Here is a 55,933-nt window from a genome sequence, read left to right as displayed (position 1 = left end):
GCTGGCCGACACGCGGCGGCTGGCGGACGCCTTCCCGGCGCTGGACTACTTCGAGACCAGCGGGCTGCCGTACGCGGTGGCGGTGAACCAGTTCGAGGGCACCACCGCGTACGACGAGATCGACGTCCGTGAGGCGCTGGCCGTACCGGACGAGGTCCCCGTGCTGATCTGCGACGCGCGCGACCGCGCGTCGGTGATCCAGGTGCTGCTGGCCCTGGTCAAGCAGGCCCTGGTCGCCCACCCGGAGTAGCAGCCCCGCGGCGGTTGCTCCCGCGGGCGGGCGCCGCCGCAATCCCGACCCACCTCACCCCATTCAGCAGCACCGTACGAGAGAGCGTGCCGTCTTGCGCAGAATACTGATCGTGGGGGCCGGGCAGTCCGGCCTCCAACTGGCCCTGGGGCTGCAGGCCCAGGGCTACGAGGTCACCGTCATGTCCAACCGCACGGCGGACGAGATACGCGAGGGGCGTGTCATGTCCACCCAGTGCATGTTCGACAGCGCTCTCGGTCACGAGCGCGACCTCGGCGTCAACTTCTGGGAGGACCGGGCCCCGCGGATCGAGGGCCTGGGCGTCTCGGTCGCCGCCCCCGACGGATCCCGTCCGATCGACTGGGTCGGCCGGCTCGACGGGTACGCCCAGTCCGTCGACCAGCGCGTGAAGATGGCCGGCTGGCTGGAGACCTTCGGCCGGCGCGGCGGAAAGCTGGTCGTCCACGGCGTCACCGTCGGCGACCTGGACTACTTCTCCCGCGCCTACGACCTGGTGCTGGTCGCGGCCGGCAAGGGCGAACTCGTCTCGCTGTTCGGCCGGGACGCCGCCCGCTCCCCGTACGACAGCCCCCAGCGCGCGCTGGCCGTCGCCTATGTGCACGGCCTCGGCCCGCGGCCGGAGCACCCGGACTTCCACGCGGTGCGGCTCAACATGGTCCCGGGAGCCGGTGAGCTGATCGTCATCCCGGCGCTCACCACCTCGGGCCCCTGCGACATCCTGTTCTGGGAGGGGCTGCCCGGCGGCCCGCTCGACGTCTTCGCCGACGTGAAGGACCCCGCGGAGCACCTGCGCATCACGCTGGACCTGATGAAACGTCACCTCCCGTGGGAGTACGACCGGGCCCGCGACGTCGAACTGACCGACGCCGGCGGCACCCTGGCCGGCCGCTTCGCCCCGATCGTCCGCCACCCGGTCGCCGAGCTGCCCTCGGGCGGCCTCGTCCTCGGCGTCGCGGACGTCGTGGTCGCCAACGACCCCATCACGGGCCAGGGGTCCAACAGCGCGTCCAAGTGCGCCGCCGCCTACCTCGCGGCGATCGTCGAGCACGGCGACGAGCCCTTCGACCGCGCGTGGATGGAGTCCGCCTTCGCCCGCTTCTGGTCCACCGCGGAGCCGGTCACCAAGTGGACCAACGCCCTCCTCGGCCCCCCGCCGGAGCACATCCTCGGCCTGATCGGCGCGGCCGGCCAGTTCCCGGCGGTCGCCGACCGCTTCGCGAACGGCTTCGACGACCCGTCCGACTACGAGTCGTACTTCTACGACCCCGAGAAGACCGCCGCCTACCTGGCCTCGGTCGCCGGCGCGTGAGCATCCCCGGCCGCTGAGACCCACGGGCCGCCGGCGCGGGCGAACACGCCGGCGGCCCTGACCGGAACGAGGCCCTGTGCAGGCCCGCCCGTGGTGGACGGTGCCGGCCGACTCCCTCCACGATCCGAGCACAGCACCCGTCCCGCCCCGATGAGCTGCCATGATCTGCCGAGGCGGCGCAGCGGAACGCGGTGTGCCGGGAGGACAGAAGGTGCGGTGGACGGACGCCGGCGAGATACCCCTGGTGCTCGTGCCCGGTCTCATGGCGGCGGGGGCACTCATCGGTGCGGGCTTCACCGTGCGCTCGTGGCACCGCACTCGAGCCGTGCTGCGTGACGGGCAGCGCGTGCCCGCCCGCTGCGTCCGGATCCACACGCGGGTGAGCGGCGACGGGGAGAACGGCACGTCCTCACGCCAGCGTTACGTCCTGGAGTACGCGGTCCCCGCGGGCGCCACGCACCGGATCGACGAGGGGACGCTGCCGTCCACGACGTGCGAAGGCGACATGGTCACCGTGGCCTACGACACCCGACGACCCGGCCAGGGCGTGGTCGTGCCGCCGGACGGCGGAACGGGAGGCGTGGGCGCGGCTGTTCTCGTCGCGTTCCTGCTCGTCTTCACCGTCGGAGCGCTGGCTTTCGCCCACAGCGCGGCCGGCAGCTTCGACGACGGCGACATGAACGCCCCGTTCGGCGACAGCGGGATCTCCGTGCTCGCACCGGGAACCGCGTGAGTCCGAGCGTTCGGGCCGCCGCGGCGCACCGGCCGCGGGCGTCGGTCAGCGGGCGAGGAACGGGACGAGTGCCGCCAGGAGTTCGGTGGGCGCGTCCAGCGGGATGAGGTGGGCCGCCGCGGGGAATTCGACCAGGGCGGCGCCGGGGATCTCGGCGGCGTAGCGGCGGGCGATGTCCTGGAAGTCGGCGACGTCGAGGCGCCCGAAGCCGACGAGCGTGGGAACGGTGATCGTGGCGACGTCGCGGTCCGTACCGCCCTCGGAGTGCTGCCCGACGGTCTCCTGATGGGTCAGTGCGATCCGCATCGGGTCGCGCAGTCGGTCGGCGAGTCCCGGGGCGACGTCCTCCCAGCCGCGGCTGGGACCGCGCAGCCACATGTCCATGTTGACCGCGACTGCGGCGTCCAGGTCTCCTGCGGCGAGAGCCGCCGTCTCGGCCTCGTCGTACGCGACCATCTCCGCCGACCAGTCGTATCCGCGCCACGGCGGGGCGAGCATGGTCAGCGAGTGGACGCGGTCGGGGTGGGTGAGGGTGAAGTCCGCGGCCACGCGGCCGCCCCAGGAGGCGCCGACGATCCGGACCCGGTCGTGACCGAGGTGGTCCAGGAGGCGGAGCAGGTCGTCGGTCTCGCTGAACGGGCCGGTCGGCGGCGGGGACTGGCCGAAGCCGCGCAGGTCGTACCGGACGACGGTGTGCCGCTCCGCGAGGGCGGGCGCCACCGCGTCCCACATGCGGTGGTCGGCGACGCCGGCGTGCACGAGGACGACGGGTGGGCCTTCGCCGGTGACGGTGCAGAAGAGATGGCCGAGATGATCACTGAGTAGGGGCATCCGTGGATACTCGCAGGTCGGCGCCGCACGGGCCACCGAATTGCCGTCGGGCCCCGGGCCGTTCCCGTGCAGCGGCCCCGGACCCGATCCGGACCCGGGCGGTCAGCCGGTGACGTCGACCACGATCTTGCCCGCCGTGGCGCCGTGTTCGACGGCGGCGTGCGCCTCGGCGGCCGTGGCGAGGGTGAACCGCCGGGGGTCGACCCGCGGCCGCAGGGCTCCGGCCGCGACCAGGGCGGCCGCCTCGCGGAGGATCTCGCCGTGGTGCTCGCGCCCCCGGCCGGTGAGCAGGGGCAGCAGCGTGAAGACCCCTGAGTAGCTCGCGCCGCGGAAGGACAGCGGCGCGAGGCTGTGGGTGCCCCAGCCCAGCGCGGTCACCACGTGGCCCGTGTAGGTGCGTACGGCGGTGAACGACGCGTCGAGCGTCTCGCCGCCCACCGTGTCGTACACGATGTCGAAGCCCTCGCCGCCGGTGTGCTCGGCGACGTAGTCCTCGACCGGGGTCGCCGTGCGGTCGATCGGGGTGGCGCCGAGTTCCGCGATCGTCCGCAGGCTGTGCGGCGCCCCGGTGGCGAAGACCCGCGCGCCGCGGGCGTGCGCGAGCTGCACGGCGACATGCCCGATGCCGCCGGCGCCGCCGTGCACCAGCACCGTGTGGCCCTCGCGCACGCCCGCCCGGTCCACCAGGCCCTCCCAGGCGGTGACGAAGACCAGCGGCAGGGCGGCGGCCTCGCGCATGCTCAGGGCGGCGGGCTTGCGGGCCAGCAGCCGGGCGTCGACGGCCGCGTACTCTGCGAGGGATCCCTGCACGTCCCCGACGCCGCCGGTGAGCCCGTAGACCTCGTCGCCCGGGGCGAAGCCGGTGACGTCCGGGCCGACCGCCTCGACCACGCCGGCCAGGTCCAGGCCCAGCACGGCGGGCAGCCGGCTGCGGGCGTGGGCGGCCTTCCCGGCCCGGATCTTGGTGTCCAGCGGGTTCACCCCACTGGCCTCGACCCGGACCAGCACCTGGCCGGGGCCGGCCACCGGAACCGGGAGCTCGCCCAGGGCCAGGGGGCCGCCGAACCGTTCCAGCACCACCGCGCGCATGGCGGACATGATTTCTCCAATCGAACAGACAGGTCTGTTTCATTATGTCGGAAGGACGCCCTCGTCCACGGTGTGGAGGAGGGCGGAAGGGGTCAGACGGCCGGCGGGCAGGCCCGCTCGACGACGGCGCGTGCCGCGGCCTTGGCGGCGGTCGGCATGGCGGGGTCCTGCTCCAGCTTGCCCGCCGCGAGTGTGCCGTCGATCAGCAGCGTGAGCTGCAGGGCGAGCCCGTCGGGGTCGACGGCCCCGGCGGCTTCGGCGAGGCCGCGCACCCACGCGCGGACGGTCCGCTTGTGCTCGGCGGTCACCTCGTGCGGCAGGCTGCCCGGCTCGCTCTCGGCGGCGGCGTTGATGAACGGGCAGCCGTGGAAACCGTGCCGCCGGTACGCCGCGTCGACCGCGTCGAACAGGCCCACCAGTTGCTCGCGGGCGTCGTCGCCGGCCGCCAGCGCGGCGGCGCGCAGCTTGCCCCGCCAGGAGTCGTCGACTCGGCGCAGATAGGCGGCGGCCAGCTCGTCCTTGGAGGGGAAGTGCACGTACAGCGTCGACTTGGCCACGCCCGACTCCGCGATGATGCGGTCGACGCCCACGCCGCGCAGCCCGTGCGCCGAGAACAGCTCCTCGGCCGTCGTCAGGATGCGCTCGCGCGCCGGGAGGCGTTTGACCGTGGCGGGCATGCCGATCACCTGGTTCTGCCGGGGGCCCGGCGGGCCCGTCGCGGCAAAACTAACAGACAGGTCCGTCCGATGCGCGGTGACGCCGGTCACGCGGCAGGCGGTGAGCGGCGAGCCGCGGGCGGTCGTGCGGACGCGGGCCCGTCAGGAGCCCGTGCTGCCGCCCTGGGAGGCCCGGTCCTTCGCCGTGTCGGGAGCGGTCGGCGAGACGTAGTGCTTCATCGACGGCTCGTCGGAGTCGGGGCGGACGGCCCCGAGGATCGGGTTGGCGGCGATGGGGGAGATCTTGACGACGCTCCCGGGGCGGGGCGCCTGGATGACCAGGCCGTTGCCGATGTAGATCGCCACGTGCGTGGCGCCGGGGAAGTAGATCACGAGGTCGCCGGGGCGCAGCAGGTTGAGCGGGATGTGCGGCAGTTGCTTCCACTGCTCCTGGCTGGTGCGCGGGATGGGGGTTCCCGCGTGCAGCCAGGCCTGCGAGGTCAGCCCCGAGCAGTCGTACGCCTTCGGGCCCTCGGCGCCCCAGATGTAGGGCTTGCCGATCTGCGCGTAGGCGAAGCTCAGCGCGCTGTTGCCGACCTTGGACGGTGCGAGCGAGAGGCTGCCGAGCTGCCCCGATCTCAAGAACGCCTCCTGGGCCCGGTCGATGCCCTGTTCCTCGAGGCGCTGCAGATCGGCGAGCTGGGTGCCGGTGAGGCCGGCGAGGATCTGCTCGACGGTCGCGAGCTGCTTCTCGATCTCCTCCTTGGCGTCGCGCTGCCGGTCCGCGAGTTGCAGCGAGCCGTCCAGCGCGTGCTGCTGGGCGCGGCTGAGCGCGGCGATCCGCTTCTCGCCGTTCTCCAGCTGCGCGACCAGTTCGGCCTGGCTGCCGGCCGCGCGGTCGAGCATGTGGCTCTGGGTGAAGGCGTCCTGCGGGTCGCCGCTCAGCAACAGGCTGAGGTACGGGGAGACCCCGCCCTCCTTGTACTGCTCGCGGGCGAGTTGCCCTGCCAGGGCGCGGGCGTCGGCCAGCGCGGTGCGCTCCTCGGCGAGCTGGCGGTCCAGGCGGTCGGCCTTGCCGCGGTTCTCGCTGAGTTCTGACTCCGCCTGGTCGTAGGTCTCGGTGGCCTCCTCGGCCCTGAGGTAGAGGTCCTGCAGCCGTTCCAGCAGGACGACCAGGGTCGGGCCGCTGGGATACGGGTCCGCGGGCATCGCGCGCGCGTTCTGCGCGGGCAGTCCGAGGGCCGCGGCGGCCAGCAGCGTCCCGCAGACGAGTGCCCTGCGCACCCACTCCTTGGGCCTGCTTGCTGCTGACATCCCTTCACCTCCGACTGTATTACCGGATGCTTGCCGGTAGATCCTTACATGATCGGGTCGGCTGCGACAGGGTGACCGGGCCGGAATGGGTGGCTCCGTGCGAAGGGGAGCCACCCGTTTCCTCGGTGTCAGCCGAAGTAGGAATCGAAGTTCTTCTGGAATTCCCAGTTGCCGAACTTGTCCCAGTTGATCGACCACGTCATCAGACCGCGCAGATCCGGCCATGTTCCGTGCGGGGTGTACGCGCCGCAGTTGGTCCGCTTGGTGAGGCAGTCGAGCGCTTTGTCGACATCTGCCGGAGTTGTCCATCCGTTGCCCGCGTTGGAGGTCGCGGGCAGTCCGACGGCCACCTGGGAAGGCGCGAGCGCGGGGAAGACGTTGGCCGTGTTGCCCGCCACCGGGAAGCCGGTGAGCAGCATGTCGGTCATCGCGACGTGGAAGTCGGCCCCGCCCATCTGGTGGTACTGGTTGTCCAGGCCCATGATCGGCCCCGAGTTGTAGTCCTGGACGTGGAGCAGGGTCAGGTCGTTGCGCAGCGCGTGGATGACGGGAAGGTAGGCGCCCGCCCTCGGGTCCTGCGCCCCGTTGGGGCCCGGGCCGTAGAACTGGTAGCCGAGCTGCACGAAGAAGGTCTCGGGCGCCATCGTCAGCACGAATCCGCTGCCGTACCTGGCCTTGAGGGTCTTCAGGGCGGAGATCAGGTTGACCACGACCGGTGTGGTCGGGCTCTTGAAGTTGGTGTCACCGGCGTTGAGGGAGAGCGAGTGGCCCTCGAAGTCGATGTCGAGGCCGTCCAGTCCCCAGGTGTCGATGATCCTGGCGACGGAGGAGACGAAGGCGTCGCGGGCGGCGGTCGTGGTCAGCTGCACCTGGCCGTTCTGTCCGCCGATGGAGATCAGCACCTTCTTGCCCTGCGCCTGCTTGGCCTTGATCGCGGCCTTGAAGTCCGCGTCGGACTCCACGTTCGGGCACTCGGACGCGGGGCAGCGGGTGAAGCGGATGTCGCCCGAGGTGGTCGTGGTCGGCTCGCCGAAGGCGAGGTCGATGTAGTCCCAGCTCGCGGGGACGTCGGCCATGCGCAGGTACCCGGAGCCGTTGGCGAAGCTGGAGTGCAGGTAGCCGACCAGCGCATGGGAGGAAGGGCCCGTCGGAGTGTCGGTCGGCGTCGGAGTGGGCGTCGGGGTGTCGGTCGGCGTCGGCGTCGGCGTGGGAGTCGTCGGGCCGCCCGGGCCGGAGAGCGAGACGTCGTCGGCCCAGAACGTGGGCTGGGCGTACCAGCCGTGGACGTAGACGGTCGCGCTGGTCTGGCTCGCCCCGGTCGTGAAGCTGACGCTGAGCTGCTGGTACGCCCCTCCGGTGCCCGGCGTCCAGGTGCTGGTCCCGCCGTCCACGCCGATGTAGACGTAACTGCCCTTCACCTGCGCGGAGTAGGTGTAGGTGGTGCCGGGCGCCACGCCGACCGTCTGCTTGCACTGCGCCGTCCCGGACGGGCCCGGGCTGCCGGCCAGGGCCCAACTGCCGCTCTTCGCCTGGCCGGTGATCGCCTGGGTGGTGCCCGCGTCGCAACTCCAGCCGGTCAGATTGCCGTTCTCGAAACCGCCGTTGACCAGGAACTCACCCGCGTGCGCGGAGGGCGCGAGGGCGACCAGCCCGCCGATGGCGGCGGTGAGGGCGAGGGTCGCCGTCGCGGCGACGAGGGATCTCATGGGGACCGCTCCTTCGGGGGCGAGGAGATGTGCGCATGACAACCCGCAGCAAACAGGTCTGGACCAATCCTGTCAATGGTCCGGACCGGAAGCGGTGCCCGTGTCCCCCGGGAGGGGCCGGGCCGCGACGCCGCTCAGGCGCCCGGCTTCGACCAGGGCCAGCGCGGCTTCTCCGGCCGGTTGCCCTCGGGGTCGTAGACGAAGACCCACCGGGTGCGGCGCTGCTCGCGCGTCCCCGGGCTGGGCTCGCGGTGGTAGACGTGCACGACCGGGGCCGCGCCGTCCGGTTGCGGCACCGGCACCTCGTACACCTTCGGGGGCTGTCCGGTGATGCCGGTCAGCACCCCCAGCACGCGGCCGTCCAGCGGCCCCCCGACGAATTCCGTGTCCTCATGCCTCACGGGGTCAGAGTAGGCCCTCGGACGGGGCCCGTGTTCAGGGAATGGCAGGTGGGAGCAGATGTGCGACGGCCTGTGCGAGCGGCGCGACCCTGCGGGCGAGATCGCCGGCGGGGCTGCCCGGGTTCTCCCTGCCCAGCGCGGCCAGCGCGACCTCGGCGGTCTCCTGGTCGGTGGTGGAGCTGACCAGCAGCAGTGCCGTGAAGTGGTCGACCAGCCACCGCCGCAGCTCGTGGGCCGGCGGCTGCTTGCCCTCGTCGAGCCAGGTCAGCGACACCGCCTCCACGCTCGCGATCCACGAACGCACCATCATCGCCAGCCGCGGACCCGGTGCCGGTGCGCCCAGGTGCATGAGGATCTGCTCGGCGGCGCTGCGCCGCACCTCGTCCACGATGGCGCCGGTGCGGCTGGTCTCGGCGACGCTGCCGCCGCGCAGCAGGGCGGAGTACGCGGCGTCGTGCTCGTCCACGTACGACAGGTAGCGGTCCAGCGCGTTCGACAGGCGCTGGGTCATCTCGCCCGCGGCGGGTTCCACGAAGCAGTCCCGCAGCTCGTCGGCGGCATTGCGCATGGCGGCCTCGTACAGCTGCTGCTTCCCGCCGGGGAAGTAGCGGTAGACCAGGGGGCGGGAGACGCCGGCGGCGGCGGCCACGTCGTCGACCGAGACGTCCTCCGGGCGGTGGTGCCCGAAGAGGTCCACGGCGGCGGCGAGCAGCTGGGTACGGCGCTGCTCGACGCTCAGCCGGCGGTAGGCGGGGGCGGCGGGCGCCGGCGTCGAACTGCCGTTCATGACGGCCAGCGTATCCGGCCCGCCCGCCGTCCTACCCGAGAAGACCCGAGCTGCGCCACATCCGGCGTACCCCGGGGCCCTCGAACATGCCGACGTCCTCCAGGAAGTCCATCAGCTTCCTCGCCGCCTGCCGCATCACGTCGCGGCGGTGCGGGCTGGTGCGGGCCAGTCCGGCGGCGTACCGCGGGTCCAGCCCCACCGACGCGTACACCTGCGGGCTGATCAGCGACCGGGCGATGACCCGGGCGGCCTCGGCGGAGGCGATCCGGGTGAGGGCCAGCTCCCAGCGCGGCGCCGTGGCCATCTGCCGGCGCAGTTCCTCGCGGGCGTAGCGGATGTGCCGGGCCTCCTCGACCACGTGGATGCGGGTCACGCCGCGGGTCAGCGGCTGCACGCGCTCGTCCGGGAAGGTCAGGCGCTGCATCCAGTCGAGGATCTCCTCGGCCAGCAGGGTGCCGGTGAAGGCGCCGGGCGTGGTGGAGACGGTCTTCAGCACCCGGCCGAGGTTGTGGTCCAGCCTCGTCGGCCGGTAGACGGGCGTGCCGAGCCGGGTCACCAGCCGGGCGAACATCTTCGAGTGGCGGCACTCGTCCGCGATCTCGGTCAGCGCGTAGCGCACGTGCTTGCTGGTGGGGTCCAGGTCGTAGGAGTGCCGCAGCAGCAACTGCATGAGGATGATCTCGAACCAGATGCCGATCGAGGCCAGCGAGGCCGCTTCGTGCCTGCTCAGCTCGATCCGCTGCTCCTGCGGCATGTGCTTCCACAGCGGGGTGTCGTACAGCGAGCACAGCTCGGGCGGCCAGAACCACCCGCCCTCCTCGAAGGGGGCGTCCCAGTCGAGCTCGGTGTCCGGATCGAAGGAGTGCTTCGCGGAGGCGTCGAGCAGCCGCTCCGCCACTTTTTCTCGCGTTGCAAGAGGGGTGCCAGCGGTCATGCTCTTATGAGACTGTGTGTCAGCAAGCTCGTCAAGAGTCGAGGAGGCGCCAATGACGTCGCAGGACCACCTGTGGGAGATCCCGGCCTCCGGAGCCGCCCGCTTCTCCTGGGAGTACGACGACGGGCGCGACCGGCTGCTCGCTCTCTACCAGAAGGGCAAGGACAAGCAGTGGGACGCGGTGACCCGCATCGACTGGGAGATCGAGGTCGACCCGTACGACCCGCTCGGCGTCCCGGACCAGAACCTGACCGTCTACGGCACGTCCCACTGGGACAAGATGTCCGAGCAGAACAAGCGCGACCTGCGCCGCGCCTACGCCTCCTGGCAGTTCAGCCAGTTCCTGCACGGCGAGCAGGGCGCGATGGTGTGCGCCGCCCGCATCGTGGAGTCCGTCCCCGACCTCGACGCGAAGTTCTACTCCGCGACCCAGACCATGGACGAGGCCCGGCACGCCGAGATCTACTCGCGCTTCCTGCGCGAGAAGGTCGGCATGGTCTACCCGATCAACGACTCGCTCCAGGCGCTGCTCGGCGACACCCTGCGCGACTCCCGCTGGGACATGCCCTACCTCGGCATGCAGGTGCTCATCGAGGGCCTGGCCCTGGCCGCGTTCGGCATGCTCCGCGACACCACCGACAAGCCGCTGCCCCAGCAGATCCTCGCCTACGTCATGCAGGACGAGGCCCGCCACGTGGCCTTCGGGCGGATGGCGCTGCGCGACCACTACCGGCAGCTGTCCGATGCCGAACTGCGCGAGCGCGAGGAGTTCGTCATCGAGGGCTGCTACCTCATGCGCGACCGGCTGCGCGGCGCCGAGGTGCTGGAGGACTTCGGCATCCCGCGCCAGGAGGCCGAGGAGCTGAGCGAGCGGTCGGAGTACCTCCAGCTCTTCCGGAGACTGCTGTTCAGCCGCATCGTGCCGTGCGTGAAGGACATCGGCCTGTGGGGCGAGCGGCTGCAGCGCGCCTACGTCGACATGGGCGTCTTCGAGATGGGCGACTCCAATCTCGACCTGCTCATGGCCCAGGACGAGGAGATCGCCGAGAAGCTCGACGCCGAGCGCTTCGCCAGGGAGGAGGACGCGCGGGTCGCCGAGGTCGCCGACACCATCGCGCTGGGCCGGGAGTGAGCCGGGAGCCAGCCGGGGGTGAGCCGGGCGGCAGGTGCCGCGGCCGGTCCGTACGGTGCGACCTGACCGTCAGCCGCGGCCCAGCACCGCCTCCATCACCGCGCGGGCGACCGGCGCCGCGTTGCCGCCGCCGCTGATGTCCGCGCGGTCGGCCGCGGCGTCCTCCACGACGACCGCGACGGCGACCCGCGCGGGGCCGCCGGCGGAGTCCTTGGCCCAGGCGATGAACCAGGCGAAGGGAGTGCCGCGGTTGTTCTCGCCGTTCTGCGCGGTGCCGGTCTTGCCGCCGACCACGGCGTCCGGGATGGCGGCGTTGCCGCCCGTGCCGGACCGGACCACCTCGGTCATCATGGTCTGCATGTCCCGGGCCACCACCGCGTCCATCACCTGCCCGTAGGCCCGGTCGCCGGTGAGCGCGACCGGCAGGCCGGAGCTGTCGGTGGTGCGCTCCACCAGGTGCGGGTACATCAGCGTGCCGTCGTTGGCGACGGCCGCGGCGACCATCGCCATCTGCAGGGGGGTGGCGCGGGTGTCGTACTGACCGACGGAGGACAGCGCCAGCTGCGCGTCGTCCATACGCCGGTCGAAGACGCTGACCGCGGCGTGCGAGGGGATGCCGAGGGAGTCGTCGTTGAAGCCGAAGGCCTCCGCGGTCTCCCGCATCGCGGTCAGCCCGACGTCGTCGCCCAGCTTGCCGAAGACGGTGTTGCAGGAGATGGCGTACGCGTACAGCAGCGGCGCGTCCTCGCAGTCCTCGGAGTCCGACTCGTTGCGCAGCAAGGTGGTCGAGCCCGGCAGCCGGTACGGGTTGGGCGAGTCGGTCGGTTCCCCGATGTCGGTGATCGTGCCGCTGGTCAGCGCCGCCACGGCGGTCACGGTCTTGAACGTCGAGCCCGGCGGGTACGTCTGCCGCAGCGCCCGGTTCAGCATCGGCTGGTCGCGGTCGGAGGTGAGGGACAGCCATGCCGCGGCGGCCCGCGGACCGGTCCCGGCGATCCGCCCGGGATCGTACGAGGGGGCGCTCACCAGTGCCAGGATCCGTCCCGTCAGCGGGTCCAGGGCCGCGACCGCGCCCTTCTTGCCGGCCAGCGCCTCGTACGCGGCCCGCTGGGCGGCCGGGTCGATGGTGGTGCGGACGTCGCCGCCGGGCTGGGGCTGCCGGGTGATGGCGTTCCACACCGGCAGGGTGGCCAGTTGGGGGGACGTGCCGGACAGGATGGCGTCCTCGGCGGCCTCCAGCAGCGTCGTGCCGTACGTCTGGGAGGCGAAGCCGGTGACGGGCGCGTACAGCGGGCCGTCGGTGTAGGTGCGCTCGTACCCGAGCAGGCCGTCGGTGGGGCGGGAGCCGGTCACCGCGTGCTTGCCGACGAAGATGTCGCCGCGGGGCCGCTCGTAGCGGGCGATGGCCACCCGGCGGTTGGCCGGGTTCTCGTTGTAGGCCGGGGCGCTGAAGACCTGCAGCCGGGTGGCGTTCACCAGCAGCGCGACGAAGAGCAGCATGCAGAAGGCGGCCGCCCGGCGGGCGTGCGGGATCACCCCGGCACCGCCGGGACCGGGCCGGGGACCGGCCGCCGGGCGGTGTCGCTGAGCAGCACCAGCAGCGCGACCATCACCCAGTTGGTGACCACGGAGGAACCGCCCTGCGCCAGGAACGGCATCGGCATGCCGGTGAGCGGGATCAGGTCGGTGACCCCGCCCGCGATCACGAAGACCTGCAGCGCCCAGATCGAGGCCAGCCCGATCGCCAGCAGCCGCCCGAACGGGTCACGGATCGCCAGGCCCGCGCGGTAGCCCCGCGGCACGAGCAGCCCGTAGAGCAGGAAGAGCGCGGTCAGCCCGGTCAGTCCCAGTTCCTCGCCCGCGGTGGCCAGCACGAAGTCGGACTTGGCGGCGAAGCCGATGAAGACCGAGTGACCCTCGCCCAGGCCCGTCCCCAGCAGGCCGCCGGCGGCGAACGCGAACAGTGACTGCGCGAGCTGCCCCGGCCCCTGACCGGCCTCGATGCTCGCGAAGGGGTGCAGCCAGTCCTGCACCCGGGAGTGCACGTGGGGTTCGAGGGAGCCGACCAGGAACGCCCCGGCGCCGCACAGCAGCAGCCCGATCGCGATCCAGCCGGTCCGCCCGGTCGCGACGTACAGCAGGATCACGAACAGTCCGAAGAACAGCAGGGACGTGCCCAGGTCGCGCTCCACCACCAGCACACCCACGCTGATCGCCCAGACCGCCAGTACCGGCCCGAGCACCCGGCCGGTCGGCAGCTGCAGCCGCCGGAAGCGCCAGATGTGCCGGCCGGTGTACGCCAGCGCGCTGCGGTTGTCCGCCAGGTACGCGGCGAAGAACACCGCGAGCAGCACCTTGGCGAACTCGCCCGGCTGGAAGGACAGTCCGCCGAAGCGGACCCAGAGCTTGGCGCCGTTCACGGCCGGGAAGAGGATCGGCGCGATCATCAGCGCGAGCGCGGCCACCACGCACACGTACGCGTACACGGCCAGCGACCGGTAGTCCCGCAGCCCGAGGACCACCAGGAGGAACAACGCCACGCCGGCCCCGGACCAGACCAGCTGCGCGGGCGCGGCGGCGTCCGGGGTGGACAGGTCCAGGCGGTGGATCAGCACCAGGCCCAGGCCGTTGAGCAGCACCGCGATCGGCAGCAGCAGCGGGTCGGCGTACGGCGCCCGCAGACGGACGGTCAGATGTGCCAGCAGCGACAGCGCCCCGAGGGCGGCCCCGTAGCCCGCGGCGCCGGGCGGCAGGGTGCCGTCCCTGGCCAGGCCGACGTCGCAGTAGCCGTACACCGAGATCAGGACGGCCCCGCACAGCAGCCCCAGCTCCACGCCGCGGCGCCGGTGCGGCGGCGCGACGGGCCCGGGCTCCTCCAGGCTCCGCCGGGGGGACTCCCACTCGGGCGAAGCACTGGGGGAGGGCGCACTCATGGGCGAAAGGTATCAAAAGGACATTCCCTTCCCGTCGTCCCGCCTTCCCGTCGTCCCGCCTTCCCGTCGTCCCGCCTTCCCGTCGTCCCGCCTTCCCGTGTTCGCGGCGCTGTCGGTGGGGGCCGCTACCGTGACGCCATGACCCACAAGGCGCCGACCTCCTTGTCCGAGCTCCCGTACGCGCATGTGCTGGAGCCCTTCACCGAGCCCCGCCTCTTCGTCGAGGAGCGGTACGACACGCTGCACTTCGCCGGGCTGACCCTCGACGACCAGGACGCGGGCGGCGCCCAGTTCCTCGAGTGCGCCGTCACCGACTCCGTCCTCAACGGCGGCAGCCTGCGCCGGGGGCGGCTCAACGAGGTGTGGCTCCAGGGCGACCGCTTCGTCGGCACCTCGTTCGCCGAGACGAACTGGACGGACGCCACCGCGGACTCGTGCGTCTTCGCCGGGGTCGAGGCCTTCGGGGCGGTGCTGCGGCGCGTGGTGTTCCGCCGCTGCAAGTTCGACTCGGTCAACCTGCGCAGTGCCTCGCTCCACGAGGTCGTCTTCGAGGACTGCGTCCTGCGCGACGTCGACCTCGGCGGCGCGCGGCTCAAGGAGGTCTCCTTCCCCGGCACCCAGCTCGAACGGCTCCGCATCGGCCACGCGCGGTTCGACGCCACCGACCTGCGCGGCACCACCCTGCTCGACATCGCCGACGGCCACGAGTCCCTGCGCGGCGCCGTCATCGGCAGCGCCCAGCTGCTGGACCTCGCCCCGGCCCTGGCGGCCGCCCTCGGCATCGAGGTCCGCGACGACGAGCAGCGCGCACGCCGCTGACCCCGGCACGTGCCCCGGTTCCCGGAGTCGCGGCACGACCGGATCGGCCGGTCCGGGAAGCCCGCGATCGGCCGCGCAGCCGACCGGATGATCGGCGACGCGGGCGTCGCGGCGTCGTGGTCTGGCCGTGCACCCGGGCCTGCCCGTCCCGCCGGGGCGGACGCGTTCGCGTCGACACGGCGAGAAGGCGGCGGCGGAATCCGCGCCACCGCCGGAGAATCGCAGGCATGGGAAAGACCTACGCACGCATCGACGGCCGCCTGCGCGCCTTCATCGAAGAGCAGAAGATCTTCTTCACCGCCACCGCCCCTCTGGCGGGCGACGGCCGGGTCAACCTCTCGCCCAAAGCCCTCGACGGGTCCTTCGCCCTCCTCGACGACCACACCTTCGCCTATGCCGACCTCGGCGGCAGCGGCGCGGAGACCATCGCCCACCTCCGGGAGAACGGCCGCATCACCTTGATGTGGTGCGCCTTCACCGGGCCGCCGACCATCGTGCGCGTCCACGGGCACGGCGAGGCGGTGCTCCGCGACGACCCCCGCTGGGACGAGCTCGTCCCGTCCTTCTCCGACGACGTCCGCAAGCGGACCGACGTGCGCGCGATCATCGTCGTCACCGCCGAACGCATCAGCGACAGCTGCGGGTTCGCCGTGCCGTACATGGACTTCCGCGAGGAGCGGGACCTGCACACCCAGCGCTTCTCGCGCGAGACCGACGAGTCCTTCAACGACTACTGCGCCGCCAAGCCCTACGTCGGGGTCAGCCTCGACGGGCTCCCCGGCCTCCCGCTCCCGCTGCCTCCGCGGACCTCGTGACGGCCTGAGCCGGCGCGGGCGCGGGGCCCAAGTCGGCGCGGGACGGTGGTGATTGGGGCGCACGAGCGATTCCCGAACGCGCTCTTGCGGCGACAAGATCCCTCTGTCGTACTTGTACGGCCGTATGTCCGGAACCGGAGAGGTGGTCCCCCCATGCCCGTACGGCCCGTACGAGGTCGCCACCGCAGACCCCAGCCGCCCGGCCGCCTCTCGCAGATGTCCGTGGCCGTGACGGCCGCGTCCGGTGCGGGGCTGGCGCTGCCACTGATCGCCGCGACCGGCGCGGGGGCGGCGACGGCCGGCACGTGGGACAAGGTCGCGCAGTGCGAGAGCAGCGGCGACTGGAGCATCAACACGGGCAACGGCTACTACGGCGGGCTGCAGTTCACGCCGTCGACGTGGAAGGCGTACGGGGGGACGGCGTTCGCCTCACGCGCCGACCTGGCCACCAAGGACCAGCAGATACGGGTCGCGGAACGCGTACTGGACGGGCAGGGGCCCGGTGCCTGGCCGGTCTGTTCGCAGCGCGCGGGGCTGACCGGCGGCGGCCCGGAGCCCCGGACGGGGATTCCGGTGCAGAAGAAGACCCGCACCGAACGCCCTGCCGCACACGATGCGGTGACGAAGCGTCAGCGGGACGCCCACGACGCGTCGTACCGGGTCGTCAGCGGCGACACCCTCTCCGGCATCGCCGAGGAGCAGGACGTACCCGGCGGCTGGTCGCGGCTCTACGAGGCGAACCGCCCGGTGGTCGGCGCCGACCCCGACCTCATCTTCCCCGGCCAGGAACTGGCGCTGCCCGGCGCGGGGACCAGGGCGGCACCGCGTACCAGGCCGCCGGCCACGCCGGGTACCGGGCCCGGTACGAAGGCCGTCCCCCGGCAGAAGCCCGCGGCGAAGGCAGGACCCGCCGCGAAGGCCAGGCCCGCCTCCGCCGCCACCACGTTCGTGGCGCCGGTCAGCGGATCGCTGGGCACCCCCTACCACCGGGCCGGCGCGCACTGGGCCAGCGGCTACCACACCGGGCAGGACTATCTGGTGCCCACCGGCACCTCGGTCAAGGCCGTGGCCGCCGGCACCGTCGTCGAGGCGGGCTGGGGCGGTGCGTACGGCTACCAGGTGGTGATCCGGCACGCGGACGGGATGTACACCCAGTACGGCCACCTCTCGTCGCTGACCGTACGGGCCGGGCAGTCGGTGTCCGCGGGCCGGCAGGTGGGCCGCTCCGGGTCGACGGGCAACACGACCGGGCCGCATCTGCACTTCGAGGTGCGCACCGGCGAGGGCTACGGGACCGACGTGGACCCGGTGGCCTGGCTGCGCCGGCACGGAGTGCGGATGTAGCGGGACGGGGCGGCCCGTGCGGGCCGCCCCGCGGGCACGGTCCGGCGTCGCGTCAGCGTTCGCGCTCGACCAGGTCCTTGAAGCGCCGCAGGTCGTCGCGGACCGTGCGTTCGATCGCGCTGACCTGGGCGAAGCCCTTGGGGCCGCCGAACGCCTCCCGTATCTCCCCGGCGTCGTACTCCATGCGGACCTGCACCCGGCTGTGCTGCGCGTCGATCGGCAGGACCGAGCACGTCCCGCTGATCTCCGGGGTGCCGCTGGTGCGCCAGGTCATCTCACGGGTCGCCCCCCGCGCCTGCGGCCGGTCCGAGATCTCTGTACCGATGGAGGCGTCGTCACCGCCGCCGCGGGCCACCTCCAGGCGCGCCCTGCTCTCCCCCTCGGCCGTGGCGTCCAGGACGCCGCCGACGAACCGCGGATACTCACCCACGTCGTGCAAGTGCTTCCATGCCACCTCGGACGGAACGCCGAGGTCGATCTGCTCCTCGAGTCTGCTCATGGGCTGCCACCTGCCTTCCTCCCTCCAGCCTGCGCCCGCGGCGTCGCCCCCGCCAGGCTGCCCGCCCCCGCCCTGCCCCGGGCGGCCCGCCGCCCGGGGCAGGAGGCAGGTCAGGCGACGCTGCCGATGGACTCCGGCGTGACGGTCGCGGCCGTCGTCGGCATCACGGCGGGCACGGTGTCCGGGACCTCGGTGACCGCCTCGGTCACCGCGACCCTGCCGCCGAGGCGCGGCGCGGCGACCAGGCCCGCGTCGCCGTCGAGCAGCAGGCGCACGGCGGCCCAGGGCAGGTTCACCCCGGTGAAGGCCGTCTGGAAGATCCCGGCCGACGGCCGGGGGTTGGCCTCCAGCAGCACCGGCTCCCCGAAGCGGTGCCGCAGTTGCACGTTGGAGAGGTACGCCAGGCCGAAGTGGGCGACCAGCCGGCGCGCGATGTCCGTCATCTCCGGGTCGTCCAGCAGCAGCCGGTAGCGGCCCTGCTTGGCGCGCGGGATCGCGGCGAGCAGTTCGCCGCCGGGGGTGGACAGGCAGTCGACGCTGACCTCCGGCCCCTCCAGGTAGGGCATGACGATCAGCGGGGGCACCTGCTCGCCCGCGTCCGCGGCCTGCTTCATCGCCAGGGCGACCGCGTCGACGGAGGCCATGGGGCGGGCGGGCTCCAGCAGGTCGCGCAGGACCATCGGCCGGTCCTGAAGGATGCGGAAGCCGAAGGCGGAGAACTCGCCCGCGGGCTTGAAGCAGAGCGTCTCGCCGGTCGCCGACAGCTCCTCCACGGCGGTCCGCAGACCGTCGGCGTCCCCCACCACCCGCCACGGCGGCACCGGGATGCCGGCGGCGAGCGCCTCCTCATATGTACGGCTCTTGCTGGTCAGCACCTTGACCGAGCGCGGCGGTGAGCACATCAGCCGTGTGCCCACGGCCGCGAACTCCTCCGTCAGGCCGGCCAGCGCGCTCAGCCGCCGGGGCGGGATGAGCACGTCGATCGCGTGCCGGCGGCAGAAATCGAGGGCGAATTCGGCGTAGGCCGGATCGGCGACATGGCGGGGTTCGACCTCGGCCACGTCGCACGCGCCGAGCGCCGCTGCGGTCGGATCGACATTGGTGCCGTAGATGCGGACATCCACGGCGTCGGGGTTCCCGCGCAGCATGGCCATCACCTGTGTGGTGGCCACCCCCGCGCTGCTGAGCCATATTCGGAGGGCTATCGGAACGCTCCCCTCAGTGCAGGGACGGCCGGCCGTGGGCATGCTGCGGCACGGGCTTCCGCCGTTCGGGATCATGTGTGAGGCGGATCATACTGCCGTTCGATGACGCCGGTGTTTCGGGTCCGCGCAGCGAACGGAAAGAGCACGCGGCGCACCGTCACCCGACCGCACCGCGGGGCGAGCGGCGCGGGTACGGCGGGCGAACGCTGGAAGGCGACCTCCCTTCCCTCCACGAAAGCAGGGACGCCGCCGCCATGGACATCGACACCGATCCGATCCCCCGCACCCCGCCCCGCCCGCGCCGGATACGCACGGCCGCACCCCTGACCGCGGTGCTCGCCGCGGCGGCCCTGGCCGCCGGGCCCGTCGCCGCCTCCGCGGTCCCCGGCGACGGCCGCACGGGCGGCGGCAAGCCGACCGTGGTGCTCGTGCACGGCGCCTTCGCCGACGCGTCCGGCTGGGACGAGGTCGTCCGCCGCCTGGAGAGCGAGGGCTACGACGTGATCGCCCCCGCCAACCCGCTGCGCGGCCTGACCAACGACTCCACGTACATCGCCGGTGTGCTCAGGAGCATCAAGGGCCCGATCGTGCTGGCCGGCCACTCCTACGGCGGCGCCGTGATCAGCGAGGCGGCCGCCGGCAACCCCAACGTCAAGGCCCTGGTCTTCGTCTCCGCCCTCGTGCCGGACCGGGGCGAGACGCTCGCCGCGCTGGGCGCGAAGTTCCCGGCCGCCCAGCTCAGCGGCGTCCAGCGCACGGTGCCCTACCGTGACGCCGCGGGCAGCGGTGTCGACATCTACATCCGGGACGCGAGCTTCCACAGCGTCTTCGCCGCCGACCTCCCCGCGGCGCAGGCCCGGCTGATGGCCGCCGAGCAACGGCCGATCGCCATGACGGCCTTCACCGAGCGGGCGACCGGCGCGGCCTGGCGGACCGTGCCGTCCTGGGCCCTGGTCGCCACCGAGGACCACGCCATCAACCCCGCCCTGGAACGCTACGAGGCCCGGCGCGCCGGCTCCCACACCGTCGAGGTCGACTCCTCGCACGTCGCGATGATCTCCCACCCCGATGCGGTGACCCGCCTCATCCGCGAGGCGGCCGCCTCCACCGCCGCGCCGGCCGCGGCGACCTCCGGCGCTCCGGCGCTCGCGGACACCGGCTGGCGCGAGACGGTCCTGACCGCCATCGGCGGCATCGCGGGGGCCGCACTGATCATGGGCGGTGTCTTCCTCGCCCTGGCCCGCAAGTCCCGCGGCTGACCGGCCCCGGCGGCCCGGGTGCCGGCGTCCGACGGCACGCGGCACCCGGGCCGCCGCACGGTGTCAGTCCTCGCGGACGGCGATCGCGGCCATGTGGTCCGCTCCCGCGGCGACGTCGTGGACGCGCCAGCCGGCCGGGCCGGGCGACGGCGTCGGGGCGGTGCCCAGGTAGTCCGCGGAGAGCTCACGGGACAGGCCGGTGCCCAGTGCCTTGAGATACGCCTCCTTGCGGACCCAGGCGCGGGTGAAGGCCAGGGCGCGCTCCGGCTCGGCGAGGGCTTCGAGTTCGGCGACCTCGCGGGGGTGGAGCGACTGCCACACGCCGTCCGCGGCCGCCCCGCCCGGCACTTCCTCCACATCGGCCCCGACCGTGCCGGCGGCGAAGGCCAGCAGCGACAGCCCCCGGGTGTGCGAGAGCGAGAAGTGCGGCCGGCCCGCCGGCACCGCGGGTCGTCCGTGCGGGCCGCCGCAGGTCGGGCAGGTCTCGCGGACGAAGGTCACGGCGCCGGGCGCCGTGCCGAGGTAGCCGCCGAGCAGCACGCGCAGTGCCACGTGAGCGGACACGTAGGCGTCCCGGTCGCGGTCGAAGCGGAACGCGGCGGCGCGCCGCCGTTCCTCGGCGTCGAGCACGTCCGGAGCCAGCCGGGCGGCGGCCACCGCGGTGGCGGCGGTGTCCACCAGCCAGAGCCGGGGCGGCCCGCCGGGCCCGGGCGGTGCCGGGTCCGGGGGCGGCGCCGCCGGGTCGAACCGCCGTGGAACGAGCGTCACGACCGGTCCGCCGCTTCGCCGGCTTCCCGTGCGTTCCGTGTGCTCCGGACGATCGCCAGCGCCTCGACCTCCAGCAGCAGCTCGGGCCGGAAGAGGGCGGCCACCTGCACCGCGGTGCTGGCCGGGGGACGGGCGGTGTCGATGTGGGCGTCCCGCGCCTCACGCACGGCGGGCAGGACGGCGACGTCCGTGACGAAGAAGGTCAGTTTGGCGACGTCCCCCCAGTCCGCCCCGGCCGCCTCGAGGCAGCGCCCGAGGTTCGCGAACACCTGGCGCGCCTGCGCCGCCGGATCGCCGGGGCCGACCACCTCGCCGTCGGCGTCCAGCGCGATCTGCCCGGAGACCGCCACGAGGCGGCCCTCTCCCAGGACGACGTGGCTGTAGCCGTTGCCCGGGGCGACGCCCTCCGGCGCGGCGATGTGGGTGAGGTGCGACATGCGGGTTCCCCCCTGGGACGTGCGGCGTGCGACGACGGTCCATGATCCCGCACGCCGCCGCCGGGGCGCATCGGCCTACGTCACAGCAGGTGTCATTGGGGAGTGATTCTCTGGGCATACATGGTCATAAGGTGCGGAGACAGGAGGTTCCCCACATGTCCCACTCCGAAACGTACGAACTCACGTTCCCCGTTTCCGGTGACACCGTGGTCGTCCGGCGCACCGAGCGCAAGGGTGCCGGCGGGCACCCCGTCTACAGCGACGACACCGGCATCGTGCAGGCCGAGATCAGCGACCGCGGAGAGGTCCGCATGCTCGCCACCGGAGGGCACCAACGACCGGACATGCCCTCGCGCGCCAGGCCGCACTGATCCGCGGCGGCGGTCGCCACGACGTGGCGGCCGTCCCGGACACCGCCGCCCGTCGGGCCCCGTCCGGCCGGATCGCGCCCCCCGCACCACTCCCGCGGCGCCTTCCGGTACCGGCCGCCCGCCGGGCGCGCGCATGTCCGCGCCGCGCTTCGGCCGCCCCGCGTCGGGACCCGTCCCATCTCACCGCTGACGTGGACCGCCCCGGCAGGGCGGGGAACCCGCGCCCGGTCAGGCGGGCGCCTGCGCGCCGTCGAAGACCTTGTCCAGGAAGGCCGCCAGATTGGCCCGCGCGCGCTCCACGCGCTCCTCGGGCGTCAGGGTCTCCTCCATGCGCCGCACCAGGGCCGAGGTCTTTTTGCCGCGCACGTACAGCGAGCAGGCCAGGTCGGCGCAGATGTAGGTGCCGACGGTGTTGCCCTGGCGGCCCGAGGGGCCGACCTTCGGTGCGGCGAGCAGGTCGACGCCGGAGCTCGCGTGCGAGGTGAGGCAGATGGAGCACAGGCTCGTCCTGAGCAGGCTCCTGCGGGCGGCCGACGGCGCGCGCATCGACAGGCCCACCATGCGGCCGTGCCGCTCGGCGACCAGGTATCCGCGGTCCGGGGCCCCGGGGTCGCGCCACCCCAGGAAGTCCAGGTCGGCCCACGGCAGCTCGGCCAGGTCGCGCGGCAGGTTGGCCCGGCGCGCCTCGCCCTTGGAGCAGTTGACGAAGGCGTCGCGGATCTCGGTCTCGGTGAGCGGGTCCATGGTGCCGGAAGCTAACACCGGCGCGCGGTGGCTGTCGCGGGAATTTCGGGCGGTCCGCGCACGCGACGGTGCCGGGCGTCCCCCCGCGGGATCGCCCGGCACCGTCGCCGCCCCGTGTGTCAGCCGATGCCGGCCCCGTACACCTGGAGCGCGTCCGTGACCGGCTGGAAGAAGGTCTCCCCGCCGCCGGCGCAGTCACCGCTGCCGCCCGAGGTCAGGCCGAGGGCGGTGCTGCCGGAGAAGAGCGCGCCGCCGCTGTCGCCCGGTTCGGCGCAGACGTCGGTCCGGATGAGGCCGGAGACCGAGCCCTCCTGGTAGTTGACGGTCGCGTCGAGCCCGGTGACCGTGCCGCTGTGCACCCGGGTGGTGCTGCCGCTGCGCTGCACCGCCTGGCCGACGGCCGGCAGGGCGGCGCCGGTGATGGCCTGCGTGGAGCCGTTGTAGAGGTCGACCGCGCTGGGGTGGGCGACGCCGGTGTCGGTGTACTTCACCAGCGCGTAGTCGTGGCCGGGGAAGGTCGCCGCCTCCACCGAGCCGATCTCCGGGCCGCCGGAGGAGTCCGACCAGCTGGTGAAGGCGACGCCGCAGTGGCCCGCGGTGAGGAAGTACGGCTGTCCGTCCTTGACGACGTTGAAGCCGAGCGAGCACCGGGCGCCCGAGCCGTAGATCGCGTCGCCACCGGCGGCGAAGGGCTTGAACGCACCCTTGGAGCGGTGGACCCGGACCGTACCGGCGCCGAGGGCGTCCACCGCCTTGTCCAGACGGGCCATCCCCGCGGCCGAGACGGTCGCGTCGGCGGTCACCACCACCTGGTCGGTGCGCGGGTCGATCGCCCAGGCCGTACCCGGGACGCGGGCCTTCGCGCCCAGGGTGCGGGTGGCGGAGCGCAGTTCGGCCGTGCTGTTGCCGACGGTCCTCGCCACGGCTCCGGCCGCGCGGACCGTGTCGGCGGCCGTGCCGTCCAGCACGTTGACCACCAGGCGGCGAGTACCGGCGTCGTAGTAGGAGCCCGCGGTGTCGGCCGCGCCGAGTCGCGTCACGAGGCGGTCGGCCAGTGTCGCCGCCGACGCCGCGCCGAGCGTTCTCGGGGCGGCCTCGGAGGTGGGGGCCGGCGAGGTCGCCGCGTCGGCCTGCGGCAGCAGGATCGCCGCCGCCAGCACGGCGGTTGCCCCGCTGCCGGCGAGTACGGCCTTCCACCTGGATATGCGTCGGTGCTTCACGTGCAGTACCTCCAGTGGGGGGACGGGTCCGCTCGGCTGCCGCGCACCCGGGAGATCTTCCGGTCACCGGCGCCGCGTCCCGCAAGGAATACATGTCCACGCCAAGCAACGCCGTTGAGTATTCCGAGGCGTTTGCGCGACCGGCAAGGCTGGACGCGGGTCTGCACAGCCGTCACACAGGACATCCCGATTCCCTTGGAGGAACCTCTCCCCGACCGTCGGAACCCGGCCGTCCGCTTCTCCCGTCGCCCCCGCTCCGCCCCACGTCCGCGCCGGGCGCCCCGGCGCCGCGGGCGCCGGTGCGGGCCGGGTTCCGTCAACGTCCCCCGTGCCACGGCGTGTTCGGGGCCGCCCAAGCGTTCCGGGAGCGGGTCGCGAGGTCCCGGTCCGCTGCGCGGAATTCATGGCCAAAGCCCGCGCTTTTCCTGGGTGATTCCGGCGTTCCGTCGTCAAGGCGCGGGTATGAGCCGGTCGGTGGGGACGGCCGAAAAGCATTCCTGGCCCGCGGTCCGGGCCGGGAGGGGGGCACGTGATGGACAAGGCGACGGCATACGCATGCACGCACACACCGGCACCGGAGGCCCGCGCGGGCACCGTGCCGGCCCCGGCCGCGGCGGGGCTCGGCATCCCGGGGCCCTCGGCGTTCAACCCGGCCCTGTGGACGGTGGAACCGCAGGTCGCGGCCTGGGCGCTGCGGACCGGACTGCTGTCGGAACGCACCGCGGAGCAGGCCCGCCGCGAACGCCACGCGACGATGGCCGCCCATGTGTGGCCCTGGGCGCCGGCCCACCGGCTCACCGAACTGGCCCGGCTCACCCTGTGGATGTTCGCCGTCGACGACCGCAGCGACGCCCACGCGCGAGACCCGGCGGCGGTCCACGCCGAACTGGACGCCATGGTCCGCACCGTCACCTTCGCGGCACCGGCCGCCGCGGCACCGGCCGAGCCTGCTGTCCGCGCCCTGGCCGACGTCGTGCCGCGGATCGGCGCGGGCATGGGGCCGGCCTGGCGCGACCGGTTCGGCGGCCACCTGATCGGCTGGCTGCGCACCAACCAGGACATGCTCCGGCAGCGCGCCGACCGGGCCGTGCTCACCCCGGAGGCCTACGCCGCCTGGCGGCGGGTCTCCGGCGCCACGGGCTGGTTCTTCGACCTCATCGAGTACGCCGAGGACGCGGAGCTCACGCCCGCCGAGTGGTCCGCGCCCGCCTGCCGCGAACTGCGCGAGGCAGCCGCCGACGTCATCGGCTGGACCAACGACCTCTTCTCGCTCGACAAGGAACTGGCGAGCGGCGAGACCGCCAACCTCGTGCTCGTCCTGCGCCACCACCGGCGGCTGCCGCTGCGGGAGGCCGTGGCCGAGGCCCGCCGGCTGCACACCCTCCGTGTCGCCGAGCTCACCGCCGCCGGCCGCGCCCTGCGCGCCCAGCCCACCACGGCCTCCCGCCGCGCCGCGGTCCGCCGCTACACCGACGGCATCCAGGCCTGGGCCCGCGGCTTCCTCGACTTCTCGCGCGAGTCCGCCCGCTACGCGGCCACCTAGGCGCAGGTCCGAGGGGCGAGAATCGGTTTCCGGCCGCCGCGATGGCTTGTTAGGTTCGTGACCGGCTTCGGGGGCGGCGGTCGGTGACTGGGAGGGTTCTGATGGAGGGCGCTGCGCCGCTCGATCTGGTCGGGGTGGACTCCGAGGCGGAGAAGGCCTACCGCCACCTGCTGGCGCGCGGCGGTGGGACCGTCGACGACGTGGCGGCCGCGTTCGGGGTGACGTATTCCGAAGGGCTGGCGCTGCTGGAGCGGCTGCACCGCTTCGGGCTGGTCAGCCGCCGCACCTCGGGGGAGTTCCTCACCGTCGACCCCCGGCACGCGCTGCGCGCGCTGGTGGAGTCGCGCGAACGGCAGCTGTCCCTGGTGCGCGACGCGGCGGGCGCGCTCGGCGCGCTCTTCGACACCGCGAAGCGGGCCAGGAACGGCGGCCACGGGACCCTCGTGATCAGCGGGCCGGAGACGGTCGGCGACCGCTACTACCGGCTGAAGCAGGCCGCGCGCGCCGAGATCTGCTGCCTGGACCGGCCGCCGTTCCTGCTGGTCCCCAACGCGCCGATCGACGAGGCGGCGGTGGGCCGCGGCGTGCGGGTCCGCGCCGTCTACGCGGCCGCCAGCTTCGTCGCGGACGGCGACCGGCAGGAACTCGGCAGCCTGGTGTCGCGGGGGGAGGAGGCCAGGATCATCCCGACGCTGCCGATCAAGCTCGCCATGGCCGACCGGTCGGCCGCGATGGTGTCGCTGAGCCTGGACACCGGGAACACCGAGTGCCTCTACACCGAGGCGCCCCCGCTGCTGGAGGCACTTGCCGAACTCTTCGAGCGGTACTGGGCGGCCGCCTCCCCGCTGGCCGGCACCCCCGGCCCCGGCGAGCCGCCGCCCTCCCCGGCCCCTCTCCCGGAGGGGGAGGACCGCAGGCCCACGGACGAGGAACGCAATCTCCTCGCGCTGTTCGCGGCCGGTGTCAAGGACGAGGCGATAGCCCGGCAGTTCGGGATCTCGTCACGGACGCTGCGCCGGCGTATTCAGGACCTTTACGCGGAATTGGGGACGACCAACCGTTTCGGCGCCGGCGTCGCGGCCGCGCGCCGCAACTGGGTCTGAGCGGGGCGGCGATTCCTCCCGTTCTCGCAGTTCAGACTATTTGCTCAGACAACTTTCCGCATTGGAAAAGGAATTGACGACACGTCATTCCGGGTCAATATGTTCGTAACAAAGCGCGGGAATTGCCGTGGGGGAACCGGCTCCTGTCCAGTTGAGGACATTGGCACTCAAGGGACATGACCTCTTCTTTACAGCGAGGCAAAAGGATGGCTGACTACGCACATCTTTCGCACGCCTAGCCTCTTGAGGTTCCCTTGCGCACACCTCCGTCCCCCAGACGCGGGCTGACCGTCGCGGTCTCCGTCCTCGTGGCGCTGACGGCGACCGGGCCGGTCGCTTCGGCCGAGACCCGCACCTCTCCCACGCCGGCCACCGCGTCCACCGGGCTCGCCGCCGCGTCCACCGCCGCACGCCCCGACGCGGCGGGCACCGTCACCCTGATCACCGGCGACAAGGTCGAGGTGACCGTCAGCAACGGCCGCACCACCGCGACCGTGTCCGATCCGCAGGGCAGGCCGGGCGGCGCCCATGTCATGTCGGTCGGCCCCGACACCTACGTGTACCCCGACGAGGCGCTGCCCTGGATCGCGTCGGGCGCGCTCGACGAGCGGCTGTTCAACGTCAGCGAACTGCTCAAGGACGGCTACGACGACAGCCACAGCGACGGGCTCCCGCTGATCGTCACGTACACCGACGCCGCCGCCCGCGCCCGCAGCGCGAAGACCCCGGACGGCGCGCGGAAGACCCTGACGCTCAGCAGCATCCAGGGCGCCGCGATATCCGCCGAGCACGCGCGGGCGAGCGACTTCTGGTCCTCCCTCACCGGCGGCGCCGCCAAGAGCGCGGCGGGTGCCCAGCCCTCCGGGCGGCTGACGGGCGGCATCGCCAAGGTGTGGCTGGACGGCAAGGCCAAGGCGACGCTGGCCGACACCACCGCGCAGATCGGCGCGCCCGAGGTCTGGCAGGGCGGCGACACCGGGCAGGGTGTGGACGTCGCCGTCCTGGACACCGGCATCGACGCCGCGCACCCGGACTTCGCGGGCCGGATCGCCGCGTCGCAGAGCTTCGTACCGGGCCAGGACGTCACCGACCGGCACGGCCACGGCACCCACGTCGCCTCCACGGTCGCCGGCACCGGCGCCGCGTCCGGCGGCACGGAGAAGGGCGTCGCCCCCGGGGCTTCGCTGCACATCGGCAAGGTCCTGGACAACGACGGCAGCGGCCAGGACTCCTGGATCCTGGCCGGCATGGAGTGGGCGGTCCGCGACCAGCACGCGAAGATCGTCAGCATGAGCCTGGGCGGTGCCCCCACCGACGGCACCGACCCGCTCAGCCAGGCCGTGAACGAGCTCAGCGCGGAGACCGGGGCGCTGTTCGTCATCGCCGCGGGCAACTCCGGCCCCGCGCCGTACTCCATCGGCGCGCCGGGCGCGGCCGACGCCGCCCTGACGGTGGGCGCGGTGAACGGCCCGGGCAAGGGCGTGGACCAGCTGGCGGAGTTCTCCAGCCGCGGTCCGCGCGTCGGCGACAACGCCGTGAAGCCCGACCTGACCGCCCCCGGTGTCAACATCCTCGCGGCCCGCTCGCAGTACGCCCCCGAGGGCGAGGGCGCGTACCAGACGATGAGCGGCACCTCCATGGCCACGCCCCATGTCGCGGGCGCCGCCGCCCTGCTGGCGGCCAAGCACCCCGACTGGACCGGGCAGCAGCTCAAGGAAGCGCTGGTCAGCACCACGGCGAGCACCCGGCGGTACAGCCCCTACCAGGGCGGCAGCGGCCGGCTCGACATCGCCGCGGCCGTGAAGGCCACCGTGATCGCCTCCGGTGCCGCGTTCGCCCAGGTCCACTACCCGTACACGCCCGGCCAGACGGTCCGCAGGGACGTCACCTACACCAACACCTCCGCGCAGCCCGTCACCTTGGACCTGGGCCTGATCGCGGACGACATCCCCGCCGGGATGTTCACCCTCTCCGACAACCGGCTGACCGTGCCCGCGCACGGCACCGCCACCGTCGGTGTCGTCACCCACCTCGACCTGGCCGCGGACAACGCCGCCTACACCGGCCAGCTCACCGCGGCCGGCCCCGACGGCGCGGTCCTCGCCCGTACGCCGATCGGCGTGAACAAGGAGGGCCGGCGCGTCAAGCTGTCGGTCACCGCGAAGGACCGTCAGCATGCCGGGCTGGCCGGCACCCTCGTGCTGAAGGACGTCGACCGGGACACCGAACCCAAGGTCTACACCGTCGACTCCTCCGGCACGCTGGACCTCAGCCTGGTCCCGAGCACCTACGCGGCCTGGATGTACGCCGACGTCCCCGGCATCGACGGAACCCACACGCTCGGCTACGGGGTGTTCTCCGCGCCGCAGATCGACCTGAGCAAGGACCAGTCGATCCGCTTCGACGCCGCCGACCTCCGCAAGGCCGCGGCCCTCACCCCGCAGCCGACGGCCAACAGCTTCCTGCGGATCGACCAGTACCGGTCGAACGGCGACCTGTACCCGTTCGTGGACAGCTACGCACCGGAGTACTGGCGGTACGACAGCCTCTGGGCGTCCCCGACCGCCAAGGTGACGCACGGCTCCTACACCTTCGCCACCCGCTGGCGGCAGATCCAGCCGCCGCTGACGTTCGCGTCGGGCTCCCAGAGCTATGACGGCGTCACCGTGCAGTCCCTGTCGCCCATGGTGCCCGAGGGCAGCCGCACGTACCGGGCGCTGTGGGCCGGCGACGGCTCCGCCGCGGAGTTCGCCAAGGCCAAGGTCCGCGGCCAGGTGGCCGTCGTCCGCCGCAGCGACTCGGTGTCCGCCCCCGACCAGGCGGCCGCCGCCGCCAAGGCCGGCGCGAAGCTGCTGCTGATCCTGAACGACGGCTACGGCCGGCTGGACGCGTGGGCCGACCTGTCCGACGCGGCCCCCCTGCCGGTGGCCTCGCTCGGCACCGACGACAGCGTCCGCCTGCTCGCCCGGCTCGGCCGGGCCGGAACGACGACGCTGAAGGTCGTCTCGCACCCCCACCCGAGCTACCTGTACGACCTGGTCCGCCACTACAGCGGCGCGATTCCCCGGACGCTGACCTACCGGCCCGGCCCGGGCGACCTCGCCAGGATCGACGAGTCGTTCCGCGACACCAAGCAGGGCGAGGCGGTCGAAGGCCGCGACGACCTGTCCGTCGACGGCACCTGGTCCATGCTCGGCCGGTCCGTCCCGGTCGCGGCGCAGGGCACGCTCACCTCGTGGGTCACGGCGGGTCCCGGTGTCGGCTGGGTCTCGGGCGCGGGCATGTCGGATCTCGGTCAGGGCGGCGCCCCGCGCTCGTACAAGGCCCGCGGCACGTACCGGGACACCTGGTTCGCACCCGTCCAGCACCCGCGGCTCCTGAACGACGCGGTCCACACGGCCGCGTTCCGGGTCGGCGACGTCATGAGCCCGTCGTCGATCAGCGCCTGGGGCGACTCCGCCGGCCACGCGGGCGTGGTCTGGGCCGACGGCGACACCTCGAAGGTCTCGCTCTACCAGGGCACCCAGCTGCTCGGTGAGACGGCCAACGACGGGTTCTTCTACGTCGAGGGCCTGCCCACGGAACGGCTGCCCTACCGCCTGGTGGTCGAGGGGAAGCGGGACCTGCCGGGCCGGCCGTACTCGACCCGCACCCGCACCGACTGGGGATTCACCTCCGGCACCACGGACTACACCGTGCTGTCCCCCCTGCCGCTCATCCAGCTGGACTACGCGGTGGCCACCGACCTGTCCGGCCGGGCGGGCAGGCGGTCGGCGGTGTCCGTCACCCCCTCGCACCTCAAGGGCGTGACCGACGGCGGCACGATCCGCACGGTGACCCTGGACGTCTCCTACGACGACGGCGCCACCTGGCACCGGACCACGGCGCGCCACAAGGGCGCGGTCTGGACGGCGTCGCTCAACGCGCCGTCCAAGGCCCGCTTCGCGAGCCTGCGCACGACCGCGAAGGACGCCAAGGGCAACACCGTGAGCCAGACCGTGATCCGCGCCTTCGGCCTCAAGTAGCGCCGTCGGTACGACCTGTGGGCCCCTGTCCGCCACCGTGCGGGCAGGGGCCCCGCCGTCGGCGGGCGCCTGCCCGCACGGCTGTCACCCCGCGGGGCTGAGGTCCTTGTGGACCGCGCGGGCCACCGCCTCGATCGTGGAGATGCCGGAGGCCATCGTCTTGTTGTCGTGGGTGAGCACGGCGACGCTGTAGTCGTGGCCGCCGCCGGTGAAGGCGCCCAGGCTGTGCACCCGCCAGCCGTGGGTGGCGCGGGACAGCCAGCCGTTCTTGACATGGACCACCGCGGTGGCCGGAGCGCCCGCGGGAGTGCCCCAGCGCTGCGAGGCGATGACCCGGTTCATCAACTTGAGCGTGTAGGTGCGCGCGTTGTCGTTGAGCACGCGGTTGTGCGCCGTGACCAGGTCCAGCAGCTTCTGCTCGTCGCCGGCCGTGATCTGGGTCAGGCCCCAGTAGCCGCCCGCCCCCGGCACCGTGTGGTTCATCCCGGCTGCGGACAGGAAACCCTTGATCTTCGTCGGACCGAGCTGCTTCCACAACGCGGACGTGGCGTCGTTGTCCGACTGCGTGATCATCTTGTTCGCGAGGCCGGTCTCCCGCGCGGTCAGGTAGCGGGCGTGCTTGGTCGCGTCCCACAGCAGCGTCGCCAGGACGGTGACCTTCACGGTGCTGGCGGAGTCGAACCGCTGGTCCGCGCGGAGCGTGCACACGGTGTTCGTCGTGCGGTCGTGCAGGGACAGCGCGGTCAGGGCGGTCCTGCCCTTGAGCGAGGCCGTGATGTCCCGCTGCAGCTTCGCCGCCAGCCCGGCCTTCCCCGAGGCGCAGGTCACCTGCGGCGTCGCCGCGACGGCGTTGCCGGCCCCGGCCGCCACGGCCAGGGGAACCGTCATGCCGGCGACGATCGAGGCGGCAGTGACGCGCCGGGATATTCGGATCTGCCCCATGTGTCTCCGCCCGTTCTCCGGTTGCTGTCGGCTGGGTCGACTGCCCAGTGTGGGCGAACGGGTGTACGGGGCGGGATGTGATGTCGGCTACGCCGGGCCTGCCGGGCGACGGCTCCGACGGGGCGTCGGGAGCGGCCGCGACCGGGACCCGGCGAAGGCCCGAACGGGCTCGCCGGGGCCGGGGAGGATCTTTGGCGCGCGGGCTAGCGCACGCCGCGCGGTCGGAACTGGACGCTGATCCGCGGACCCACCGCGCGCGTGCTCTTGGGCACCGCGTGCTCCCAAGTGCGCTGGCAGGAACCGCCCATGACGATCAGGTCGCCGTGCCCGAGCGGCAGCCGCATCGCCGCCGCGCCGCCGCCGCGCGGACGGAGCGCGAGATCGCGGGGGTCCCCGACGGACAGGATGGCGACCATCGTGTCGTGCGTGGCGGACCGCCCCGTGCGGTCCCCGTGCCAGGCGACGCTGTCGCGTCCGTCGCGGTAGTAGCAGAGCCCGGCTGTGACGAACGACTCGCCGAGCTCGCGGGCGTAGTGCGCGTCGAGGGCGGCCCGGGCCTCGTCGAGGACGGGGTGGGGCAGCGCCGCACCCTCCCCGTAGTACGAGAGCAGCCGCGGGACGTCGACCTCCCGCTCGTACATCTGCCGCCGCTCGGCCTTCCACGGCACGGAGCCGGCCAGCTCCTCGAAGAGCGCGTCGGCCCCCTGGAGCCAGCCGGGCAGCAGGTCGATCCACGCACCGGCGCCCAGGACCGTCCGCCGCACGCCGTCCAGCGGACCGAGACGGATGTCGTCGGTCTGGTCGAAGAGCGAACCCTGCAGTGGTGCGGTCATGAGTCCAGCGTAACCGCTCATCCGAACAAGTGAGCTATTAATCGAACGTGGCGAGCCGCAGCCACTCCTGCCCTTCCAGTCCCTCCAGCCGCGCCGGATCGGCCAGGATGTCGATCTCCACGATCCGCCCACCGGTGATCGTCAGGCTCATGACCGCCGTCAGCCGCCCCTCCGGCGCCGTGACGATGCCGTAGGTCCCGTTGACCAGCGCGAGCCGCGTGTACGGGGCGAACCGCCGGAACAGCATCGCCCGGCCCGCCACCGTGCGTGCCCCGCGCGCCTGCGCCGACAGTCCGGGCGGGCCCGCCCCGGTGTCCGCCCGCAGCACCACGTCCGGGTCGAGCAGCCCCACCAGCGCCTCGAAGTCACCCGCGCGGGACGCCGCCATGAAGGCCCCGACCACCTCGCGTTGCAGCGCCAGGTCCGCGTCCGGCACCGGCGCCGAGCCCCGCAGCCTGCGCCGCGCCCGGCTCGCCAGCCGGCGGGCGGCGGCCGGTGTGCGCCCCACCATCGCGCGATCTCCTCGAAGGGCACGGCGAACATGTCGTGCAGCACGAACGCCAGCCGCTCCGCCGGCGCCAGCGTCTCCAGCACCACCAGCAACGCCGGCCCCACCGAGTCCGCGAGCAGCGCCTCGTGCTCCGGATCCCCGGGACCCTCCTGCGGGGTCACCACCGGATCGGGCACCCGTACCCCCAGCGGCTGCTCGCCCCGCGAGGTCCGTGAGCGCAGCGTGTCCAGGCACACCCGGCCGACCACCGTGGTCAGCCAGCCGCCCAGATTGCCGATGCCGTCCCCGCCCGCGCGGCTGAGCCGCAGCCACGCCTCCTGCACCGCGTCGTCCGCCTCGCTGAGCGAGCCCAGCATGCGGTAGGCCACCGCCCGCAGGTGCGGACGGTTCTCCTCGAAGCACCGGGCCAGGAACTCGTCGTCGTCCATCGGTCCCTTTCCTGTGCCGTGTTCCGTCGGTGTGATGACGCAGCGGGCCGGGCCGATGTGACAGGGCGGCGAGGCCGTACGGTCTCCCGGCGCGCCGCCGCTCACCACCCCGGCATCGGATGACCGAGGTGCGAGGAGCGGCGCGCCCCGCTGAGCAGCGCCTGGATCCGGCCCCCGGCCTGGTCGGCGCTGTCCAGCGGCGACGCGAACGGCAGCCGGACGTCGCGGTGGACGCGGGGGTACTCGATGCGCAGGGTGATCCCGTACCGGTCGACGGCCAGGGGCAGCACGCGCTGCGCGCCGGGCGCGGGCACCGGCCGCACCAGGCGCATCAGCAGCGGTACCAGCTCCTGGTGGTCGTCGACCAGATGCGTGAGCATGCCCGCCTCGCAGGTGGCCAGGGGGTCGGCCGCCGCCGCGACCAGCTCCTCCAGTGCGACCGTGCTCCGGCCGTCCTCGGTCTCCAGCACCGCGTGGGCGAACTCCAGGCACTGGCTGTCGGCCGCGTTGGCCCGGTAGGGGGCGGCCAGCCGGCCCGTCACCGTGACGCGGGCGCGCACCCGTTCGCGGACCGGGGTCGGCGCGACGTCGGTGAACTCCAGCGTGGCGGGGACGGATTCGGGGCGGGGGAGTGCCGTGTCCAGGGGGTGCAGATGCAGGTGACCGGCCAGGTCGGCGGCGGTGAGCCGGGAGACCGCGGCGCGGCCGTGGCCGGTGACCACGGTCATCGAGTGCGCCGAGGCCAGGACCGACCGGATGCGCTCGGCGCTGGACGGCCGCACGGGCGCGGCGAGGGCGGTGTGGAACATGCTGCGCATCCGGATCTCCACTCGCGGGAATTGGTTAGGGTTGCCTAACCTAACCTATACCCGGAAGCCCGGCCCGCGCAGGACGACCGCCGCGCGATCACCCCCATGCGGCGCGGAGACGCCGACTGCCCTCGACCGTCGTGCCGCTGAGTGCCGGTGAGGCCGAGCCGGCGGTGACGGTGACGGTGCATGGCGGCTCGCGCCCGCGGCCGTGCGGCACGCCGGAGCCGGGGGCGCGCGAGGTGTCGGGCCGTTCGTCGGTGAGGAGCGACCGCGCGCGACGCGGCGTGGGGGAGCGGCTCTGCGAGGCATCCGCGGAAGGGCCGCGGGCGCTGACGCCGCCCGCGTCGTTGCGTCGCGCTGCCACTGATGGTGCCGCGGGCGGCGAGCCCCGCCCCGTCCGAGCCGAACCGGCCCGCCATCAAGCGCCCTTCCCCCGACGCCACCCGTGATTCCGTACGGGCACGGGCGCCTTGACGCGGCGCCCGTGCCCCCCGTGCCCCCGTGTCCCCCGAACCCCCGTGCCCCACCCCGTCCGTACGCCGCGCGGCGCCGGAGCGCCCCCTCGCACGGCCACGAACGGGACATCAGACTACGCGGGCATTTGTGCCAATCCCATCCCAGATGTCTGGGGGTCCCCTAGCCTGCTGCCGTGACCACCGCTCCCCGCCCTGGCCCGAGTTCACGCCCCCGCCCCCGTGCGGCCCAGCCCACCCCCGCCGCACGCGCCGCCCTCGCCGACGACCTGACCCGCAGACTGCGCGGGACCGACCGCCCCGGCGCCCTGGACGTCCTGCGGACCGCCGCCGACACGCTGCTCGGCGCCGTCGGGGCGGACGTGTGGTGCGCCGTGATGCTCGACCCGGCGACCCTCCTCGACACCGGCGGACGCCACGAGGAGGGCTTCCCGCAGGCGGTGATGCCGCGGCTGTTCGAGATCGAGCACACGGAGCAGACCGGCGTCGACAACCTGCGGGCGCTGACCCGCCGTCCGGGCTGCGCGAGCCTGCTCAGCCAGTCCACGGGCGGCCGGCTCGACGAGAGTGTCTACTACCGCGACATCCTGCGCCCGACCGGCCTCGCCGACGAACTGCGCGTCCTGCTGCGCCACGGCAACCGCAGCTGGGGGCTGTTCGTGCTGTGCCGGGCCCCCGGCTCGGCGCCCTTCACGGCCACCGACGTGGCCCTCGCCGACTCCTTCAGTGCCCCGGCCACCCAGGCACTGCGCCGCTCGCTGCTGCTGTCCGGCATCGACCGCGGCGACGTACCCGACGCCGCGGGGCTGCTCGCGTTCGACGACGACCAGGGGACACGGCTGCGCACCGCTACGGCGGAACGCTGGCTCGCGCTGATCCAGGAGTCGCACCCCGGCACGGGCCGCCCCTACCCGCTCACCCTCACGGCGCTGATCAGCAGGGCCCGCGCGGCCGGCCCCGGCGCCCACGTCCAGTCCCGCGCCCTGACCCGCACCGGCCACTGGATCACCCTCAGCGCCTGGCGCGAACCGGCCCCGGACGCGCCCGACGCCGCCGGCATGCTCACCTACGTCAGCCTGGCCCCCAGCCACCCCGGCGAGCTCACCGCCATCGTGCTCGACGCCTACGGCCTCACCCCGCGCGAACGCGAGGTCGCCCAGCACGTCCTGCTCGGCCGTTCGACGGCGGACGTCGCCGGCGCCCTGCGCATCGCCGAGTACACCGTCCAGGACCACCTGCGCAAAGTCTTCGACAAGGCCGGCGTCCGCAGCCGCCGCGAGTTCACCGGCGACCTCTTCCGGCGCTGCTACCTCCCCCGCCTGCCCGCGCCCCCGCTCACCACGGACGGCCGGATGCGGAACGACGCCCCCGGAGGCCCGGCAGGGCCGCCCCGGGCGCCCGGGCAGCCCGGGGCGAAGTGAACGGGCGTCCCGTTCAGGGACTGACGGAGTCCGCCGCCGACTGCTCGTGCCCGGCCCCGCCGGCGGCGTCCGGGGACCGGAAGGCGCGCCAGGGCAGGAGCAGGGTGCTGGCCAGGCAGAGCACACCGGCGAGCAGGACGGCCACGCGTACCCCGGCGAGGGCGGCGACGGCTCCGCCGAGCGCCATCCCCAGGGGCTGCGCGGTCTTGGCGCCGACCGACCACGCCGTGACCACGCGGACCATGAGGCGGTCGTCCGTCACGGACATGCGGTAGGTCGCGAACGAGGGGTTGAAGACTCCGGCGGCCGTCAGCAGGCAGGTGTCGGCCGCGACGAGGACCGCCAGCGCGGCGGGCCCGGACGGCACGCACCCAGGCGATCAGTACGAGCCAGGGAGTCCGCAGGACGCCGAACAGCAGCAGGACCCGGCGCACGCCGAGCCGGCGTGCCAACGGGGCGGTGAGCCGGGAGCCGAGGACACCGCCGAGGCACGGCAACCCGAGTGACAGACCGTACTGCCACGGCGTGAAGTGCAGCTCACGGAGCATCAGGACGACCAGCAGGGGACTGCTCATCATGATGGCCGCACCGAAGAGCATGGCGTTCCAGAAGAGCGGACGCAGTCCCCGGTGCCGGACGATGCAACGCCAGCCGGCCAGGAGTTCGCGAGCCCGCCCGGAGGCCGGCGCACGCGGCGGAGGTTCCGGCTCCGGGTGCCGTATCCGGCGGACGCCCAGGGCGGAGAGCAGGAAGGAGACCGCGTCGACGGCCATCGAGAACGTCGCCCCGAAGACGCTGACGAGCAGCCCTCCGACCGGCGGCCCCGCGCTCATGCTGAGCCAGTCGGTGGACTCGAACCGCGCGGCGGCCCTGAGCCGGTCCCCGGGTGCGACGAGCCCCTTGAGGTGCGCGGTGCTCGCCGCCCCGAAGGCGATCGCCGCCGCCGCTTGCACGATGCCGACCAGGCACAACTGGACGAAGCTGAGCACACCGAGGGCCGCCGCGACCGGAACGCTGATCAGGACGGCGAACCGGAGCAGATCGGCCGCGACCATCACCGGCCGTTTCCGCCGGTGCTCGATCCGGACCCCCAGGGGCAGGGTGACGGCAGCCGCCACGACCGCCGACAGCGCCGCGAGCAGGGACACCTGGGACGCGGAGGCGCCCAGAGCCACCACGGCCACCAACGGCAGCGCCCCGGAACCGATCGAGCTCCCCGCCGCGCTCACGGCGTAGGCACCCCACAGGCGGCCGAAGTCCCGTCGCGCCCCGGTCGATTGCTCATCCCGCACAGCCACGGCGGGTGAGCCTACGGCTCCTTGCGGCGGTTCGGTACGGCGGATGCGCCCGCCGGTACTACCCGCCGCGGCGGGCGGTGCTGAAGCGGCGCTGGTACGCGGCGGGACTGATGGACAACTCCCGTACGAAGACCCGCCGGAGACTCTCGTAGCTCGGGAACCCGGCCAGGGACGCCGCGTGCGTCGCGGTGTGCCCCTGGTCGAGGAGCGCCTTCGCGATGTCGAACCGGATCGACTCGACGTAGCGGGCCGGGGTGGTGGACAACTCCGTCCGGAACAGCCGGCTGAGGTGGCGGGGACTGAGGCTGAGGTGCCCGGCGAGCTCGGCGAGGGAGTGGTTCCCCCCGGGATCGGCCGTCACCAGGTCGACGACGGAGCGCAGCGCCGGGGACCGGGGCGGCGGGCCCTGCAGGGGCGCGGAGAACTGCGACTGCCCGCCCGCACGCTGCAGGTAGACCACCAGGGCGCGGGCGACGTCCCGGCTCACGTCGGGACCGTGGTCCTCCTCGACCAGGGCCAGCGCCAGATCGATGCCGGCACTCACGCCCGCCGAGGTGTACGTCGTGCCGTCGCGAACGTAGATGGCGTCGGGTTCGACGCGGATGTCCGGGTGCCGGCTGGCGAGTTCACCCGCGACCTTCCAGTGGGTCGTCGCACGCTTGCCGTCCAGGAGGCCGCCGGCGCCGAGGACGAACGCCCCGGAGCAGACCGACGCGACCCGGCCGGACCGGCCCGCCAGTTCCTTGGCGGCCTCGATGAGATCCCGCGTGACGGGGGTCCTGGGGTAGACGGCGCCGCCCGGCATCACGAACGTGTCGGGATCCGGCTCGCCGGCGGGGCTGCCGTCGACGGCGATCCTGATGCCGATCGACGAGGCGACGTCGGCACCGGTCGTCGACAGCAGGGCGACCCGGTAGTCGGCGCCGAGCCGGTTCGCCTCGCCGAACACCTCCGCGGGGCCGGCGACGTCCAGCAGCGCGACCCCGTCGTAGACGAGGATCGCGACCCGATGCGTGCCGGAGCTCACGGTCCCGCTCCCCGGGCGTCCGGATTCGAGTGGTTCCTGGCCGGAGCGAGGCGGCGGCGGAGCCGCGCGGTCGGCATGGTGGAGAACAGAGGCATTTCCCACTCCTCACCGCCTCGGCTGTCTCATCGAAAGCGCGAACATCATGACCGACAACATCGCAGCAGTGGAAATTCCCGACACCGCGGCAGTGGCGGGGGCGGGCGAGTTTCTCCGCGCAACCGCCGGCCCGCTCATCTTCCATCACTCGTGGCGCGTTTTCCTCTTCGCCTCCCTTCATGCGCGAGAGCTCGGTCTCCAGCCGGATCCGGAGCTGCTCTGCATTTCCGCGATGTTCCACGACACCGGGCTTTCGACCCCCTTCTCCGACACGGAGCAGCGCTTCGAGCTCGACGGCGCCGACCACGCGCGCGCGTTCCTGCTCGACCGGGGGTTCTCCGTGAGCGCCGCCGAGACCGTCTGGACGGCCATCGCGCTGCACACGACACCGGGGATCCCCGGCCGGATGGGGCCGGTGACGGCCGCCATGTACCAGGGTGTCCTGACCGACGTGCTCGGCTGGGGGCTGGACCGCCTCGACGGCGACCAGGTGGACGAGATCGTCGCCGCCCATCCGCGCGGGGAATTCAAGAAGGGATTCCTGCAGGCATTCGTCGACGGGCTCAAGGACCGCCCGGACACCACCTACGGGACGATCAACGCGGACGTCCTGGAACACTTTGTTCCGGATTTCCAGCGCCAGAGCATGGTCGGACGCATCATCGACGCGCCCTGGCCGAATTGATGCCGGGAAGCCAGGAAGTCCGATGACACCACCGGTTCCCGGCCGCGACCGCCGCCGTCCCGGACGGTCCGCCGGCTTCACCGTACTGGCGGTCACCACCGTGGTGATGACGGCGAGTGCGAGCGCACCGTCGCCGATGTATCCGCTCTACCGGGAGCGCTGGGGCTTCTCGCTCACCATGGTGACGGTCGTCTTCGCCGTGTACGTCGTGGGGCTGCTCGGCGCCCTGCTGACCCTGGGGTCACTGGGCGACCGCCTCGGACGCCGTCCCGTCCTGGTCGCCGCGCTCCTGTTGGCGGCGGTCGGTACGGCCGTCCTCTGGACGGCGAACGGCGTTCCGTCCCTGGTCGTCGCGCGGGTGGTGCAGGGGGTCGCCACCGGGACGGCCACGAGCGGCCTGGCCGCGGGGCTGGTCGAGTTCTCGCCCGCCCGGCGCCCGCACGCGGGCACCACGGTGACGGCGGTCGGCACGAACGCCGGGCTGGCCGCCGGTGCCGCGGTGGCCGGACTGCTGGCGCAGTTCGTGCCGCGCCCCGACCGGTACGCCTTCTCCGTGCTCACCGTCGTCCTGCTGGTGCTCGCGGTGCTGGTCCTCCGCATCCCCGAGACGGCCGTGCCGCGAGCGGGCTCGCCCGCGGGCTCGCTGCGGGCCTCCCTGCGCGGCTCTTTGCGCGCCTCCTTGCGCCCGAGGGTGCGGGTTCCGCGGGGGGCGCGGCACCGGTTCCTGGCCGCCGTGCCCGCTCTCGTCGCGGGCTGGGCCGTCACGGGGCTGTTCCTGGCGCTGACCCCCTCCCTGGTCAGCGGCGTCCTGCACGTGACCTGGGGCGCCGCGGGCGGGCTCGACATCGCGCTGCTGTTCCTGGCCGGCGCGGTCGGAGGCATGTGGTCCGTCCGGCGCACGACACGGTCGGCCACGCTGCTGGGGGCTGCCTTCCTCGCCCTGGGGGCGGCGGGACTGGCGGCGGCCGTCGCCAGCGCCTCGCCGGTCGCCTTCTGGTGCGGGACCGTGCCGGCCGGACTGGGAGCCGGCCTGACGTTCAACGGCCACCTCGGCGCCATCGCGGAGACCACCACCGCGGACTCGCGGTCCCAGGCCTTCTCGGCCGTCTACGTCGTCAGCTACCTCGCGCTGAGCCTGCCGTCCCTCGCGGCCGGCTTCCTCATGCCCTCGTGGGGATTGAGAACCACGAGTTTTGTCTCCATCGGATGCGTCGGGGCCCTCTCCCTGACGGCCCTCGTCCATGCCGGTCGCCGCAGGCCGCCGACGGGGATCGACACACGCACTCCTCTCAGCAACCGGACAGGGGAACCACCATGCAAGCCATCACCGTCTCGGACCGCGACGCCGGCGTCAGCGGACTCACCCTGACCCACCTGCCGTACCCCCACGCCGCCGAGAACGACGTCGTCGTGCGGGTGCACGCCGCGGGATTCACCCGCGGGGAGCTCGACTGGCCCGCGACGTGGTCCGACCGGGCCGGCCGGGACCGCACGCCGAGCGTGCCCGGGCACGAGGTCTCGGGTGTCGTGGAGGGGCTCGGCTACGGAACCACCGGGCTCACGGTCGGCCAGCGGGTCTTCGGCCTGACCGACTGGGCCCGCGACGGCTCGCTGGCCGAGTACGTCGCGGTGGAGGCCCGCAACCTCGCCCCGCTTCCCGCGGACATCGACCACACGGTGGCGGCAGCGCTGCCCATCTCCGGACTGACCGCCTGGCAGGGCCTGTTCGACCACGCGCGACTCGTGGCCGGCCAGACCGTGCTGATCCACGGCGCCGCGGGCGGCGTCGGTTCGATCGCGGTGCAGCTCGCGGTGGAGGCGGGTGCCCGCGTGATCGGCACAGGCCGGCCGGCCGACCGGGACGCCGTCCTGGCCCTGGGCGCGGACACGTTCCTGGACCTCGGGGCCGGCTGGCCGGAGGACGCCGGCGAGGTCGACGTGGTCTTCGACGTGATCGGCGGCGACGTCCTCGACCGCTCGACCGCCCTCGTACGCGCGGGCGGCACGCTCGTCACGATCGCCCAGCCGCCCACCGTCCGGCCCGCGGACGGCCGCGCCGTGTTCTTCGTCGTCGAACCCGACCGCGGCCGCCTCGCGGACCTCGCGCAGCGCCTGCGGGACGGCCGCCTCGTGGTGCGGGTGGGCGAGGTCCATCCGCTGACGGAGGCGGCGGCCGCCTTCGCCCCGGGGCGCCGCGTCACGGGCAGGACGATCATCCGGGTCGCGCGGGACTGACGGCCGAGCGCCCGTCACACCTACGCGTACACGTACGTGTCGTACCCGGTGCAGACCTCCTCGGAGCCCTTCACCAGGCAGGCGTCGAGCAGCATCCGGTGCCCCTCGGTGATGTCGCCGGTCTGCCACGGGGTCGTGTAGGGGGAGGAGTGCCCCCGGGTGGAAGCCGTCCGGTAGACCTGGGCGCTGAGCACCCTCCCCTCGATCCCCCACCCGTCGGCCGTGTCGTCATGCGCCCGCAGCGCGTCCCCGGGGGTGCCGAAGGAGTCGGGGTCCGCGTTCCAGTTCACGTAGCCGGCGTAGTCGCCGTCGGCGTAGAGGTAGAGAACCACCGATTCGCCGTTGTCATAGCTGCTCCACGTGTAGGTGAGCCGCGGCGCCGCCGTGGCGGCACCCGCCCCGGCCCCGAAGGACACACCCACCGCCACGGCGGTCGCCGCGAGCACGGTGGCGATCCGGTTCCTCGACTTGACCATGCGAAGCCCCTCCCTCATCAAAGCGATCAAGGTCGGCCGCGATCTTTTCCCGCCGTGTGCGACCGGTCAACGGCCACGCCCTGAACGGGTTCCTTTTCGGCCAGTGGTCCAGATCCGAACCATGGGCCGGAAATCACCACGACTCCACGTGAACGGGACAGCAAGCGATGCCCGGAATGCCGGGAGATGTGCTGATCGCTCGGCAATGGGCCCGGCTGGAACGGAAACGTGAGGTGAATGCCCAGTGTCGGATTCTCGAGATCGGAAGTCTTCCCGATGAGCCGGTGGGCTTGCGGTGTCGCGCGGAGGCAGGCACCGCAAGCCCGCCAGGCTCACTGCGAGTTGTAGGCCTTGAGGCTCACCGCCGGGCCGTCGGAGTTGCGTGCGACCGCGGCGACCGCTTCCTTCCCGGTCACGCGCACGACCGCGCTGCCGTGCGCCGGCACTCGGGTCAGGCCGCCGATCGGCGTGACTTCGGCGGCTTGCTGCGTGACCCCCTTGGGAGGCTGGTCCCAGAGGATGTACGCGATCCGTACGGCGACAGGAAAGTCGTCCTCATTGGTGAGCCTGACTGCCGAGAATCGCTCGAACTTGCTGATCTCGCGGCCATGGCGGTCGAGCGCCTGCGTCGTCACCTCGTGCGGTCCGGCGTTGATCCGAGCGACAGCCGCGCTCTGCACCGTCACCCGGACATCCGCCACATCGTGCATCCTCGGGCCCGAGAACCGCAGGATGTCGATGGTCCCCCCCGTACGGCACCGCCAGATTGCCGCGGTCGCTGCCGTACACCGTGCTCACCTTGACCTGTGGGAGCACGTGATCGTTCTTGTCCACGGCTTGGAAACTCAGGACGGGAACCAGCGACTCCGCGGCCACGTTGACGATCTCCAGCTGCTGATTCATCGTCTCGTTCACACCCGAGTCGCCTACGTAGCGGAACGACAGGGCCGAAGAGAACTCCTCGCCCCCGAATCCGGGCTCGACACGCTGCACCTTGCCGACCCTGCCGGCGTGGGCATGCGGCCCGCACCCGGTCACAAGCGCCCCCGTCACCAGCGCCGCCGCTCCTGCGGCGGCCAGTCTTCGCCGACCGGACTTCACGATGCGCACCCCTCCCCATTGATCACATCGCGCGGGACGCTACCTGATCGCCGTCGTCCACTGAGCACCACCCCACCTGGGGATTCCCTGCCGGATGGGCGAGGCGCGGGGCCCGGCAGCGGTCTGCCGGGCCCCGCGCCTCGGGGACAGGGTGCCGTCAGCCCCGCTGGGCGAGGGCCGGGACGAAGCGGGCCGCGTCGATCGTTCCGACGCCGGTCGCCAGGTCGTAGCCCTTCGCCGCGGTGTAGCCGGGGACCCCCGCGAAGCTGTTGTTCGTGCCGTCCTTGACGTCCACGATCCCGGTGGACGGGTTCCGCGAGGACTGCGCGTACAGCGAGTACAGCGCCTGGTGGATGTCGCCCAGCCGGTGCCCGGCGGCCTGGTCGGCCAGGGCCACGATGCCCGCGAAGAGGGGGCTGGCCTCACTGGTGCCGACGTAGACGTCCCAGCCGACCCGCTTCGGGTCGTAGCTGGAGTACACCCACGCGCCGCCCTTCAGCGAGGCGGACATGGAGAGGTCCGGAGTGCCGCGGTGGCCGCCGACCTGCGCCACCCCGTTCTGGTACGAGGGACGGGCGAAGACGTGGGACAGGCCGCCGCCACCGGCGCCGGCGTCGTTGTACACGCTGTCCGGCGCGATGCGGTCGCCCTTGGCGTCCAGGTGCAGCTGGGTGCCGCCGACCGAGACCACCAGGGGGTCGGCGGTCGGCCAGGCGTTGACCCGGTACGGATAGTGGTCCTTGCCGTTCGGGGTGGTGTCGGTGGCTCCGCTGTCGCCGGAGGCGGCGACGACGGTCACACCGTGCCGGTGCGCGTCCTTGAAGGCGTACCGCAGGTTCTCGATGCTGGAGAAGTCACCCTGGCGGAAGCCGGGGAAGCTGTTCTCCGCCACGCCCCAGCTCTGGCTGATCACATCGCCCACGCCGCGGTCGATCAGCGACTTCTCGGCGTCCATGACCTCCCGCAGGCCGGTGGTGCCCTCCCCGATCCCGCCGACCGCGGTCTCCGCCAGGACGATGTGCGCGTCCGGGGCGACGGCGTGCGCCATCTCCACGTCGAGGGTGGTCTCCCCGGCCCAGGCGAGCTGGTCGGCGTCGGTGGGATCGAAGCGCGGGACCTTGCCCCACTTGACCACGTCGACGTGGGTGCTCTTCATGCCGAACCGGGCGCTGTAGACGTCCAGGTCCTTCTGGACGGTCGGCGAGCCGAACGGATCCACGATCACGATCGTGCGCCCCTTGCCGGTGATTCCTGCCCGGTAGAGCGGGTTGAGGTCGTACGCCTGGCGGTACTGGGTCGCGGAGTAGCAGCCGATCCGCCACTTCGCGCGGCACTCCGCCGTGGTCATCAGGTTGTGGGCCGCGCTCTTCGACTGCTGCCCGGCCGCCGGCGCGGGCTTGGCTCCCTGCGCCGGTGGCACGGGTGCGGCGACGGCGGCGGAACCGGACAGAAGCGTCGCTGCTGTCGCGAAACTGGTGAGGCTGGTGATCCAGGCTGCGGCAACCGCAGTGCGCCGCCGCGCATGAATCCTGCGCATAGATGCTCCTCGTAGTGGACTAGACCACGTTCGGCCGTTGACCGCGATCTCACTCCGAGGTCGTCCATGGGGCAAGCGATTGCCGCTGTGTCACTTGTCACTGCTTGGTCCGATTCGAGGCTCTATGTCCCTGCGGGGCGCGATGCGCACAGCCTGGGCAGCCCGGCGGATCCGCTGGTCGCACGGCTGCAGCCCGTCGGCATGGGGAACGGTGGCGACCCGGCCCGATGCCCGCTGTGCCGGTGATGTGAGGTGCCCCACGGTCTGTGCGCTGAGGTGCGGGCACGACGGAAGCGGCACGCTCGGCGGCGGGTCAGGGCCGGGGGTGCCGGTGGCGGCTCAGGCAGGGGCGCACCGCGCGGCGCCGAAGACGGCAGGTCGGCTTCGGGACGGCCCTCCGCAACGGCACGGGAGGAGGCGGCCGGCGCCTGCGGCGGGCAGGCTCCCAGCCGTGCGCCCTGATCGGCACGCGGCACAGGGGATCCGACGCCTTCGGAGCTGAGGAAGCCGGCCGGTGAGGAGAGGCAGTCCGGCGTGGCAGCGACGAGTCCGGGCACCCGCAGGGCCTCGTCGACGGGCGGCACCCGTCTCTATATCCAGGCCCTCACTCCGGCGCGGGAGCACCACCCGGATCGAGTGGGAACCCGTACACCACTTCTCTGGACGCAACCTGCGGGCGGGGGCCGGCACGGTTGCGCGCGCGACGACCGCGGAGCCGAGATGGGTGTGCGAACACCCCGCACGACCCACGGCCCCCGCGCCAACCCCTGCGGGTCACCCCCACCTTTGAAGGTCTCTAGCCGAATTCGCCGTCGCGCACGCCCAGTCGGAACGCCGCCCACTCCTCCGCGGTGAATCGCAGCGGCGGCAGTTCCCGGTGACGTGAATCGCGGACCGCAACCGCTCCGCCGCCGAGGTCCGAGACCTCCACACACATCTTGTCCCACCGGTTGCTGTAACTGCTCGTGACCCAGTCCGCATCAGTGAGGTCCATGGCGTACAGCTCAGCCTTGGCCGCGTCCATCCTGGGATCTCCCGTCGATCTCGGATGGAAAGCCCCCTTCAGCATCACCCTGATGCCCCTGACGTGCATCTCTTCCCTGGGTGCACCGGGAACGGCTCATCGGACCACGGGTGGTCCCGCCTCGATGCGGCGCAGCACCGGGAGCAGACGATCCAGGTCCGGGCCGCTCTGGACCTGCCGCTCGTCCCACCAGGTGGCGCCGGCGTCGTGCAGCGGACCGATCACGTCCCTGGCTTTCGCGGCGTCCGCGGGGGTGGCACCGCCGAGCACGAACTCGAAGGGGCGCTCGACGCCCACCGAACGGTGCTTGCGTACGTAGCTGACCAGTTCCTGCACCTCGGCCACATCGGGCACTTGGCCATGCCGTGCCGTCTCGAACAGCGGCACCGCGCCGTCCCACCGCGCTGCCCGCCGCATCGGCGCACGTCGCGGCCAGAAGCCGCCGATCCACACGGGCGGACCGGGCCGCTGGACGGTGGGGGGCAGCAGCGTCACGTCCCGGACCTCGTAGTGCCGGCCGCGGTGGTTCACGGGCTCGCCGGACCAGAAGCGCCCCAGCAGTTCCAGCCCCTCGTCCAGGCGCTCGGCGAGGAGGCGCGGATCGGTGGCGTCGCCGAAGCTGCCGTATTCCTCGTCGATCGGACCGCCCAGGCCCGCGGCGAAGATCATCCGGCCGCCACTGAGGTGGTCCAGGGTGGCCACCTGGCGGGCGAGTTGCTGCGGACGGTACCGGGGAACCGGCGTCAGCAGGGTGCCCAGCCGGATCCGGGAGGTCGCCAGCGCGGCCGCGGTCAGCAGGATCCAGGGGTCCCCGAAGGGACGCCCCTGGTGCCGCCGATGCAGGATGTGGTCCCAGACGAAGACCCCGTCCCAGCCCGCCTGTTCGGCGGCGAGCGCGACGACCGCGACGTTCCGGGGGTCGGCGAAGTCGCCGAAGTTGGGGAGGTTGATCGAAAATCGCACCCCAGCAGGATGCGCGGTCGCCCCCGGAACGGCAATCGGATTCACGGCCGGCCGCGCCTTGCGGCGCGCCTACCCGTCTCACCTGGGAGAGAGGGGAGTTCCGGTCCGACCCCGGCACCAGTTGCCCTGTTGGGCGCGGCCGTCACCCCCAATGCGCGACGATGGCTTCGTCGACGCCGAAGACCGCATCACAGTCGGCGCAGCGCGCGGCGCCGAATACGTAGGTCAGCTTGTGGGCGATATCGGGACGGCCGTCCGCGATGGCGCGGGCGTGCAGCCGTTGCCCGAGCCCCTCCATGGCTGAGGGGGCCTGCGGCTGTAGCGGCAGCCTTCTTGCCGCGGTCTGGTCCATGTACATGCTGTCGGTGGTCGAGAAGTAGCCGTACTCCCCGAAGACGATGAAGTTCTCCGAGCCGCAGGCGGGACAGGGCACCTCGTACTCCTCGTCGTTCAGCCCGTCCAGCCATTCGCCCCAGACCTCGACGCCCTCGAAGCTGAGCAGCGCGGCAAGCAAGTCGACGTACATGGGATCGCCGGCGAGTTCCGGATCCCGGAGGGATTCTTCGGTCAGCTTCATCAGGTCGGACATCTCGCGGGCGTACGTCGCTCGGGGATCCGCGTCGCCGTACGGTTGATCCGTGCTCGCGACAATGGCGCCGGCCAGGCAGAGCGGCATCCGCCGGTCCGAAGGCGACCACTGACGCGCCATCCGCGTCAGTGCGGGCAGGGCCGCGTAGCTCGCCGAGTAGACGGTGCCTTGGTGGCACAGCCGGGACCAGAGGTCGTTCCACTGAGGGGCGTCCGGACTCGGGCTCGCGCCGGCAAGCAGGCCGGGGATGTCTTCCGCTGTGCCGTAGGCGTGGTGAAGGTTCGTCCAGTCCGTCATGCCGGGTATCCAAGCAGTCGGATAGGACATCGCTGTGGCGTCCGGCGGAGCGGAAGGGCGTGAGCGACAGCATAGGGAAGACGGAAGAAGTCATGGGCGGGTGACCAGATCGCGCGTCGCTTCGTGCTGTCGAACCCCAAGGATCGACAGCACCACTTGAACCTGCGGGGACCTTGGGGACGCGTCGACGGCGGCTGACTTCGAGCCTCACATAGTGCTGTGGCCAGTGCAGACTGGGTGTCGCGGCCGGTCGTGGTCGCGACCGTGCGGGTAGCGGATCCCGGGGGATCTTGGCGGACGGGTGGGACGGAGTGACCGCTGTGGAAAGCGCTCTGCTGAGATCGGCGCACGAATTGCTGGAGGCGGGGCACGCACCGGTCGCCGCGTTCGCCGACCTCGCAGCGGAGACCGGCGACTGGAACGCCTCGGCTCGGGCCGTCTGCCTGGCACTGGGGATCCCGGCCCCGGACGTGGAGCAGCGACTCGGCCGCGCCGGCGTGGCGGCCCTCGCCGCGGAATTCCATCCGGGTGAGGAGGACTTGTGCGGTGAAGTCCTGGACACAGTGGGGCTGTTCGACGTCCCTCGGCCGCTCGATGAGCGTGGTACGGAGATCAAACGCCTACTGAGCACGGCCGCTGGGGCGCTGGGTGGTATCCCCAGCGGTCACGCGCTCTCCCTCTCCCGCCGCTTCGCCAAGGGAGAACTGACCGAGGCCTTCCTGCTGCTGGCACGGAAGGTGCCCCACCGCGAGCGAGCCAGGCCCGCGGAGTTCTGGGCGGCCCTGTCAGCCGCTGGTGACCTGCTGCTCCAGGCCGGCGGTGACGAACGTGACGAGGTCGAGCGCGCTCTCGCGGACTGCAGACGACGCACTGCCGAAGGCCCGCCGGACCGGCCCGGCCCCACCTAGGCTGGTCCAGTGCACTGATCACGCTGTTTCGGCTTGAGTGAGTGCCCCGGCAGGATTCCAACCTGCGCACACGGCTCCGGAGGCCTCGCGCTTCTCGACTAACGCCGCTGGTTGACGAGTTGGGTGTCTCGGCTCGTCGGCGACTGGTCCACAGGTCGTCCATAGGCGCCCGGATCGCACCACGAGCCTAGAAACCGGCTGTAGGAGTCCCTGACGCACGTCGACCAGGGTCCCACTTCACGCTTTCGCAGCTCAGCCCGCCTGCATGCCGCTGTTCGAGACGGTAGCCGACGGCCACGACCCATGAGGGCGGAGGATTTGCCGCCGCGCTGGTATTATGCGTCGGCTCGGGAGGGCATGGTCCCTTAGACTGACCCGAAGCCCGCTGCCGAGAAGCGTGAAAGAGGGACAGTGGATACCCCGCAGGACACTCCAGGAGCCTTGCCCGTACAGGAGGTCTTGGCGTTGCCCTTGGGGGGAGTGTTGCCGGGAGTACGCAGGGCCGGGGCCCTATCGCCGAAGCGGCCGGCGGTGGAGACTGCGGGACTTGCGGATGTTTTCCCGTATTATGCCGGATTTTCCTTCGAGTGGGCATGTCATCAGCTGGCACGGCACGAAAAAGATGAGCTGAGTGGCGCGACTGTTCTCGACCCGTGGAATGGTAGCGGTACTACGACACTCGCAGCGCAAAGTCTAGGTTTGAATGCTATTGGACTTGATCTCAATCCTGTCGCGAATGTAATTGCTAAGTTGCGGACACAGGATTACTTGCAAGTCGACGAAATTGTGCGCCCGCATGCGGGTGCAGGTGTGGATATGTGTGTGGATGCGGATCCGCTGGCCGCTTGGATTGCAGAACCCACCGTCCGCAGGATTCGGCAGTGGCACAGAGTGGGCGTGGAGATTGGCGGCCCCACTCAGGACCTGTTGACCGTATCGCTTTTTCGCGTAATTCGTGAGGCGACCAAGCGGTTTGAGGGAAGTAATCCCACGTGGGTGAAGCGTGCCAAAGAGTCATCGGAAACAGTCTTGATTGCCGATGAAGAGCTGGACGCAGCCATCGAAAGGCATGTTAGTTTCGTCTCTTCTCGCGTAGAGTCGCAGTCATCCCTGAGGCGAGTCGGCATAATGACCGCAGACTCTAGGGCTATGCCCATCGCCTCAAATTCAGTCGACATCGTCGTGACTTCCCCGCCGTATTTGACTCGAATTGACTACGCTGTTGCCTACTCGCGCGAGTTGGCACTCCTGGGTGTAGATATCTCAAATGATCGGTCACTGCGGTCAGGTCTGATGGGGACCACATTGATTCGGCGACAAGAGGAAAATCCCGCCACTTTTGGAGAGGTGGGGTCAAATCTGTTGTCGCTTATTCGGAAGCACGATAGCAAAGCGTCGTCCGGGTACTACCTAAAGCAAGCTCAGCAGTACCTTACCGATCTAACCTCAGGACTTGACGAGATTACACGGGTATGCCGGAGCTCGGCGACGGTGCATCTTGTAGTGCAGGACTCATTCTATAAAGACGTGCATGTGCCGCTCGCCGACATCTGCATTGACGAGGCAAGGATGCGCGGCTGGGCTCTGAGAAATGAGCCAGATCGTTTTCCAGTGCGCCGAACCCTCACCTCGCTAAACAAGTTCGCTCGGACTTACAAAAAAGGCGACGTTGCCGAGTCTGTACTAACCTTCAGTAGGGGGCAGTAGGGTGACGAGTCACCTTAGCGCGGAAGAGCTGATCGAAGCAGTAGACCAAAAAATCACTGCTGTCAGAACGAAGACCAACGATTTTTCCTTTAATGAACTGGCAGATATGTATGCCTCGGAAGAATTGGTCATCGATCCTGATTTTCAGCGCATGTTCCGGTGGTCGGAGGGTGCGCAGTCGCGTTTTGTGGAATCACTGCTCTTGGAGCTTCCTGTCCCTCCGATCTTTCTCATCGAGAGAGAAGATCGCGTATACGAGCTTATTGATGGTCTGCAGCGTATCTCCTCGTACCTCCACTTCCGTGGTGAGCTAACAGTCAACGGCCAGCACATGCCACCTCTCGTGTTGTCCGACTGTGACATCGTTCCAGAGCTGAACGGCTGCACCTATGCGTCACTTCCAAAGGCTCTGGAAATCAAGCTGAAGCGTAGTTACATTCGAGCGGAGATCCTTCGCAAGGAAAGTGACCCTCGCCTTCGTTACTACATGTTCAAGCGGCTCAATACGGGCGGTCTAGCGCTTTCAAATCAAGAGGTCAGGAACGCCACAATCCGTCTGCTTTCCAATAAGTTCAATCAGTTCATCATTGATCTATCGGAGAATGCGGACTTTCGGGTCTGCGTTGAGACGCTCACCGAGAAGGCAAGTAACGAGAGGTTCGACCAGGAACTCATCCTGAGGTTCTTCGCCTTCAAGAACTCCGGCGCTCAGTACAAGCATGACATTGCAGATTTCATGACTGAGTACATGGAAGATGTATCAGACCCCTCGGGGGTCACGCAATTCGATTATGAGCACGAGAAGCAGGTTTTCGAGAAGACGTTTCGTGTAGTCACTAGGATTGGCGAGCTTCTCGGGTGGGGACCGAGGGTGCTCGGAACTGTCGGCCGGAACGGTGAGCCGCGTTGGCAGTTCTCGGTGCATCACTACGAGGGAATTGTGCTCGGTATGCAGGATGCGCTGCATAGGATAAATCTTGAAGACGAAGAGGCAATGCAGAAACTTGCCGACGTTGTCAAAGATGGCAAGACCAACCCGGAATTCACGAAAGCCATTGGGGGAGGTAAGAATGACCGTATCTCCCTTCGGACTCGCATTGGATTCTTTCGCGACAGTTTCCTCCAGGCGCTGTCATGAACGTATCGGATATGCGGGCACAGCTGGAGGCGGACATCCTGTGGCGGCTGGACGAAATACGCCACCTCCGCAACCTGCTCCTACAGGGTGAAGATCCGGATAGGGCCTCTGTTTACTCTCTGCGTGCAATTCTAGTAATGCAGTATGCGCACTTGGAGGGATTTACAAGGACGGCGCTGTCCTTGTATATCGATGCAATTAATAGTCAAAGCCTGCCGGCCAAGTCATTAAGACCCGAGCTGCTGGCTGCCGCGCTTTCCGGCGAATTTGATACGTTGCGTCGTGGAGTGCCCATGAGCGGGGATGAGGGGAAGATGACCACTCGTGCCCGTCACCAGGTTGCCTTCGTTCAGCGTTTGCAAGAACTAAGCGATGGCCCCATTTCGATTGCCGCAGAAGTCGCTGTGTCGATGGAGATGAATCTTGGGTCAGATGTTTTGAAGAAGTGTCTTGTCGCCCTAGGTATATCGGTAGACAAGGTGAGGCGCGACCAGTATACGGCGATTGATTTCGTTAAGAATGTCAGGAATGACATTGCTCACGGAGGGCGCAAGGAAAAGATTCCGGGGGGACTTTTTTCGGCCCATCTCAAGAAGTGTGAGCAATTCATGAACGAGCTGGCTCGTGTGCTCACTAGGGCAGTTAGCGAGAAATGGTTTCTTGTGCAGTTTGACAGTGCTCCAAGCGACACCGTTTAAGGTGCCAAGTTAGGGCGGTGGAGCGGCTTTGGGCGGGAGCTGCCATGGGGCGAGAGATCATGGCCCCGTAAGCTTCCGGCGCGTCGGGCAGTCTGTGGACCTGCCCGTAAAGCACGACGTTGGGGCCATGATCTTCGAGGCTCGCCCCATGGTGGCTGCCTAAAGCCGCGGAGGCGACCGCCCCGGCCACATCGGGGTTCACCCCGTCAACCCCTCGCCGTTTGGCGGGCGGCCGGCGGCCGGGCCGGAGCGGGGCGAAGACAGGAGCGTCGGCCCGAGGCGCCGGGCCGCGCGCCGCCGCGCTCTGCGCGGCGGGAGCGCCTTGATGAGGTAGAGAAATCTGTAACAGCTCAGCTCGCGCGGCTGAGCACGTTCAGGTGCTCCAAGTAGTCCTTGCCGGTAGGCGCGTTGCCGAAGTCGCGGTTCACGATCGCGGCAAGCTCGCGGCTGACCATGAGAAGCGACGGGAGCGATTGACGCTCGCCCTTGAGGGCCCACTCTCCGTACTGGACTGCTTGCTCAAGATCGCCTTGTCGAGCGGCGACCACGCCGAGGGTGACTCTGGCTTCGGCCATGCGCATGGGTGCTCGCTCCGCCCCGTCGAAGTCGGTGCCTGCTCGGATGACCTCGTGGGCCAGGTTCTCGGCGAATCGGTCTTCGCCCAGTAGGCGATAGCAATCCATGGCGTAGAAGTCGAACTTGGCGGGGTCAACCACGAAGTGGTGATCGAGGTTCTCGGGGTAGGCCATGCCTTCGAGTAGCTTTCGGCCCCGATCCAGGGCGACTTCGGTCTGCCGGCGGTCGCCGAGACGCGCCCATCCCTTGGCCTCATGTGCTGCCAGCTGAACGGCGACTCCCTTACCTGGGGCGGCTTCGCTGCCTGCCTGAGATGCGGCCAGGATGCCGCGGTAGTCGCCGGTTGTGAGAGCGAACCAGGCGCGCATCTCGTGGGCCCATCCAGCGATCTCGGCGTTTTCGGCTTCGTGAGCGAGGGACAACGCTGCTCGACGGGTGCTCTCGGCGGCGGCACGGTCTCCCATGTCGTACTCGACGCACCCCACCAGGAGGGCAAGCCAGCCCGAAAGGGCCAGTACCTCTCGGTGCTGGGCGAGCGTGAGCCGCTGAGACTGGAGGCCGGCAATGCGTCGCAGCCATTGGCGACCCTCGATGGCGAGCTGGCCACTGGGAAGGTGCGGGTACTCCGAGCACAGGCGGTCGGTGGTGATACGGAGCGCGTCAAGCGTGGCGTTGTCGACGTCGGATGCTTGCAGCCGGCTCAGTATGTCCAGGGTTTCCATGCCGCTGGCCGCTGCGATCTCAGCGCCGCCGTCGCGTCGTCCGGCTACCGGAAAGATCGCATGGGTCACGGTGCCAAAGGTCTGGGCGATGATCGGCTGGTAGAAGTCGCTGGGCAGGACCTCGCCGGACTCCCAGCGCTTCCACTGCCGCAGCATGCTGGGGCCCTCAGGCAGAGGCTTGGGCGAGTGGGCGCGCAACGCGGCAACGGCTTCCGCCTGCGACCACTGCCGCGCCTCCCGCTCTCCCGCAATACGTCGCGCCCAAGCAGGCCGTTCGTCGCTCATGTGCCCTCCCATCGGGGTGCCTGCTTCGAGTCTGGCACCCAATGAGCCCCTGACACGGGGGGTGACAAGGGGTTGTCACCACTGCTGTCCACCCGTGACACCTTCGATGTCACTGGCCACCCGATCACGCACCGCGCATGGTGTCTCACACGTTAAGCGCTGCCCGGGTGATCGGCTCGCTCCTCCAGCTTGGCCACTCGGGCGGCAAGCCGCTGAAGCTCGGAGGTGAGCGCCTTGATCTCGTCCCGAACGTCGGAGGCAGCCGGCCGTACAGCGCCGCTGTCATCGCCGGTGTCGTCCTTGACGAAGTACCCCCGGTTGGGGACCGACCTGATCAGGCCCTCATCGATCAACTCCTGGAGGCCCTTGGTCACCGTGACCGGGTGGACCTGGAAGCGGTCGGCCAACTCTCGAAGGGATTGCAACTTCCTTCCCGGGCCCGGCTGTCCGGACGCGATCTCTGTCCGCAGGGTCTCGGCGATGCGACTCGCCTTCGTCCTCGGATCGTCTGGGGGGACGCTCATGCGCCGATCGTACCGAGGGGTGCGGACTATCACGCCCTACTCCGGCCGAAGGTGTTGCACACTAGTCTGTGATAGTGCACTCTATTCGTGATGGCTTCGCCGTTGCGATTCACCGGGAGAGCGGCGCATCTACCGCCAAGCAGCTCCGCCGCCCTCCCTCGTCCTCGAAAGGAACTTCCATCATGCCGTCCTTCAAGATCGACACTTCTACGGCCGTGGTTTTCGTCGCCACCCCGCCTACCCCGAAGCTGGTGAGCAAGCAGACCGGGGAGGTGGCGATCGACCGGGAGACCGGTGCGCAGCTGATGATCGTGGGTCTGCTGATCTCCGATGAGGGTGAGGGGAACCTGTACCAGGTGACCGTGCCTTCCACGGGGGTGGACGCCTCGCTGACGCCGGGGACGCCGGTGTCGGTGATCGGGCTTAAGGCCCGGGACTGGGAGAACACGTTCAACGGTCAGACCCGGCACGGGATCTCGTTCCGCGCGGTGGCGATCACGGCGGGAGTCTGAGCCGTGGATCTGGCGACGCTGATCGAGATCGGCACCCCGCTTGCGGGAGCTGCTGGTGGCCTGGGCTACGCGAAGGTGAAGGCGCCGGGCGTGTACTGGTCGCTGGTGGGTCTGCCGGTCGCGTTGGGCCGGTTCCACTTCACCTACGCCTCCACGATGGACGTGTGTGGGCTGACGGTGGCCCCGTCCCGGCTGCGGGCGTTCATGGTCCGCAACGTGGCGCGCCGTGAGGTGCAGCCGGTCCCGCCGAAGATCCGCCGCGTCGCCGGCTCCGCCACCGGCATGCGGGTTCGCCTCCGGCTCCCCGCCGGGCTGGAGCCCGATGACGTTGCGGCGGCCTCGAACCGGCTGCGGCATGCCTGGGGTGTCCACGCGGTCCACGTGGCCGAGATCAAGCCCGGCGTCGTGGAGCTGCGCATGACCGGCTACGACGTCCTCCGACAGGTCCGCATGCCGCGTCGCCTTCCGTCCGGCCCGATGGTCGTCCCGGTCGCGTTACGGGAGGACGGGACCGCGTTCGCCCGGAACTACCGGGAGATCCCGCACGCCCTCACCTTGGGGGCGAATCAGTCGGGCAAGTCGATGTATCAGCGCAACCTGATCAAGCAACTCGCCAAACTGCCCGTGGCGCTGGTGGGGATCGACTGCAAGCGCGGCGTGGAACAGACCCCGTATGCGCCGCGCCTGTCGGCCCTGGCCACCGACCCCGAGCAAGCCGCCGGCCTGCTGGACGCGCTGGTGGGGGAGATGGAGTCCCGGTTCGATCTCCTCAAGGAGTACCAGGGCACCGCGTTGTCGACGCCGAACGGGGAGATCACCTCCGACATTTGGGGACTCCCCGAGAGCGTTCGGCCGGTCCCGGTCGTCGTCCTCGTGGACGAGGTTGCCGAGCTGTTCTTGACGGCGACGAAGAAAGACGAGGAACGCCGGGACCGCATGGTCACTCAGCTGATCCGGCTCGCGCAGATGTCCCGCGCGGTCGGCATCTACCTGGAGATCTGCGGCCAGCGCTTCGGCGCGGAACTCGGCAAGGGTGCCACGATGCTCCGCGCGCAGCTCACCGGCCGCGTGGTCCATCGCGTCAACGACAAGCAGACCGCCGAAATGGGCCTGGGCGACATCTCACCTGAGGCCATGCACGCCGCCACCGCCATCGCCGCAGACCGGCCCGGGGTCGCGGTCGCGGGTGACGCCTCCGGCGGGTGGACCCACATCCGCACCCCCCTGACCTCGATCACCGAAACCGCCGCGGTCTGCCGGGCCCACGCCGGCCTGGTCCCCGATCTGCCGAGCCTGGTGCCGTTCCGGCCGCACGTCCCGGAGATCGCTGCTCCGGCCGGTGATGCCGTGCCGCTGGCCAGGCCCCGCCCGGTCACCGAGTAACCCGCACTCCCCGCACATCGGTCGGCGTGACCGCTTCGCGCCAGGTCCCTACCCCACCCATGCCAAAGCCCGGAAGGAGTGATCCGTAATGGCCGCTCGCAAGACCACCAGCCGCCCGTCCACGACCGAACCGCCGAAGTGCCCGGACTGCCAGGACGGCGAGATCACCGAGACCGTCCGCGTCGGCTCCCGCAAGGGCCGTGAGACCGGTGACCGGCAGGCCGCGCTGTGCCTGACCTGCTTCGGCACCGGCACCGCCCCGTCCTGACCCTCAACGCCCCCGGCGCCGGGCGGCCGGAGAACCCGCTCCCCGCCCGGCCCTGGGACCAACCCGAGAGGAGGTGACCCGGTGTCCCGCCCCAACCGTTTCGACCCCGTACTGATTCAGGCCGTGATCGCCGGTGCGCTGTCCTTCGCCCACCTGCACGACATCGCCGAAGCCGCCGGCCAACACGGCTGGAAAGCCTGGGCCTACCCCGTCTCC

At 71.3% G+C, this 55,933-nt stretch carries 53 protein-coding genes and 2 pseudogenes (2 of these 55 cut by a window edge); 24 read left to right on the top strand and 31 right to left on the bottom strand.

Annotated elements, in window-relative coordinates; genetic code table 11:
- The 3 genes from PV364_RS12950 to PV364_RS12940 form a co-directional block, all read left to right on the top strand.
- Window positions 1-250 carry the 3' end of a GTP-binding protein gene (locus tag PV364_RS12950; RefSeq protein WP_319660033.1) on the top strand. It extends 353 nt beyond the left edge of the window, so 250 of the gene's 603 nt are visible here — the last part of the coding sequence; its start codon lies off the left edge, out of view; the stop codon is at window positions 248-250.
- Between the two features lie 94 nt (window positions 251-344).
- Window positions 345-1,580, top strand: coding sequence for a styrene monooxygenase/indole monooxygenase family protein (locus PV364_RS12945; RefSeq protein WP_319660032.1), 1,236 nt, complete (start codon window positions 345-347; stop codon window positions 1,578-1,580).
- A 211-nt stretch (window positions 1,581-1,791) separates the two neighbouring features.
- A complete protein-coding gene (locus PV364_RS12940; protein ID WP_319660031.1) occupies window positions 1,792-2,313 on the top strand; it encodes a DUF3592 domain-containing protein in 522 nt (173 codons plus the stop codon).
- A gap of 45 nt (window positions 2,314-2,358) precedes the next feature.
- Here PV364_RS12940 and PV364_RS12935 read toward each other — a convergent pair whose 3' ends face one another.
- From PV364_RS12935 to PV364_RS12900, 8 genes are all read right to left on the bottom strand, one after another.
- Window positions 2,359-3,144, bottom strand: coding sequence for an alpha/beta hydrolase (locus tag PV364_RS12935; protein WP_319660030.1), 786 nt, complete (start codon window positions 3,142-3,144; stop codon window positions 2,359-2,361).
- A gap of 102 nt (window positions 3,145-3,246) precedes the next feature.
- Window positions 3,247-4,245 carry a zinc-dependent alcohol dehydrogenase family protein gene (locus PV364_RS12930; RefSeq protein WP_415924547.1) on the bottom strand — a complete coding sequence of 333 codons (999 nt, stop codon included), beginning with the start codon at window positions 4,243-4,245 and terminating at the stop codon, window positions 3,247-3,249.
- Window positions 4,246-4,325: 80 nt separating this feature from the next.
- Window positions 4,326-4,910: a TetR/AcrR family transcriptional regulator gene (locus PV364_RS12925; RefSeq protein WP_319660027.1), complete on the bottom strand. Its 585-nt coding sequence runs from the start codon at window positions 4,908-4,910 to the stop codon at window positions 4,326-4,328.
- A gap of 141 nt (window positions 4,911-5,051) precedes the next feature.
- The gene (locus PV364_RS12920; RefSeq protein ID WP_319660026.1) at window positions 5,052-6,203 is read right to left on the bottom strand and encodes an NlpC/P60 family protein; all 1,152 of its coding nucleotides are present in this window, start codon (window positions 6,201-6,203) and stop codon (window positions 5,052-5,054) included.
- A 128-nt stretch (window positions 6,204-6,331) separates the two neighbouring features.
- Window positions 6,332-7,909, bottom strand: a complete 1,578-nt coding sequence (locus tag PV364_RS12915; RefSeq protein WP_319660025.1) for a chitinase — start codon at window positions 7,907-7,909, stop codon at window positions 6,332-6,334.
- A gap of 134 nt (window positions 7,910-8,043) precedes the next feature.
- Complete coding sequence (locus tag PV364_RS12910; RefSeq protein ID WP_319660024.1) at window positions 8,044-8,310, bottom strand: hypothetical protein; 267 nt, start codon at window positions 8,308-8,310, stop codon at window positions 8,044-8,046.
- 34 nt (window positions 8,311-8,344) lie between these two features.
- Entirely contained in the window at window positions 8,345-9,097 is a 753-nt protein-coding gene (locus PV364_RS12905) for a TetR/AcrR family transcriptional regulator (RefSeq protein WP_319660023.1), read from the bottom strand.
- Window positions 9,098-9,128: 31 nt separating this feature from the next.
- Complete coding sequence (locus tag PV364_RS12900) at window positions 9,129-10,031, bottom strand: diiron oxygenase (protein WP_319660022.1); 903 nt, start codon at window positions 10,029-10,031, stop codon at window positions 9,129-9,131.
- 52 nt (window positions 10,032-10,083) lie between these two features.
- Between PV364_RS12900 and PV364_RS12895 the strand changes: the two genes are divergently transcribed.
- Window positions 10,084-11,163 carry a ferritin-like domain-containing protein gene (locus tag PV364_RS12895; RefSeq protein ID WP_319660021.1) on the top strand — a complete coding sequence of 360 codons (1,080 nt, stop codon included), beginning with the start codon at window positions 10,084-10,086 and terminating at the stop codon, window positions 11,161-11,163.
- Between the two features lie 69 nt (window positions 11,164-11,232).
- Here the strand turns inward: PV364_RS12895 and PV364_RS12890 are convergent, their stop codons facing one another.
- Together PV364_RS12890 and PV364_RS12885 are read right to left on the bottom strand one after the other, a co-directional pair.
- The gene (locus tag PV364_RS12890; protein ID WP_319660020.1) at window positions 11,233-12,699 is read right to left on the bottom strand and encodes a penicillin-binding transpeptidase domain-containing protein; all 1,467 of its coding nucleotides are present in this window, start codon (window positions 12,697-12,699) and stop codon (window positions 11,233-11,235) included.
- A complete protein-coding gene (locus PV364_RS12885) occupies window positions 12,696-14,096 on the bottom strand; it encodes an FtsW/RodA/SpoVE family cell cycle protein (protein WP_319660019.1) in 1,401 nt (466 codons plus the stop codon). The genes PV364_RS12890 and PV364_RS12885 overlap by 4 nt, the downstream gene beginning before the upstream one ends.
- 138 nt (window positions 14,097-14,234) lie before the next feature.
- On the opposite strand from PV364_RS12885, the gene PV364_RS12880 reads away from it, so the two are divergent.
- The 3 genes from PV364_RS12880 (at window position 14,235) to PV364_RS12870 (ending at window position 17,074) form a co-directional block, all read left to right on the top strand.
- Window positions 14,235-14,915, top strand: coding sequence for a pentapeptide repeat-containing protein (locus PV364_RS12880; RefSeq protein WP_319660018.1), 681 nt, complete (start codon window positions 14,235-14,237; stop codon window positions 14,913-14,915).
- 227 nt (window positions 14,916-15,142) lie between these two features.
- Window positions 15,143-15,730, top strand: a complete 588-nt coding sequence (locus PV364_RS12875) for a pyridoxamine 5'-phosphate oxidase family protein (RefSeq protein WP_319660017.1) — start codon at window positions 15,143-15,145, stop codon at window positions 15,728-15,730.
- A 153-nt stretch (window positions 15,731-15,883) separates the two neighbouring features.
- Complete coding sequence (locus PV364_RS12870) at window positions 15,884-17,074, top strand: transglycosylase family protein (RefSeq protein ID WP_319660016.1); 1,191 nt, start codon at window positions 15,884-15,886, stop codon at window positions 17,072-17,074.
- 52 nt (window positions 17,075-17,126) lie between these two features.
- On the opposite strand, the gene PV364_RS12865 is transcribed toward PV364_RS12870, so the two are convergent.
- Window positions 17,127-17,573 (bottom strand): SRPBCC family protein, encoded by a 447-nt coding sequence (locus tag PV364_RS12865; protein WP_319660015.1) that lies wholly within the window; start codon window positions 17,571-17,573, stop codon window positions 17,127-17,129.
- A 110-nt stretch (window positions 17,574-17,683) separates the two neighbouring features.
- Window positions 17,684-18,745, bottom strand: coding sequence for an ATP-grasp domain-containing protein (locus PV364_RS12860; protein ID WP_319660014.1), 1,062 nt, complete (start codon window positions 18,743-18,745; stop codon window positions 17,684-17,686).
- Window positions 18,746-19,032: 287 nt separating this feature from the next.
- Between PV364_RS12860 and PV364_RS12855 the strand changes: the two genes are divergently transcribed.
- Window positions 19,033-20,037 (top strand): alpha/beta hydrolase, encoded by a 1,005-nt coding sequence (locus PV364_RS12855; protein WP_319660013.1) that lies wholly within the window; start codon window positions 19,033-19,035, stop codon window positions 20,035-20,037.
- Window positions 20,038-20,100: 63 nt separating this feature from the next.
- Here PV364_RS12855 and PV364_RS12850 read toward each other — a convergent pair whose 3' ends face one another.
- Both PV364_RS12850 and PV364_RS12845 read right to left on the bottom strand, forming a co-directional pair.
- Complete coding sequence (locus PV364_RS12850; RefSeq protein ID WP_319660012.1) at window positions 20,101-20,805, bottom strand: 4'-phosphopantetheinyl transferase family protein; 705 nt, start codon at window positions 20,803-20,805, stop codon at window positions 20,101-20,103.
- A complete protein-coding gene (locus PV364_RS12845; RefSeq protein WP_319660011.1) occupies window positions 20,802-21,242 on the bottom strand; it encodes a RidA family protein in 441 nt (146 codons plus the stop codon). The genes PV364_RS12850 and PV364_RS12845 overlap by 4 nt, the downstream gene beginning before the upstream one ends.
- A gap of 155 nt (window positions 21,243-21,397) precedes the next feature.
- On the opposite strand from PV364_RS12845, the gene PV364_RS12840 reads away from it, so the two are divergent.
- Window positions 21,398-21,613, top strand: a complete 216-nt coding sequence (locus PV364_RS12840; protein ID WP_319660010.1) for a DUF6296 family protein — start codon at window positions 21,398-21,400, stop codon at window positions 21,611-21,613.
- Window positions 21,614-21,841: 228 nt separating this feature from the next.
- Here the strand turns inward: PV364_RS12840 and PV364_RS12835 are convergent, their stop codons facing one another.
- Both PV364_RS12835 and PV364_RS12830 read right to left on the bottom strand, forming a co-directional pair.
- On the bottom strand, window positions 21,842-22,357 hold the full coding sequence (locus PV364_RS12835; protein WP_319660009.1) for an FBP domain-containing protein: 516 nt from the start codon (window positions 22,355-22,357) through the stop codon (window positions 21,842-21,844).
- 119 nt (window positions 22,358-22,476) lie between these two features.
- Entirely contained in the window at window positions 22,477-23,577 is a 1,101-nt protein-coding gene (locus PV364_RS12830) for a S1 family peptidase (RefSeq protein ID WP_319660008.1), read from the bottom strand.
- Window positions 23,578-24,109: 532 nt separating this feature from the next.
- Here PV364_RS12830 and PV364_RS12825 point away from each other — a divergent pair.
- From PV364_RS12825 to PV364_RS12815, 3 genes are all read left to right on the top strand, one after another.
- Window positions 24,110-25,120: a terpene synthase family protein gene (locus tag PV364_RS12825; protein WP_319660007.1), complete on the top strand. Its 1,011-nt coding sequence runs from the start codon at window positions 24,110-24,112 to the stop codon at window positions 25,118-25,120.
- Between the two features lie 101 nt (window positions 25,121-25,221).
- Window positions 25,222-26,223, top strand: a complete 1,002-nt coding sequence (locus PV364_RS12820) for a LuxR family transcriptional regulator (protein ID WP_319660006.1) — start codon at window positions 25,222-25,224, stop codon at window positions 26,221-26,223.
- A 254-nt stretch (window positions 26,224-26,477) separates the two neighbouring features.
- Window positions 26,478-30,248, top strand: coding sequence for a S8 family serine peptidase (locus tag PV364_RS12815; RefSeq protein ID WP_319660005.1), 3,771 nt, complete (start codon window positions 26,478-26,480; stop codon window positions 30,246-30,248).
- Between the two features lie 84 nt (window positions 30,249-30,332).
- Here the strand turns inward: PV364_RS12815 and PV364_RS12810 are convergent, their stop codons facing one another.
- From PV364_RS12810 to PV364_RS12795, 4 genes and pseudogenes are all read right to left on the bottom strand, one after another.
- A complete protein-coding gene (locus PV364_RS12810; protein ID WP_319660004.1) occupies window positions 30,333-31,136 on the bottom strand; it encodes a serine hydrolase in 804 nt (267 codons plus the stop codon).
- A gap of 257 nt (window positions 31,137-31,393) precedes the next feature.
- A complete protein-coding gene (locus PV364_RS12805) occupies window positions 31,394-32,023 on the bottom strand; it encodes an alpha-ketoglutarate-dependent dioxygenase AlkB (protein WP_319660003.1) in 630 nt (209 codons plus the stop codon).
- A 37-nt stretch (window positions 32,024-32,060) separates the two neighbouring features.
- A pseudogene (locus PV364_RS12800) lies at window positions 32,061-32,962 on the bottom strand (sigma-70 family RNA polymerase sigma factor).
- Window positions 32,963-33,063: 101 nt separating this feature from the next.
- A complete protein-coding gene (locus PV364_RS12795; protein ID WP_319660002.1) occupies window positions 33,064-33,780 on the bottom strand; it encodes a DUF2470 domain-containing protein in 717 nt (238 codons plus the stop codon).
- A gap of 643 nt (window positions 33,781-34,423) precedes the next feature.
- Between PV364_RS12795 and PV364_RS12790 the strand changes: the two genes are divergently transcribed.
- A complete protein-coding gene (locus PV364_RS12790; protein ID WP_319660001.1) occupies window positions 34,424-35,668 on the top strand; it encodes a helix-turn-helix transcriptional regulator in 1,245 nt (414 codons plus the stop codon).
- Window positions 35,669-35,681: 13 nt separating this feature from the next.
- Here PV364_RS12790 and PV364_RS12785 read toward each other — a convergent pair whose 3' ends face one another.
- From PV364_RS12785 to PV364_RS12775, 3 genes and pseudogenes are all read right to left on the bottom strand, one after another.
- The gene (locus tag PV364_RS12785) at window positions 35,682-36,035 is read right to left on the bottom strand and encodes a hypothetical protein (RefSeq protein ID WP_319660058.1); all 354 of its coding nucleotides are present in this window, start codon (window positions 36,033-36,035) and stop codon (window positions 35,682-35,684) included.
- Window positions 36,036-36,093: 58 nt separating this feature from the next.
- A pseudogene (locus PV364_RS12780) lies at window positions 36,094-36,897 on the bottom strand (MFS transporter); the annotation flags it as partial.
- A 127-nt stretch (window positions 36,898-37,024) separates the two neighbouring features.
- Window positions 37,025-37,993 carry a GlxA family transcriptional regulator gene (locus PV364_RS12775; RefSeq protein ID WP_319660000.1) on the bottom strand — a complete coding sequence of 323 codons (969 nt, stop codon included), beginning with the start codon at window positions 37,991-37,993 and terminating at the stop codon, window positions 37,025-37,027.
- A 142-nt stretch (window positions 37,994-38,135) separates the two neighbouring features.
- Here PV364_RS12775 and PV364_RS12770 point away from each other — a divergent pair, with 142 nt between their 5' ends.
- From PV364_RS12770 to PV364_RS12760, 3 genes are read left to right on the top strand one after another with little or no spacing between them, the layout of a single operon-like run.
- Window positions 38,136-38,774, top strand: a complete 639-nt coding sequence (locus PV364_RS12770; RefSeq protein ID WP_319659999.1) for an HD domain-containing protein — start codon at window positions 38,136-38,138, stop codon at window positions 38,772-38,774.
- 22 nt (window positions 38,775-38,796) lie between these two features.
- Window positions 38,797-40,143 carry an MFS transporter gene (locus PV364_RS12765; RefSeq protein ID WP_319659998.1) on the top strand — a complete coding sequence of 449 codons (1,347 nt, stop codon included), beginning with the start codon at window positions 38,797-38,799 and terminating at the stop codon, window positions 40,141-40,143.
- Window positions 40,089-41,009: an NADP-dependent oxidoreductase gene (locus PV364_RS12760; protein WP_319659997.1), complete on the top strand. Its 921-nt coding sequence runs from the start codon at window positions 40,089-40,091 to the stop codon at window positions 41,007-41,009. Before PV364_RS12765 ends, PV364_RS12760 begins: the two co-directional genes overlap by 55 nt.
- Before the next feature lie 20 nt (window positions 41,010-41,029).
- On the opposite strand, the gene PV364_RS12755 is transcribed toward PV364_RS12760, so the two are convergent.
- The 6 genes from PV364_RS12755 to PV364_RS12730 form a co-directional block, all read right to left on the bottom strand.
- Window positions 41,030-41,485 carry a hypothetical protein gene (locus PV364_RS12755; protein ID WP_319659996.1) on the bottom strand — a complete coding sequence of 152 codons (456 nt, stop codon included), beginning with the start codon at window positions 41,483-41,485 and terminating at the stop codon, window positions 41,030-41,032.
- A 332-nt stretch (window positions 41,486-41,817) separates the two neighbouring features.
- A complete protein-coding gene (locus PV364_RS12750; RefSeq protein ID WP_319659995.1) occupies window positions 41,818-42,186 on the bottom strand; it encodes a hypothetical protein in 369 nt (122 codons plus the stop codon).
- A 557-nt stretch (window positions 42,187-42,743) separates the two neighbouring features.
- A complete protein-coding gene (locus PV364_RS12745; protein WP_319659994.1) occupies window positions 42,744-44,123 on the bottom strand; it encodes a S53 family peptidase in 1,380 nt (459 codons plus the stop codon).
- Window positions 44,124-44,919: 796 nt separating this feature from the next.
- Window positions 44,920-45,147 (bottom strand): DUF397 domain-containing protein, encoded by a 228-nt coding sequence (locus PV364_RS12740; protein WP_319659993.1) that lies wholly within the window; start codon window positions 45,145-45,147, stop codon window positions 44,920-44,922.
- Window positions 45,148-45,243: 96 nt separating this feature from the next.
- Window positions 45,244-46,110 carry an LLM class flavin-dependent oxidoreductase gene (locus PV364_RS12735; protein ID WP_319659992.1) on the bottom strand — a complete coding sequence of 289 codons (867 nt, stop codon included), beginning with the start codon at window positions 46,108-46,110 and terminating at the stop codon, window positions 45,244-45,246.
- 142 nt (window positions 46,111-46,252) lie between these two features.
- Window positions 46,253-46,996: a hypothetical protein gene (locus PV364_RS12730; protein ID WP_319659991.1), complete on the bottom strand. Its 744-nt coding sequence runs from the start codon at window positions 46,994-46,996 to the stop codon at window positions 46,253-46,255.
- Window positions 46,997-47,316: 320 nt separating this feature from the next.
- Between PV364_RS12730 and PV364_RS12725 the strand changes: the two genes are divergently transcribed.
- From PV364_RS12725 to PV364_RS12710, 4 genes are all read left to right on the top strand, one after another.
- Window positions 47,317-47,904 carry a hypothetical protein gene (locus tag PV364_RS12725; protein WP_319659990.1) on the top strand — a complete coding sequence of 196 codons (588 nt, stop codon included), beginning with the start codon at window positions 47,317-47,319 and terminating at the stop codon, window positions 47,902-47,904.
- A gap of 531 nt (window positions 47,905-48,435) precedes the next feature.
- The gene (locus PV364_RS12720) at window positions 48,436-49,611 is read left to right on the top strand and encodes a DNA methyltransferase (protein ID WP_319659989.1); all 1,176 of its coding nucleotides are present in this window, start codon (window positions 48,436-48,438) and stop codon (window positions 49,609-49,611) included.
- A gap of 1 nt (window position 49,612) precedes the next feature.
- Entirely contained in the window at window positions 49,613-50,749 is a 1,137-nt protein-coding gene (locus PV364_RS12715) for a DUF262 domain-containing protein (RefSeq protein WP_319659988.1), read from the top strand.
- Window positions 50,746-51,447 carry an MAE_28990/MAE_18760 family HEPN-like nuclease gene (locus tag PV364_RS12710; RefSeq protein ID WP_319659987.1) on the top strand — a complete coding sequence of 234 codons (702 nt, stop codon included), beginning with the start codon at window positions 50,746-50,748 and terminating at the stop codon, window positions 51,445-51,447. The genes PV364_RS12715 and PV364_RS12710 overlap by 4 nt, the downstream gene beginning before the upstream one ends.
- 350 nt (window positions 51,448-51,797) lie before the next feature.
- On the opposite strand, the gene PV364_RS12705 is transcribed toward PV364_RS12710, so the two are convergent.
- Both PV364_RS12705 and PV364_RS12700 read right to left on the bottom strand, forming a co-directional pair.
- Window positions 51,798-53,030, bottom strand: coding sequence for an XRE family transcriptional regulator (locus PV364_RS12705; protein ID WP_319659986.1), 1,233 nt, complete (start codon window positions 53,028-53,030; stop codon window positions 51,798-51,800).
- 152 nt (window positions 53,031-53,182) lie between these two features.
- Window positions 53,183-53,554 (bottom strand): winged helix-turn-helix domain-containing protein, encoded by a 372-nt coding sequence (locus PV364_RS12700; RefSeq protein ID WP_319659985.1) that lies wholly within the window; start codon window positions 53,552-53,554, stop codon window positions 53,183-53,185.
- 182 nt (window positions 53,555-53,736) lie between these two features.
- Here PV364_RS12700 and PV364_RS12695 point away from each other — a divergent pair, with 182 nt between their 5' ends.
- The 4 genes from PV364_RS12695 to PV364_RS12680 form a co-directional block, all read left to right on the top strand.
- Complete coding sequence (locus tag PV364_RS12695) at window positions 53,737-54,066, top strand: hypothetical protein (RefSeq protein ID WP_319659984.1); 330 nt, start codon at window positions 53,737-53,739, stop codon at window positions 54,064-54,066.
- Between the two features lie 3 nt (window positions 54,067-54,069).
- On the top strand, window positions 54,070-55,449 hold the full coding sequence (locus PV364_RS12690) for an FtsK/SpoIIIE domain-containing protein (protein ID WP_319659983.1): 1,380 nt from the start codon (window positions 54,070-54,072) through the stop codon (window positions 55,447-55,449).
- 88 nt (window positions 55,450-55,537) lie between these two features.
- Window positions 55,538-55,717, top strand: a complete 180-nt coding sequence (locus PV364_RS12685) for a hypothetical protein (protein WP_319659982.1) — start codon at window positions 55,538-55,540, stop codon at window positions 55,715-55,717.
- An 81-nt stretch (window positions 55,718-55,798) separates the two neighbouring features.
- Window positions 55,799-55,933 carry the 5' end (the start) of a DUF2637 domain-containing protein gene (locus PV364_RS12680; RefSeq protein ID WP_319659981.1) on the top strand. Its footprint extends 546 nt past the window's final position, so only the first 135 of its 681 coding nucleotides appear in the window; its start codon is at window positions 55,799-55,801; the stop codon falls past the right edge of the window.

Origin of the sequence: Streptomyces sp. MI02-7b (genome assembly GCF_033793585.1) — a bacterium.
Lineage (GTDB): Bacteria > Actinomycetota > Actinomycetes > Streptomycetales > Streptomycetaceae > Actinacidiphila.
This window is presented reverse-complemented; position numbering and strand designations above follow the sequence as displayed.

Excerpts from the sequence above, each read along its gene's own strand:
- PV364_RS12920 (WP_319660026.1), bottom strand. The coding sequence starts at position 6,203 with ATGTCAGCAGCAAGCAGGCCCAAGGAGTGGGTGCGCAGGGCACTCGTC.
- PV364_RS12695 (WP_319659984.1), top strand. The coding sequence starts at position 53,737 with ATGCCGTCCTTCAAGATCGACACTTCTACGGCCGTGGTTTTCGTCGCC.
- PV364_RS12765 (WP_319659998.1), top strand. The coding sequence starts at position 38,797 with ATGACACCACCGGTTCCCGGCCGCGACCGCCGCCGTCCCGGACGGTCC.
- PV364_RS12925 (WP_319660027.1), bottom strand. The coding sequence starts at position 4,910 with ATGCCCGCCACGGTCAAACGCCTCCCGGCGCGCGAGCGCATCCTGACG.
- PV364_RS12685 (WP_319659982.1), top strand. The coding sequence starts at position 55,538 with ATGGCCGCTCGCAAGACCACCAGCCGCCCGTCCACGACCGAACCGCCG.
- PV364_RS12730 (WP_319659991.1), bottom strand. The coding sequence starts at position 46,996 with ATGACGGACTGGACGAACCTTCACCACGCCTACGGCACAGCGGAAGAC.
- PV364_RS12865 (WP_319660015.1), bottom strand. The coding sequence starts at position 17,573 with ATGAGCAGACTCGAGGAGCAGATCGACCTCGGCGTTCCGTCCGAGGTG.
- PV364_RS12845 (WP_319660011.1), bottom strand. The coding sequence starts at position 21,242 with ATGTCGCACCTCACCCACATCGCCGCGCCGGAGGGCGTCGCCCCGGGC.
- PV364_RS12745 (WP_319659994.1), bottom strand. The coding sequence starts at position 44,123 with ATGCGCAGGATTCATGCGCGGCGGCGCACTGCGGTTGCCGCAGCCTGG.
- PV364_RS12905 (WP_319660023.1), bottom strand. The coding sequence starts at position 9,097 with ATGAACGGCAGTTCGACGCCGGCGCCCGCCGCCCCCGCCTACCGCCGG.
- PV364_RS12705 (WP_319659986.1), bottom strand. The coding sequence starts at position 53,030 with ATGAGCGACGAACGGCCTGCTTGGGCGCGACGTATTGCGGGAGAGCGG.
- PV364_RS12835 (WP_319660009.1), bottom strand. The coding sequence starts at position 22,357 with ATGGACCCGCTCACCGAGACCGAGATCCGCGACGCCTTCGTCAACTGC.
- PV364_RS12895 (WP_319660021.1), top strand. The coding sequence starts at position 10,084 with ATGACGTCGCAGGACCACCTGTGGGAGATCCCGGCCTCCGGAGCCGCC.
- PV364_RS12855 (WP_319660013.1), top strand. The coding sequence starts at position 19,033 with ATGGACATCGACACCGATCCGATCCCCCGCACCCCGCCCCGCCCGCGC.
- PV364_RS12820 (WP_319660006.1), top strand. The coding sequence starts at position 25,222 with ATGGAGGGCGCTGCGCCGCTCGATCTGGTCGGGGTGGACTCCGAGGCG.
- PV364_RS12875 (WP_319660017.1), top strand. The coding sequence starts at position 15,143 with ATGGGAAAGACCTACGCACGCATCGACGGCCGCCTGCGCGCCTTCATC.
- PV364_RS12870 (WP_319660016.1), top strand. The coding sequence starts at position 15,884 with ATGCCCGTACGGCCCGTACGAGGTCGCCACCGCAGACCCCAGCCGCCC.
- PV364_RS12740 (WP_319659993.1), bottom strand. The coding sequence starts at position 45,147 with ATGGACGCGGCCAAGGCTGAGCTGTACGCCATGGACCTCACTGATGCG.
- PV364_RS12760 (WP_319659997.1), top strand. The coding sequence starts at position 40,089 with ATGCAAGCCATCACCGTCTCGGACCGCGACGCCGGCGTCAGCGGACTC.
- PV364_RS12770 (WP_319659999.1), top strand. The coding sequence starts at position 38,136 with ATGACCGACAACATCGCAGCAGTGGAAATTCCCGACACCGCGGCAGTG.
- PV364_RS12900 (WP_319660022.1), bottom strand. The coding sequence starts at position 10,031 with ATGACCGCTGGCACCCCTCTTGCAACGCGAGAAAAAGTGGCGGAGCGG.
- PV364_RS12700 (WP_319659985.1), bottom strand. The coding sequence starts at position 53,554 with ATGAGCGTCCCCCCAGACGATCCGAGGACGAAGGCGAGTCGCATCGCC.
- PV364_RS12885 (WP_319660019.1), bottom strand. The coding sequence starts at position 14,096 with ATGAGTGCGCCCTCCCCCAGTGCTTCGCCCGAGTGGGAGTCCCCCCGG.
- PV364_RS12935 (WP_319660030.1), bottom strand. The coding sequence starts at position 3,144 with ATGCCCCTACTCAGTGATCATCTCGGCCATCTCTTCTGCACCGTCACC.
- PV364_RS12825 (WP_319660007.1), top strand. The coding sequence starts at position 24,110 with ATGGACAAGGCGACGGCATACGCATGCACGCACACACCGGCACCGGAG.
- PV364_RS12710 (WP_319659987.1), top strand. The coding sequence starts at position 50,746 with ATGAACGTATCGGATATGCGGGCACAGCTGGAGGCGGACATCCTGTGG.
- PV364_RS12755 (WP_319659996.1), bottom strand. The coding sequence starts at position 41,485 with ATGGTCAAGTCGAGGAACCGGATCGCCACCGTGCTCGCGGCGACCGCC.
- PV364_RS12915 (WP_319660025.1), bottom strand. The coding sequence starts at position 7,909 with ATGAGATCCCTCGTCGCCGCGACGGCGACCCTCGCCCTCACCGCCGCC.
- PV364_RS12880 (WP_319660018.1), top strand. The coding sequence starts at position 14,235 with ATGACCCACAAGGCGCCGACCTCCTTGTCCGAGCTCCCGTACGCGCAT.
- PV364_RS12795 (WP_319660002.1), bottom strand. The coding sequence starts at position 33,780 with ATGCGCAGCATGTTCCACACCGCCCTCGCCGCGCCCGTGCGGCCGTCC.
- PV364_RS12805 (WP_319660003.1), bottom strand. The coding sequence starts at position 32,023 with ATGACCGCACCACTGCAGGGTTCGCTCTTCGACCAGACCGACGACATC.
- PV364_RS12810 (WP_319660004.1), bottom strand. The coding sequence starts at position 31,136 with ATGACGGTTCCCCTGGCCGTGGCGGCCGGGGCCGGCAACGCCGTCGCG.
- PV364_RS12840 (WP_319660010.1), top strand. The coding sequence starts at position 21,398 with ATGTCCCACTCCGAAACGTACGAACTCACGTTCCCCGTTTCCGGTGAC.